Below are 48950 nucleotides of genomic sequence, written 5' to 3' on the forward strand. Positions count from 1 at the left end.
TCTTAGTTTGACAGAGCACTAGGCGCTGTGCCATCCATCTAGATTCCCGCCTGCGCGGGAATGACGGAACATGCCCCGATCATTGACCGGGGGCTAATGCTCGATGCCACGCTTAACACAGCGCGCGGCTATTCGACCCCGCCGCCGCGGTAGAGCTTCTGATGCAATTGGTTCTTGGTCGACGTGATCGGCCCGTTGTTCGGCTCATCACGCAGCGCCACGTAGATCATGTGGTACTTGGCGTCCACGTCGTCGGCGTAATGGACCAGCAACGCCTCGGGCGTGGACGGCGGCTTGGGCGAGCCCCACTCGGGGCGCGATTGATGCGAGACGATCACGTGTTCAAGCCGCAACAGCGTCTCGGCGTCAACCGGCGCACCATCGGCGGCTTGCGCGGCGGCCGCCTCGCGAATGATGTCGCGTCCTTGCAGAATGTGACCGACCAACGTCCCCGAGGCCGTGTACTCGGCCCCGCCGGGCTGCCAGGCGATCTCGCGCAGTTTGCCGATGTCGTGCAAAATCGCTCCCGCCGCGACCAGCCCCTTGTCAAGCCGGGGCTGCATGTCGGCGTAGTACTCGTCGTACTTGTCGGCGAAATAGACCGCCGTTCGGGTCACGCTGAGCACATGTTCCAGATAGCCGGCGATGTAACAGTGATGATTGCGCGTCGCCGCCGGCAGTGAGACCAGTGCCTCGCGGTTGTCATTCAACAGCCCGAGCACCAGCTTCTTGAGCGGCTTGTTGGTGATCCGCTCTTTGGCGATCGACACCAGTTCGTCGAACATCTCGTCGGCGTCGAACCGCGAGTGGGGCAGGAACTGCTTGGGGTCGAAGCCGTCGGCCGTGTCGGCGTCGCAGACCGGGCGGATTTTGCGAACCTCGAGCTGCGGCCCGTAGTTCGATTCCTTGTACACCGCGCGCAGCTTGTAGAACGTGCCGGGCACCCAATTGTTCCGGCAGTCTTCGGCCCAGGACGAGTCGTTCCAAATCGGAAACGACACCTGCCGATCGGCGTCGCGAAAGCCGACCTTGAAGTACGGCTTGCCGTCGCGCGTGGTCAATTCTTCTTTCGAGGTCAATAGCGCGAACAGATCGGCCTCTTGGCCGTTTTCCATTGCCGACAGCGCCACGACCGCGGGAGTTTTAGTAGTCATGCCCCACATTTTACAGGCGCGCCGCGGCAAGTTGCCAGTGGCTCGCCGCTGGTCAGAGAATTTTCACCACAGAGACACAGAGGACACGGAGGCGGCAAAAGTAAGGGTGGCCCGGTCGCTCGCCGGCCGCGGTTGCGCAAGCAACAAGAACAACGCCCAGGCGTCCTGGCCTTCGCTCGGGTGGCACCGATTGCCCGGCAATCGGTGTTGCGCAGCAACAAGAAACTCGATGGGCGATGCGTCTTTCGCCGAGGGACGTGCCACCTCAAGAACGCGGCGCTCGAGGTTTCTGGCGGGCTGTGCCCGCCCCGGAAGCTTCGCTTCCCGGGCCACCCAAGCCCAGTGGGACGTCCGTTAAACCTTCTTGTCGCAGACGCGACCCAGCCGGCAAGCGGCTGGGCCACCCGAAACAAGACGCACTCGCGACGCTCCCATGTTACAAACTGCGGTAATTTTACCGGTCGTTGTAGCCGTGGGGATGCGATTTGTGCCAGCGCCAGGCGGTTTCGACAATCGATCGCAGCTCGGCGAATTGGGGCTTCCACCCCAGTTGCTCGCGCGCCCGGGTGGCGTCGGCCACCAGTTCGGGAGGGTCGCCGGCGCGGCGCGGGCCTTTGACTTCGGGGATCGGGTGGCCGGTGACCTGGCGGCACGTGTCGATCACTTCGCGCACGCTGTAGCCGCGGCCGGTGCCGAGATTCAGCTTCAACTGCACGCCGGGTTGCAACTGGGCCAGGGCCAACAAGTGGGCGCTGGCCAGATCGTTGACGTGGACGTAATCGCGAATGCAGGTTCCATCGGCCGTCGGGTAATCGTCGCCAAACACGGAAATGTGCGGCCGCTGCCCCAGCGCCACTTGCAGCACGACCGGAATCAGGTGCGACTCGGGCGTGTGATCTTCGCCGATCTCGCCGTCGGGGCTGGCGCCCGAGGCGTTGAAGTACCGCAAGGCCGCGTAGCTGAAGCCATAGGCGGCCGTGTAGTCGGCCAAAGCCTGCTCGATGACCAGCTTGGTGAAGCCATACGGGTTGATCGGCTTCTGGGGCTCGTCTTCCGTGATAGGGACGACTTGGGGCACCCCGTAGGTGGCCGTGGTGCTCGAGAAGACGATCCGCCGCACGCTCGTTTCGCGCATTGCTTCCAAGAGCGACACGCTGCCGATGATGTTGTTCTCGTAGTAACGGGCCGGGTCGACCACGCTTTCGCCGACCAGGGCAAAGGCGGCGAAGTGCATCACCGCGTCGATCTGCTTCTCGCGGAGCACACTGACCAGCTTGGCCCGTTCGTGGAGCGAGCCTTCGATCAGCCGGCCCGGCGCGACCGCGCCACGATGGCCATAGATCAGATTGTCATAAACCCAGACCGAGTGCCCGGCGGCCGCGATCACGCGGGCCGCGTGGCTGCCGACGTAGCCGGCGCCGCCAACTACCAGAATGTTCATGCTCGATCGCCCCCGAAACGAGTGGATGGAGATTGCACCAGGCCCACGATCATTGACCGAATGCTAATGGTTGCCAGGGCGTGGGTACAGCAACTTTTCCACATTGACCGGCCGTAACGATTTTTCCTGCCGGGCCGGTGAACCAAGGTGGCGAAAAGAACCGAAAACATCATAGCGGCCTACGGCAAGGCAAATACCGCCGGGCCGCACCGCCAATGCCACCGGCGACGCATTACGAGACGTCTCATGCCCCGCTCCGCTCCCCAGAAGCCCACCACGAAGCCCGCCGCCAAGATCGCCGGCACGGCCCCGGCCGAGCATTATCTGGCCCGGGCCTTCACGGCGTACTTGCAGAGCGAGTGCCATCTGTCGGCTAATACCGTGGCCGCCTACCGGCGCGACTTGCGTCGGTTCAACGTCTGGCTCGCCGGGCGCAAGTTCGAAAAGCTGGGCGTCCGCGAACTGGCCGACTATGCCAGTTGGCTGAACGAGCAGCAACTGGCGGCGGCCAGCCTGGCCCGGCACCTGGTCTCGCTCAAGATGTTCTTCCGCTACCTGCAGTTGGAAGGGATGTTGAAGGATAACCCAGTCGAACTGCTCGGCAGCCAGAAACTCTGGGAGCGGATTCCCTCGGTGCTGACGCCGCGACAGGTCGACGCGCTGCTGGCGGCCCCGCGTGGCGCCGATCCCTGGTGGCGGCGCGACCGGGCGATGCTCGAACTGCTCTATGCCACCGGCTGTCGAGCCAGCGAGCTAGTCGGACTGCGCGAGCGGGACATGCATCTGACCGAGAGCTACTGCTTGTGCCACGGCAAGGGGGACAAGCAGCGACTGGTGCCGCTGGGCAAGCGCGCCATCGAAGCGGTGCGGCTGTACCTGGCCGAAGAGCGACCACGCTTGACGGCGCAAGGAGCGGCGACGGCGCAACATGTCTTGCTGTCGCGCAGCGGCCGGCCCTTGCGGCGCGAGCGATTGTGGGAGCTGGTCACGCGCTATGCGCGGCGGATTGGCGCGCCCGCCGGCGTCAGCCCTCACACGCTGCGCCACAGCTTTGCCACGCATCTCTTGGCGGGCGGGGCGGACCTGCGGATGGTGCAAGAGATGCTCGGCCACGCCAGCATCGCCACGACGCAAATCTACACCCACGTCGATACGTCGCGGCTCAAAGCAGTCCACGCGAAGTTTCACCCGCGTGGGTGAGGCTGGCGCGGTCCAAGCACCAATGACCAAGTCTCAATGACCAAGGACTGACTCACTGTCAATCATCTCAGCCCCCTGCTCCCCCTCTCCCCTGCCCCCTGCGTTCATTTCCCCCTTCGCGCTGAAAACAAAAAAGCCCAGAGGAGCAAGTCCCCTGGGCTTTGGGAGAAGTACACGGAGTGCCTGCGCGTTACTTGACGTTCCGGCCGAACTTCATCCGGCGGGCGTTCGGCGAGGCGTAACGAATCCAGCGGGCTTCGAGCAGCTCCAACTCCTCGTCCATCCAGGCGCTGAACTCTTCGATGGTGCGCGGCTTGGCCAGGACAGCCTTGGTGACGGGGCGATTTCCCGATTCGGGTTCGTTCGATTCCGGTCGTGGCGAGTTGGTGTTCATCGTTCGGCCCTCCCCTCAAGCTGCAACGTCACTGTTGCGTTAACTCATTGTTGCTGGTGTCAAGCCGTCGAGGTTCTTGTCGCCTTTGGCCAGGCGTCTAGCCCTGTGCCGGATGGCCCGCTTTCACTAGCAGGCAAACACCATGTGTACTACGCAGGACAACTCAAATACGTTCAGGTTCGCTACGAAAGTCACAATCTAGGAGTTCCTTCTCACCAAACTTTTAGATGCACGTCGCGTGCCAATCGTTCCCCTGCCGTTTCGGCAGCAAATTGAGCGTTGTTTTTTTACAACCGGTATAGGTCTGGACGTTATCGAACCAGCCCTGGAGCGGGGCCTGCCAAACGGCGCATGGCCCGCGAGCGAATGCCTGGAAACTGCGGGAAACATCCGGTTTTGGCGGCCAGAATGGCTCTGGCCCCGAATCGGCCGGTTCGAGTAAGATAAGCCTTTCCTGGCCCCCTAAAGGTGTTTGGTCGCCGCCACTCGCGGGACGCGATCGTCGCGCAATCAACCGGGGCCGAGAATCCCATTTTGAGCATTCGAGTCCAAAGCATGGACGGCTGGGACATTGTCCTGTTGGTCGTGGCGGCTTACATAGCCGTAATGGGTTTGGTCAGGCTGATGCGCGCCGAGCGCGAACGCTGTGTCGCCGAGCTGCGCGAGCAGGCCGCCGCCGAACAGCAACGCCAGCGCCAGGCCGAACGCCTGCAGGCTCAAGCCGCCAAGGCCGCCAAACGCGCGGCCTAAGACGAAACGCCGCCAGCCAGTCAACTCTCCCTGGGTAGCCCCGACAACTTGTTGTCGGGGTTGCGAAGCAACACGAGGCCATTGAACTAACGCCCCCTGACGATCGACACGACGACCCTAGCCCTCTTGTCGCTGACGCGACCCTGACAACAAGTTGTCAGGGCTACCCTGCTGGCCGCCAACAACGACCGAAACCACCAGGCCCCCGGTCATTGACCGGGGGCTAAAGCACGATCGCGAACGTCCCTCATAGAACATGGCCAAGAAGCTCTACATCGAAACCGTCGGCTGCCAGATGAACATGCTCGACAGCGAGCTGGTCGTGGCCAGTCTGCGCAAAGAGGGCTACGAGTTGGTCAACGTAGCCGCCGACGCCGACACCATTCTGTTCAACACCTGCAGCGTCCGGCAGCACGCCGAAGACAAGATCTACAGCGCCCTCGGGCGCTTGCGTCTGACCAAGCATCAGCACCCGGACAAGGTGATCGGCATCCTAGGTTGCATGGCCCAGAAGGACCAGCAGCTGATCTTTGATCGCGCCCCGTTTGTCGATCTGGTGGTTGGTCCCGGCCAACTGCACCAAGTGCCGCAACTGATTGCCGAAGTGCAAGCCGGCGGCGGCCAAAAGCTGGAAGTCAGCTTGGACCGGACCGAAGGCTCGCGGCACGAAGTCGAGGAAAGCTTCGAAAGCTACGATCCGCTGCGCGATCCCGAGATGCGGCCGACGCCGTTCCAGGCCTTTGTGCGGATCATGATCGGTTGCGACAAGTTCTGCACTTACTGCATTGTGCCGATGGTGCGCGGGCCCGAGCAAAGCCGGCCGCCGCAACAGATCATTGCCGAGGTCGCCAAGCTGGCCGCCGAAGGCTGCCGCGAGATTACGCTGCTGGGCCAGACGGTGAACAGCTACCGCTTCAAGAGCGGCGAGCGGACGTGGCGGCTCAGCGATTTGCTGGTGGCGCTCCACGACATTGCCGGCATCGAGCGGATCAAGTTCGTCACGAACTTTCCCAAGGACATGACCGACGACCTGCTGCAAGCGGTTCGCGATCTGCCCAAGTGCTCGCGCTATTTGCACGTCCCGGCACAGAGCGGCTCGAACGCCGTGCTGAAGCGGATGAAGCGGCTGTATACCGTCGAAGATTACCGCGAAATGCACGACCGGATTCGCGAGACGATTCCCGGCGCGGCCGTGACCAGCGACTTTATCGTCGGCTTTTGTGGCGAGACGGACGACGATTTCGCCGCCACGGCCCAACTAGTGCGCGACCTGCGGTTCAAGAACAGCTTTATCTTCAAGTACAGCGAGCGAACCGGCACCAAGGCAGCCGACATGTTCCCCGACGACGTCCCCGAGGACGTCAAACGCCAGCGAAACATCGATTTGCTGGCGATCCAGGACCAGATCAGCCTGGAGGACAACCTGCCGCTGATCGGCCAGCAGGTCCAGGTTTTGGTCGAAGGCCCCAGCAAGCTGGCCCGCAAGCAGCAGGCCGAGGGGGAACTGCTGCAACTGACCGGCCGGACTCAATGCGACCGGATCGTGGTTTTCAACGGAAATCGCCGGCAGGTTGGCCAAATCTTACCGGTCGTGGTACAAGATGCCGACGCGTTTACGCTTTTTGCCGCGGTCGCCACGCAACACGTCGGCCCGGAAGTGTATACTCTGGACAGCAAGTTTTAAGCTGGGGACAGTAAGCTCTAAACCGGGGGCAATGGGCCTGACGCCCATCGTTCGCCTGCTCGCCTCATCGCACCCGCCGCGCAACCCCCTTGGCTGTCGGCCATCGCACGCCACGCCGCTTGCCCCACTGTTTGCCGCTGTGGGGGTGAGCCTTTGCCCGCCCGTATGCACGCTATCGGGCAACAATCTAACGTGGTCGGCTCTGGGGACGAGGAAAGCTTCTGTTTATGATCGTGGGTATGCGCTCTGATGAACTGACCCAATTGTTGGACGACCCGGCGGCGGCTGACCGCTGGCTGGGGCGATGTGGCCTGGAAGACCTGCGCCGCGCGCAGGCCAACTTGCAGCACATGGCCCAGGGTGGCCTGACGCTCGATTTGCTGGCCGACATCTGTGGCCAACTGGCCGAGCACCTGCCGGGCCTGAGCGACCCGGATCGCGCGTTGAACAACCTCGAGCGGTTCGTGGCTGCGGCGCGCAACCCCCTGTCGCTTGGTTCGCTCTTGGAGCGCGATCGTCAGGCGCTGCCGATCCTGCTGCAAATCTTCTCGTCGAGCCAGCATCTCAGCGACGTCCTGGTCGCCGATCAGGAAAGCTACGACCTGCTGCGGATGACCGAGGGGCAGCCGGTCGAGCGCAACACGCTGGTCGACGAGCTATGCACCGAGGTCTTGGCGCTGAATAGCGAAACCGCCGTGATGGCGACTTTGCGACGCTACAAGCGGCGCGAGACGCTGCGCATTGCCTACGGCGACCTGATCCGAGCCCATCGACTGGAAGTGGTCACCGAACAGATTTCCTACCTGGCCGACGCCATGGTCGAAGCGGCCCTGCGTTTTGCCCGCCGCAAGCTGGAACAGCGCCGTGGCCATCCCACGACGACCGATGGTCGACCGGCTGGGTTCGTCGCGCTGGGGCTGGGCAAGTTGGGCGGCACGGAGCTGAACTATTCGAGCGACATTGACCTGGTGTTTCTGTACGAATGCGACGGCCGCACCAACGGCCCGCAACCGACGAGCAACGCCGAATTCTTCGATCGGCTGGCGCGCGACACGCTGCGATTGTTGACGGAAGTGACGCCCTTGGGGAACGCCTACCGTATCGACCTCCGCTTGCGCCCCGAAGGGGAAAGCGGCCCGCTGGTCCACAGCCTGGAACGGACCATGCGCTACTACGACCTCATGGGTCGCACCTGGGAGCGCCAGGCGTTCGTCAAAGCACGCGTCGTGGCCGGCGACGCAGAATTGGGGGCGCGGTTTCTCGATTACCTGGAACCCTGGGTCTATCGGCGTTACTTGGGGCTGGCCGATATCACTGGCATCAAGGCGCTGAAGCGCCGCATCGAGCGCCGCACGCTGTTGGAAGGGGACGACCGGCGCAACGTCAAAACCGGCCGCGGCGGCATTCGCGACATTGAATTCGCGATCCAGTTCTTGCAGTTGCTTAACGGCGGCGATTTGCCGTCATTGCGCGTCGGCAACACGTTGGCCGCGATCGGACAACTGGAAGCGGTCGGCTGCTTGACTCACCAGGAGCGGCAACTGCTCGAAGAGCACTACGCCTTTCTGCGCAAGATCGAACATCGGCTGCAGATCATGTTCGACTTGCAGACCCACGTTCTGCCCGACGACCAGGCCGAGCTGCGCCGGCTGGCCTTGCGCATGGGTTACAGCCACGCGCCCGAGCGGTCGGCGCTGGCCGCGTTCGAGGAAGACTACCAGACCAAGACCGAGTTGAACCGGAAGATCCTCGATCACCTGCTGCACGACGCATTTGGCGACGACGCCGAGACCGAGCCCGAGGTCGATCTAGTCCTCGACCCGGCCCCCGATCGACAGCGGATCGCCGAAGTGCTGGGCCGGCACGGTTTCCGTGATGTGACGCTGGCCTACAAGAACCTGACCGCCCTGGCAACCGAAAAGATTCGCTATCTGTCGACGCGCCGCTGTCGCCACTTTCTGGCGGCCATTGCGCCGCGGCTGATTCGCGCGATCAGCGCCACGTCGGACCCGGATCGGACGTTGATCACCCTGGAGCAAGTCAGCGACTCGCTCGGCGGCAAGGGGGTGCTGTGGGAACTGTTCAGTTTCAATCCGCCGTCGATGAACTTGTACGTAGAACTTTGCGCGTCGGCGCCGTACTTGTCGAGCATTTTGATCACCAACCCGGGCATGATCGACGAGCTGATGGACAGCCTGGTGCTGAACAAGCTACCGACGCGGGCCGATCTGCGAGCCACGCTGGCCGAAGTGGCCCGCGGCGCGGTCGACCTGGAACCGATCTTGCACAGCTTCAAGAACACGCAACAACTTCGGGTCGGCGTGCGGAACATCCTGGGCAAGGAAGAAATCCAGTCCACGACGGGGGCCCTGTCGGACATTGCCGAGACGTGCCTCGAGCGGATCATCGAACACGAATACGCTCGCTTGGCCGAAAAACTGGGCGAGCCAACCATCGGCGGCGAGGTTCGCACTGGTCAGAAGTGCGAACTGATCGTGCTGGCCATGGGCAAGCTCGGCGGGCGCGAGCTGAACTACCACAGCGATCTGGATCTGGTTTTCTTGTACGAAGCGGATGGGGCCACGTTTCACCCGCGCCGCAGCACGCGCAGCGGCGAGACCACGAGCAATCAGCATTTCTTCGGCGAGCTCGGCACCCGCGTGATCAAGGCCGCCTCGCGATTGGGCCCCTATGGCCGACTCTATGACATCGATGCCCGCCTTAGACCGACGGGGCGCAGCGGCACCCTGGCCACGTCGTTCGCCGAGTTCGAGCGTTACTTCACCGAAGGGCTGGGGCAACTTTGGGAGCGTCAGGCGCTGTGCAAAGCGCGCGTCGTCTGGGGCGCCAAGCCAGCGGCCGAGCAAGCCCTGGCCCTGGTTCACCAGGCGGCTTTCAGCAGCTGTCTGCGCCCCGGCGACTCGGAACTGATTCGCCAAATGCGCCACCGCATCGAGGCAGCCGCCTCGCCACGCAACCTGAAGCGCGGCCGCGGCGGCATCTGTGACATCGACTTCCTGGTTCAACTGCTGCAACTGCGCTATGCCGGCGAGCAGCCCGAGCTGCGCCAGCCGAGCACGACGCTGGCGCTGGCGGCGTTGTATCAGTCTGGTCGGCTGTCGGCTGACGACTATGAATTCCTGATGGCCAGCTATCGGTTCCTGCGAACCGTCGAGTTGCGATTGAGGCTGATGAGCACGACGGCCCGCGATGCCTTGCCCGACGACGGCGCCGAACTAGACCGGCTGGCGCGCGCGCTGGGGCTGTTGAGCCGCAGTGAACTCGAAGCGGAAGTCAGCCGCTACACCGAAGAGAACCGACGCCGCTTCGAGCAACTGGTCGCCACCACCGAGCCGCAACCGGCTTAAACCTTCGTAGCAAGGGCATTTGAACCGCAAAGACGCAAAGAGCGCCAAGAAACGCGAGACAGAAAATCAAGGGTATCACTCCGCGAGACTCTGTGCGCTCTGCGATTCAATCCTCTTAATTCTTTGCGACCTTTGCGTCTTTGCGGTGAATTCCTGGATTTCAGTTCAAGAGCCAATCAAGAACTTGGCTTGGTCGCCAGCCAGAGGTTCATGAACTCGTTCACCGCGCGGTCGGCGAACGTGGCGTCGTTGATGTGGGCCGAGACACGCAGCACGCGACAGTATGGATGCTCGCGCAATCCTTCTTCCAGCGTCTCGAACAACGCCGCGTCGGCCGCCGGGTCGTGGAACGGCTGCCCCGGCGCGTCGATGGCCGACACGCCCCCCTCGGGCAGCAGCACCACGATCGGACTCGTCGCCCCGCGCAGCTTGTCGACCATCCACCGCCCAATCGCGCGATTTTCGTCCACCGTCGTGCGTATCAACGTGACTTGCGCGTTGTGGGCGTGCAGTCGGCGCGACGCATGTTTATCCGGTACAGTCTCTCGCCCGCCAAAGTTGACCATGTCGAGCGCGCCGACGCTGAGCACCTGCGGAATCCTGCGTTCGAGCGCCGCGTCGAGCCGGGCCGGCCCCGCCGACAACACGCCGCCGAACAACTCGTCGGCGATTTCCGTGGTGGTGATGTCGAGCACGCCCACCACCAGTCCCGCGTCGATCAGTTGCTCCATTGCCCGACCGCCGGCGCCGGTGGCGTGAAACACCAGGGGGTCGAACCCCCGCGCTTCGAGTTGCACGCGGACCCGCTCGACACAGGGAGTGGTCACGCCGAACATCGTCATGGCCACCGTCGGGCGTTCGTTCACCTCGGCCGAGCTGTGTACAACCATGCCGTACATGGCGTGGGCCGCGTTGGCCAGAATCCGCCGCGACACACTGTTCAGCCCCGCCACGTCCAGGACCGAGTGCATCATCACCAGGTCGCTGGCACCAACGTAGGGGGCGACATTGCCGGCCGCCATCGTCGAGACGAGCAGCTTAGGCACGCCGATCGGCAAAATCCTCAGCGCCGGCGCGATCAGCGACGTGCCCCCTCCGCCTCCCAGGCCCATCGCACCCGCCACGCGACCGGCGGCAAATTCGTCGCGCAGAAACTCGACCAGCGCCGCCGACATTTCGGCGATCGCGGCCGCCCGATCGCCAGGCGCCGCGTCGGCCTGCCGCCGCGCCGCCGGCAGATGCTTCCTCACCCGCTCTCGCAACACGTCGGGCACGACGACGGGTGTGTTCAGGGTGCCGACATCGACGGTCACGACCGGCGCGCCCAGGGCGCGGAGCCGCGCGGCCACATAGGCCAGCTCGTGCCCCTTGGTGTCGAAGGTGGCAATGGCGTAGATCGAGGCGTTCAACGCAAAGTCCTCAGGCCCTCGGGCGTGCAACTGCGAGCGTTTCAACAGCCTAATCCCAGGGGGTTCATTTGCATCGGCGTTAACGATACGATTGAGCCATCGCGTGCCGAAATTGAATCGTTGTCAGCCCGTCCCCAGGCGGCCGTTATGTCGGAATTTGTTCCCGTTGCCAAGGTCAGCGAAGTGCCTGATCCAGGGCGCGTGGTCGTGGAAGTCGACGAGCGTTTGATCGTGCTGCTGCACGTCAGCGGCGAATTCTTCGCCATCGACGACGTTTGCACCCATGACGGCGGCCCGTTGAGCGAAGGCACGCTGGACGATCACACCATCGCCTGTCCGCGACACGGCGCCAAGTTCGACATCCGCACGGGTCGGGCGTTGACCATGCCGGCCACGCAGCCGACCATGGCGCATGATGTGCGAGTGGAAGGGGGGCAAGTGTTCGTCCGCTGCCGCCACGGGCACCCAGGTTAGTTTAGACCGGATTCAAGGCTACCCCAGCCAGGAACTAGCGAACATGCCTATCACCGAAGACGCCGTGCGCGAAGCGCTGAAGACCGTGGTTGATCCTGAACTGTTCGTGAACATCGTCGACTTGGGGCTGGTCTACACGGTGACCATTGCCGACCCTGACGCCGAGGGGAAAGCGAACGTGGGGATCGAGATGACGATGACCAGCCCGGCCTGCCCGGCGGGCCCCCAGTTGCTACAAGGCTCGAAAGACGCCTTGTCGCGGATCGAAGGCGTGGGCCTGGTGGAAGTCAAACTGGTGATGACGCCCCCCTGGACGCCCGACCGGATGACCGAAGAAGCCCGGGATCAACTCGGCATCTTCTAAACGGCGCCATGATTCTTGATGGCGCAATGGCGGCTGTCCTTGTGCGCATAAAAAAGACCTGCCTGGGAGTATTCGTCCCAGGCAGGTCCGATGCGGGCTATCGGACTCGATCAACCCTCGCGGGGGCTGGTTAGTTGCGGACCACCGATCGGCTGGCGTGAATCATGCCACGGCTGATCGAAGCCGAGGGATCGGCCATCGGTGCGCGGGGCATCGAAGCAGCGTCCTTCGGGGCGGCAGCCGGAGCGCCGCAGCCTTCGCCGCAAGCGTTTTCGCAGCAGCCGTTGCCGCAAGCGTTTTCGCAGCAGCCATTGCCGCAACCGTTGTCACAGCAGTGCTTCTTCAGCGAGCACAAGGTCTTATGCTTCTTGAAGATGTTCAAGCAGCACTTCTTCTTGCAGCAGCTGCCACAGCCTTCGTCGCAGCAGCCGTTGTTCGCGGCACAGCAGCTCGGTTCGCAAGCCTTTTCGCAGCAGCCGTTGTTCGCGGCGGCACAGCAATTCGGCTCACAAGCCTTGGCGCAGCAGCCGTTGTTGGCGGCGCAGCAGCTCGGTTCGCAAGCGTTTTCGCAGCAGCCGTTGTTCGCAGCGCAGCAGTTCGACTTGCAGCAGCGATCAGTCCAGCAAGGGCACGAGATCAACGTGCGCAGACGGGCCAACAGCGGCTGACGGCAGCAGCTACCGCAGCCGCTGTCGCAGCACGAGGGCTGAGCGCAGCAGCTCGCTTCGCAAGCCTTTTCACAGCAGCCGTTGTTCGCGGCGCAGCAGCTTGGTTCGCAAGCCTTGGCGCAGCAACCGTTGTTGGCGGCGCAGCAGCTCGGTTCGCAAGCGGCCTTGGCGCAGCAGGTCGGTTCGGCGCAGCAGGTCGGCTCACAGCAGCCACCACAGCCACGGCCACCCAGCATCCGGTCAAGGAGCGTGGCCGCAAACGACTGGCTACACAGGCTGGTGCTAAGCACCAACGCTCCCAAAATCATGTTCCATTTCATGTTTCCAGCATCTCCTTTGCACGGAACTGGGGCATCCGTAACTCGCTGTCGCAATCGACGCCGCACGACTCGGGCCGAGCCGGCCAAGCGTAATTCGGGCAGCACGCGGGTTGCTGCTCGCGACGTGATTCAGCAGCGGCGTTCGCGCCGGCGCGTTACGGGGGTCGGACCTCAGTTCGCTCTGTCTTTTTTTGCCCAGGGACCGTCGAGTCCGTCCTAGACTCGATTGAAGTCCGTTTCGGTTTCCCCCGAGGCACGCAATAGCTTTCCCCTTGCAGGTTGCCCTTATTAGGGACACTGTCCGTATCGGCTAGCACGCGCAAGGGCCTTGAGCACGCGGAAGTAGTTTTCAGCAAATGTCTTAGGACTCCTGACGCGCAAACCTTGAGCGTCCCGAAAGCTGGTCAAAGTTTGCCGGTCGTGTGGCCGCACAATGCGCCGTCGCCGCTGGCCCACCGTTGGAAGCACTCGATGTGTCGTGGTATGCTCGAACGAAATCAAGCGACTTGGGCCGTGCGACTTAGCACACGTCGCAGTCACCACGCGCCAGCTTGATATCCCGACAGATCGAGACACCGATGGCTACTGCCCAGAACGAAACCGCTGCTGCTCCCACCGCCGCTCGCGGCTACGAGTTGGTTGATTTCGACCAGATTGCTCCGGTCCCCTGCCCTTGTGGCAGCGCGCGGCGGGCGTTCGCCGATCTGCCCGATTACCCGGCCACGATTCACCGCACCGACATCTCGGTCGACGCCCGGGTTCACTACCACAAGCGGCTAACCGAGGTCTATTACTTCCTCGAGTGCGAGCCCGACGCCGCCATGCAACTCGACGACGAGCAGATTCCAGTTCGCCCCGGCATGTGCATTCTGATCCGCCCGGGCACACGCCACCGGGCCGTGGGGCGGATGCGTGTAATGATCGTCGCCCTGCCCAAGTTCGACCCCCACGATGAATGGTTCGACTAGGCACCGGCCGTTGGTCGGAGTCCCCTGTGGCAAAACAGTTTAGCCAACGTCAGAATGTCATTTTTTGAGCTGGAAACTGTCCGGATTGGGCAAGCTAAACGCTTGTCGCACCCCCAGGGTCGACGTATCCTGATACCTATCGGCATCCACTGCCGGCTTGTCAACCGGCGGCAAACGCACCCCGAGGGCGAAATGCGCTCTCGTGGCTGGTTTTCGCCGCTCGCTCCCGTCTGATGTCTGGCACTGGTCCGAATCCCACCTAAGCGCCCTGGCTTTCCAGCTTGGCAACCGAGTTTCTCTTCTTATGAATATGGCATTCTCTTCGTTTCACGCCTGGGCCTTGGCCGCAGGTTTGTCGTGGCTGGTCGGGCTGTTCACCTTTGCCGTTCCGGCAACCCTGTCGGCGGCCGAAGCCAAAGCCAGCGCGCCGGCCGGCCCGGCTTCGTCGGCCGACCCGCTGGATTGGCCCATGTGGCGCGGGCCCGAGCAGAACGGCATCTCGCGCGAAACCGGTCTGACGACCGATTGGGATCTGGACGGCAAGAACATCCTGTGGCAAAGCCACGATCTGGCCACCCGCAGCACGCCGATCGTCATGCGTGGCAAGCTGTACGTCCTGACTCGCAGCGAGCCGGAAACGCCTCGCGAAGGGGAGCGCGTCGTCTGTGTCGACGCCGCTACCGGCAAGCAGCTTTGGGAAAACAAATGGAACATCTATCTGAGCGACGTGCCGAAAGAGCGCGTGGCTTGGAGCAGCGTGGTCGGCGATCCGACAACCGGCCGCGTCTTTTCACAGGGCGTCAATGGCTTCATCCAATGCCTCGACGGCGAAACCGGCAAGACCATCTGGTCGCGGTCGTTGAACGAAGAGTTCGGCTTGCTCAGCACCTATGGCGGACGGACCAATGTGCCGGTGGTGTTTGACAACCTGGTGATCTTCAACGCGGTGATGACCAATTGGGGCGATTTGGCGCTGCCAGCCCACCGCTTCCTGGCGTTCAATAAAGACACCGGCGAAACCGTCTGGTTCTCCAGCACCAAACCCCGGCCGGAAGATACCACCTACAGCACGCCGGTCCTGACGGCCTTCAACGGCCGGGCCGCGATGGTCTTTGGCTCGGGGGACGGCAACGTCTGGGCCCTTCAGCCGCGAACCGGCAAGCCGCTGTGGAACTACAAGATTACCCTGCGTGGCATCAACATCATGCCCTTGGTTGACGATGGCATCGTCTACATCGGGCAAAGTGAAGAAAACCCCGACGCCAACACCCAGGGCCAGATTCTGGCCATCCGCGGCGATTTCGCCAACGACGGCAGCGACATCACCGGGAAAGGCGCGCTGTGGTCCAAGAAAGAAATCATGATCGGCCGCAGCTCGATGCTCAAAGTCGACGACCGGCTGTACGGCGCCGACGACTCGGGCAACGTCTACACGTTCAACGCCAAGACGGGCGAGCAGATCGGCAAGCGCGTGAAGTTGGCCGGCTCGATGATGCGGGCCAGCTTGCTGTACGCCGACGGCAAAATCTTCGCCTCGACCGTCAATGTCTGGCATGTGCTCAAGCCATCGGCCAAGGGCGTCGAAATCGTCCGCAGCCTGACGCAGCGGTTCCCCATCAAATCCAATGGCGAAGCCGAGGAAGTGAATGGCTCGCCGATCGTTTCGCACGGCCGGCTGTACATTCCGACCAACGAGCGGATGATCTGCGTCGGCGCGGCCGCTGGCAAGAGCTCGTCGGCGCCGATGCGGCCCCAACCGACCGAAGCCGCGCTGACCGACCGGACACCGGCCCAGGCGTTGTTGACGCCGGTCGAGTCGCTGATCGGGCCAAGCCAGCAAGTGAAGTATCAGGTGCAACTGTTCAATGCCGAGGGCCAGTCGCTCGGCGCCGCGCCGCAGGCCACGTACACCCTGGCCGGTCCCGGCAACATCGACGCCGAAGGACGCTACACCGCCGACAGCACCCCGCAACACAGCGGCGTGATCGTCACGGCCAAGGCTGGCGAGTTGACCGCCACGGCACGCACGCGCGTGATTCCGCCGTTGCCCTGGAAGTTTGAATTCTCGGGCAAGGACGTACCGGTCACCTGGATTGGCATGCGCTACCGTCACCAGATTCGCGAACTCGAAGGCCGCCGCGTGATGGTCAAGATCACGACCATTCCCAAGGGGGCCAAGAGTTACGGCTGGTTCGGCCCCAGCGACCTGCGCGACTACACCATCCAGGCCGACGTGCGCGGCGCGCTGAAGTTCGGCAAGCCAGGTGATGCGCCGACACCAGGCGACGCACCAGCGGCCGCGACCGGCGCGGCCAACAGTAACGCCGTCGGCAAGATGCCCGACATCGGGTTGATCAACCAGCGCTACACAATGGACCTGATGGGCATTCGCCAGCAGTTGCAGATTCGCAGTTGGTCTTCGGAACTCGATCGATTCTCGAAAACCGTGCCCTTCGCGTGGCAGCCCAATACCTGGTACACGATCAAGTTCCGCGCCGAGCCTCAAGGCTCGAAAGCAATGCTCAAAGGCAAGGTCTGGCCGCGCGGCATGCCGGAACCCCAGGCCTGGAGCATCGAGGCGGTCGACGAGGCCGGCAACGAGCGCGGCAGCCCGGGCATGTATGGCAACGCGAATGACGCCGAAATCTACATCGACAATGTGAGCGTTTACCCGAACTAGTCTGGCGGCGCCCGACGCGCTGAAACCCCTATCACGTAACATCCCCCTCCTGCTCGGTTCATGAATATGTCACGCAATCGTTGGTTGGTTTTGTCCCTGGTTGCCGCGTCGACGTTGGCGATTGGCTATTTCACCTGGGCTGGCAATGTTTCCTGGGCCGGTGAAAAGACTCCCGTCAAGCAAGTCGCGCTGAAGAGCGACGGCAAGGCCCTGTACGGCCCGCACGACTGGCCGATGTGGGGTGGCACCGCCTTGCGCAACAACACGCCCGAAGCCAAGAACATTCCCACCGAGTTCACTCCTGGCGACATCGACGAGAAAACCAGCCACTGGACGCCCGGCTCGGGCGAGAACGTCGTCTGGGTCTCGAACCTGGGCTCGCAAAGCTACGGCAACCCGGTGGTCGCCAACGGCCAGGTCTATGTCGGCACCAACAACGGCTATGGCTACATCAAGCGCTATCCGGCCACAGTCGACTTGGGTTGTCTGATCGCGTTCTCGGAAAAGGACGGCAAGTTCCTCTGGCAACACTCGAGCGAGAAGCTGCCCACCGGGCGCGTGCATGACTGGCCGCTGCAGGGCATCTGCTCGACGCCGATGGTCGAGGGGGATCGCCTGTGGTTCGTCACTAGCCGCGGCGAGGTGATGTGCCTTGACACCGAAGGTTTCTACGACGACGAGAACGACGGCCCGTACAAGGATGAAAAGTACACCGACAAGACCGAGGCCGACGTGATCTGGGTCAGCGACATGATGCGCGACCTGGGCATTTCGCAGCACAACATGTGCAGTTGCTCGCCCGTGGCGCTGGGCGAATACCTGTTCATCTGCACCGGCAACGGCGTCGATGAATCGCACGTCAACCTGCCCGCCCCCAAGGCGCCGAGCTTCATCTGCCTGGACAAAAACACGGGCAAGGTGCTGTGGACCGACGATTCGCCCGGTGACAACATCATGCACGGCCAATGGGCCAGCGCCTGCGTGGCCGAGTTGGGTGGCGTGCCCCAAGCGGTCTTCGCCGGTGGTGACGGCTGGCTGTACAGCTTTGAAGCCAATGGCGGCAAGGACGGCAAGCCGACGTTGCTGTGGAAGTTCGACGCCAACCCCAAGGAATCGAAGTACATCCTCGGCGGCCGCGGCACGCGCAACGAGCTGATTGGCACGCCGCTGGTCTACGAAGGCCACGTTTACATCGCGGTCGGCCAGGATCCCGAGCACGGCGAGGGAATTGGCCACCTCTGGTGCATCGACCCGACCAAGCGTGGCGACATCAGCGGCGAGTTGGCCTTCAAACTGCCCGACACCGAGCACCCCATCGCGCCACGCCGGCTGCAAGCCGTCGACAAGGCCGAAGGCGAAGTCAGCCGGCCGAACTCGAACTCGGGCGTGGTCTGGCACTACAGCGAACAAGATCAGAACGGCGACGGCAAGGTGGCGTTCGAGGAGACGATGCACCGCACCATCGCCACCGCCGTCATCAAGGATGGCCTGCTTTACATTCCCGACTTCAGCGGCCTGGTCCACTGTGTCGACGCCAAGACCGGCAAGGCCTACTGGACGCACGATCTGTTTGCCGCCACGTGGGGCTCGGCCCTGGTGGCCGACGACAAGGTTTTTGTCGGCGACGAAGAAGGAAAGCTCACCGTGTTCAAGCACGGCAAGGAGCTAGAGATTCTGGCCGAAATCGACATGGGGAACGCCGTGTACAGCACCCCGGTCGTGGCCAACAACATGTTGTTCGTGGCCAACAAGTCCCACGTCTTCGCCGTAAAGGCGCCGGAGTAAGATACCGCGTTACGCATTGGGAATCGCTCGTCTTGCGCACGAGCCGGACAAGTTACCCCTCTCCCTCCCAGGGAGAGGGTGGCGAGCGCAGCGAGCCGGGTGAGGGTAGCGACGTTCACCGCCAGGAAACTCGGCGATCAGTACACGTTCACCGAGCCCACCACGATCAGGCCAAGCACGTCCTGACCCTCCCCCAGCCCCTCCCTGCCAGGGAGGGGTGTTGATCGAACACGCATCGCGAGCGTCACATGGACTGTCGCCGCAGCAACCATTCCCACCATACTAGCGCTGGCCGATTGCCACGCGCCGCGCCGCTCGCGGCAACTCTGGTCGTCTGTTTCGCGGCGGTAACATGCGCCGCCGAGGTCGCCGCGCCGGCGGTTCGCTTCGATCGGGACGTGCTGCCGATCATTTCCTCGCGCTGCTTCCAGTGTCACGGCCCCGACGAGTCGACTCGCGAAGCCGAACTGCGCCTCGATCAGCGCGACGACGCCACCCGCGAACGGGACGGCCAGTGGATCATCAAGCCGGGTAGCGCCGACCAGAGCGCGCTCATCGCCCGCGTGACTTCGAAGGATCACGACGAGTTAATGCCGCCGGCCCACTCGGGTCCGCCCTTGTCGCCGGCCGAGGTCGATACCCTGCGCCGCTGGATCGCCGCCGGCGCGCCCTACACACAGCATTGGGCCTTCGTCGCGCCCCAGCGTCCGGCCGCGCCCGAGGTGACGAGCTCCGTCGGCCTGCACAACCCGATCGACAACTTCATCGTGGCCGAGTTGCGGCAGCACAAGTTGCAGCTTGCCCCGGCGGCCGACCGCTACACGTTGATTCGCCGGTTGTCGCTCGACCTGGTTGGTCTGCCGCCGACGCCCGAGGAAGTGGACGCCTTCGTGGCCGATCGGCGGCCCGACGCTTATGAACGGCTGGTCGATCGGCTGCTCGCCGCGCCGGCCTATGGCGAGCGTTGGGCGCGGATGTGGCTCGACCTGGCCCGCTACGCCGACTCGGCCGGCTATGGCTCGGACCCGCTGCGCTTGAACATCTGGCCCTATCGCGACTGGTTGATCGGCGCCTTCAACAAGAATCAGCCCTACGACCGGTTCACGCTCGAACAACTGGCGGGCGATCTGTTGCCCGACGCGACCGAGGCCCAGCGCGTGGCCACGGCGTTTCATCGCAACACGATGACCAACACCGAGGGGGGCACCGACGACGAAGAATTCCGCGTCGCCGCCGTCAAAGACCGCATCGCCACCACGATGCAGGTCTGGATGGGGCTGACGATGGGTTGCGCCCAGTGCCACACGCACAAGTTCGACCCGATCACGCACAAGGAATACTACCGGTTCTTCGCGATCTTCAATCAGACCGAAGATTTCGACCAGCCCGACGAGCGGCCGACGATGCCGCTCTATGCGCCCGAGCAGCAGAAGCAGCGACAGGCGCTCGAGGCGCAAATCGCCGCGCTTGAAAAATCGTTGAACGGCCCGCAACCGAAACTGGCCGCCGAGTTGACCGAGTGGGAAGACTGGCTCCGCGGCGGGCGCGACTGGTCGCCGTTGGCTTCAGCTTCGGCGCGGACGTACGGCGGCGCAACGCTGAAAGCGCAAGACGACGGCTCGTTCCGCGCCGAGGGAAAGAACATCGAGGCCGACACCTACGCCGTCAGCGGCACCAGCGATCTGAAACAGGTAACCGCGCTGCGATTGGAAATGTTGCCCGATGATCCGTTGCCCAAGCACGGTCCCGGCCGTGGCGAGGACGGCACGGTCGAGATCGACGCCCTCAGCTTGTACTTGGCCGACAAGACTGCCCGACCGGCGGCGCGCTATGTGCGCGTCGAGCTGCCCGGCGGGCCGCGGATTCTCTCGCTGGCCGAAGTGCAGGTCTTTAGCGACTGCCAGAACATCGCCCCCCGGGGCAAGGCGTCGCAGTCGAGCACCTATCCCGGCGGCGAAGCGGCCCACGCCATCGACGGCAACACCTCGGGCGTCTATGCCGACAAGTCGACCACGCACACGAACAGTGAAGAGAACGCTTGGTGGGAAGTCGATCTGGGCCAGTCCGCGCCGGTCGAAGCGATCGTCCTCTGGAATCGCACCGATCGTGCGATGGGAACGCGCCTTTCCAAGTTCAAAGTCATCGCGCTCGACGCCGAGCGCAAGCCCCTGGCCGAGCGGACCATTAACACGCCACCGGAGCCCGACGTGGTGGTCCCCCTGGCCGGGCGCGCGGTGAAGCTGGTCCGCCAGTCAACCAGCGACGGTCGCGGCGGCGAGGCCGCCAAGGCCACCGACGGCAAAGACAACACCTACTGGGGCGTCGCGGCCTCGAATGACAAGCCGGTGACGGCGATCTTCGAGCTGTCCAAGCCCGAGGTGAAAGCCGACGCGCCGCCACAGACCTGGACGCTGGTCATCGAGCATGCCCGTCGTGGCCAGCCGCGCAACCTGGGACGGTTCCGCTGGTCGCTGACGACGCGCAAGCTACCGATGGTGCTGCCGCCGCCGGCCGTGCGAGCGATCGTGGAAACCGCTGCTGATAAGCGCACGCCAGCCCAGCAGCAACAGTTCGAAGCCTTCTTCCGCCCCAGCGCGCCGTCGCTCGTGGCCGAGTATCGCAAGTTGGAAGGGCTGCGGACGCAATTGGCGGCCATCAAGCCGGCCGACGTGCCGATCATGCGCGAGCTGGCCGCCGACAAACATCGCAAGTCGTTCGTGCTGACCAAGGGGAACTTCCTCACGCCCGGCGACGAAGTGCAGCCCGGCTATCCACAATCGTTTTCCGCGCCCCCGTCCGACGCGCCGCTGACTCGCTTGGGCGTGGCGCGGTGGCTGACCAGCCGCGACAATCCGCTGACCGCGCGCGTGGCGGTGAATCGCTTCTGGGCGCAACTCTTCGGCACCGGCATCGTCGAGACCGAGGAAGATTTCGGCACGCAGGGACAGATTCCCAGCCATCCCGAGTTGCTCGACTGGCTGGCGATCGAGTTCATGGAGCGAGGCTGGGACATGAAAGCCCTGTTGAAGTTGATGGTCACGTCGGCCACGTACCGGCAATCGTCGGCGATGGTCCCCGAGGGGCTGGCCCGCGACGCGCGCAACCGATTGCTGTGGCGTTATCCGCGCCGCCGGCTCGAAGCCGAAGCGGTCCGCGACCAGGCTTTGCTGTTCAGCGGGCTGTTGAGTCACAAGCTCGGCGGTCCCAGTGTTTATCCGCCTCAGCCCGAGGGTCTGTGGCGCGCGGCCTTCAACGGTCAACGCTCCTGGGCCACCAGCACCGGCGAAGATCGCTACCGGCGGGGGATGTACACCTTCTGGCGGCGGACGGTGCCTTACCCCAGCATGGTCACGTTCGACGCGCCGAGCCGCGAGAATTGCACGCTGCGCCGATTGCCGACCAATACACCGCTGCAGGCGCTGGTGACGCTGAACGACCCGGCCTATGTCGAAATGGCCCAGGCGCTCGGTCGTCGGCTGATGAACGAAGCCGCCGGCGCAACCGAGGCGCGTGTCAAATGGGGCTTGCGGCTGGTCCTGTCGCGACCGGCCGAGGCCAAGCAGGCGGCAGCCCTCGTGGCGCTTTACGAATCGTCGCTGGCCCACTACCAGAGCCAGCCCGAGGAAGCCCGCAAGATGGCGACCGACCCGCTGGGCAAGCTGCCCGAAGGGGCCGACGTGGCTGCAGCGGCGGCCTGGACGGTGGTGGCGAACGTGCTGTTGAACCTGGACGGCGTGTTGACCAAAGGCTAACGCACTTATCTTTGCGCGATAACAACTACCAAGCCGGCGGCTATGCCGCCGATGAACGGCGACGAAGTCGCCGGCTTGGGAATAAATTTAACAGGGAGCTATGGACGCACTGCCCAAAGGAACATTGCCATGAAACTGCCGCCGCATCTCCGCTTGGCGCAAAATGTCACGCGTCGCACATTCCTCGGTGGGGCCGGGCTCGGCCTGGGCGCAATGGCGATGGCCGAGTTGACCGGCGCGCCGCCGTTGTTCGCGGCTGAGAATGCCGCCGGCGCGACGAGCGCACCCGGCGCTTCGGCCAAACAAGCGGCGGTCGACAACCCCCTGGCCGTGCGAACGCCGCCCTTGCCGGCCAAGGCCAAGTCGGTGATCTATCTGCACATGTCGGGCGCGCCGCCGGTGCTGGACCTGTTCGATTACAAGCCCAAGCTGATCGAACTGAACGGCCAGCCCTGCCCCGAGTCAATCTATCGGGGCGAGCGGTTCGCGTTCATCAAAGGCGTGCCCAAGATGCTCGGCACGCCCCACGAGTTCAAGCAATACGGCCAGAGCCGCGCCTGGGTCAGCGAGTTGCTGCCGCGATTCACCGAGATCGTCGACGACGTCTGCCTGGTCCGCTCGATGGTCACCGACCAGTTCAACCACGCCCCGGCCGAGTTGTTCATCTACACTGGTTCGCCGCGCGCGGGCAATGCGGCGCTCGGCTCGTGGCTGACCTATGGGCTGGGGACCGTGAACCAGGACTTGCCGGGTTTTGTGGTGCTGCTGTCCGGCGGCACCGACCCGACCGGCGGTAAAAGCCTGTGGAGCAGCGGCTTCTTGCCTAGCGTCTATCAAGGGGTGCAGTGCCGCAGCTCGGGGGAGCCGATCTTGTTCTCGGCCAACCCGCCGGGCATGGACCGCGGCACGCGGCGCGCCAGCCTGGACGCGCTCCGTGCGCTCAATCAATTGGAACTGGCCGAAGATCGCGACCCGGAAACGGCCACGCGGATCGCCCAGTACGAGCTGGCCTATCGCATGCAGATGGCCGTGCCCGACGCGTTTGACATCGCGCAAGAGCCCGAGAATGTCCGCAAGGCCTACGGCGCCGAGCCGGGGGCCGCGTCGTTTGCCAACAATTGCCTGCTGGCCCGCCGGCTGGTCGAAAAGGGAGTGCGGTACGTGCAACTGTACGACTGGGGCTGGGACATGCACGGTACCAGTTCCGACACCGACCTGGTGACCGGCTTGCCGCGCAAGTGCAAGGACGTCGACCAGGCCTGCGCGGCGTTGATCCAAGACTTGAAGCAGCGCGGACTGTTGGATTCGACGCTGGTCGTGTGGGGGGGCGAGTTCGGCCGCACGCCGTTGAACGAAGAACGGAACGGCAGCAAGTTCCTGGGGCGCGACCACCATCCGCATTGCTTCACGGTCTGGATGGCCGGCGGCGGCGTGAAGCGCGGCTATGCCCACGGCCAGACCGACGAGCTGGGCTACCGGGTGGCCGAGGGAGCCGTCAGCGTCCGCGACCTGCAGGCAACGATCCTGCACTTGATGGGCTTTGACCCGTACCGGTTGTCGTACCGGTTCCAGGGATTGAACCAGCGCCTGATTGGCCCGAGCGATGAAGGGAAAGTCCGCCGCGAGTTATTGGCGTAGTCGTTCGCTGTTCGATCACGACTTCACCAGCGCGCGAGATATTGCACCGCGCGGCATCCAGCAACCCTTCTCCCCCGGGGAGAAGGTGGCCGAAGGCCGGATGAGGGTCACCGTCGCCGAGTGGAATGCGTGGCGTCGGGCCACGTGGACCCTCACCCGTCGGCTATCGCCGCCACCCTCTCCCCGGGGGAGAGGGGTTTAGATCAAGTCGCGCGAGCCTGTGGCGCATTAAACCAGTTGCGCCTTACACCAGTTGCGCTTTGATTGGCTTCTCGGGCGCGGTGGTGCGGAAAAGCGACTTGGGCAACAGCCAGCCGAGGGCCATGATGCCCCACTGGCTGGCGCAGAACACAATCAGCGCCAGCAGCACTCCTTCGGTGAAGCCGTACGAGTGCAACCCTGCGCCCAATTCGTTGACCCCGTACCAGGACCAACTGGTCACACAGCCGCCGAACACCGCCAGAATGGCCGTGCCGCGCGGGCCGACCTGCTTGTCCCAGCGGGCGTGCAGCACCAGGGCGTTCCACAGGACGATGATCAGCGCGCCGTTCTCCTTGGGATCCCAGCCCCAGAAGCGGCCCCAAGAATCGTCGGCCCACAAGCCGCCCAGCACCGTGCCGACAAAGCTGAACAGAATGGCGAAGCAAAGGATGCCATAAACCATGCGGTCTAGAGCACGAATGGCAATCTCGAAAAACTTGAAACTACGATTTCCTCTTTCGACCAAAGCACGAATGGCGCCGACGATCAGCATTATCACGGCAAGAAACCACGCGATGTAGGTTGTAAAGTATCCGGTGGCAATGCAGACCACGTGCGTGGCCAGCCAGAAGTTGGTGTCGAGCACGGCCTGCGGCACGCCCATCGTGTCGCCGTTGGCCAAGGCGTCGGCAACGAACAAGCAGACCGCGCCGGAAAAGGCTGCCACGAGATTACCCATGCCAATGCGGAAGATTGCTTCCAGAGCCAGACCAAAAATCGCCGCGCCACAACCGATGAACAGCGCCGACGAATACAGGTTCGTCACCGGCGGGCGACCCGAGATGTAAATCCGCATCACGATCGCAATGACATTCAAAGCGACGGTCACGGCGAGCATGGCGAACGCCGTCCGGTTCAACACGCGGGTCCAGCCCATCCAGCCGATGGCCAGCACGGCGAACGACATCAGGTAACCATACTTGCTGCACGTGAGCGGCTGCACCACGTTGTAGAACGCTTCGACGTCCACGCCTTTCATACCGACGCTGGCCGGCAACGCCTCGTGAACGTACTTGTCGTATTCTTTGACCGCCTTGTTGAACTCGGCGGCGTTCTTGGCGCGATCCTCGGCCGGACCTTCGCAATACTCGCCGTAGTGGAACAGCATCTGCGACATCATCGTCACGCCCTTGTCGACCGGCTGGCCGATCTGGCGCTTGACATAGGCTTCGATGGCGGCGTTGGCGTAGGGAATCCAATTCCACTTGCCGGCTTCGTCCTTGACCGGCACGGCCATCACCGGCTCGGACGCATTCAGGTGCTCGATCGCTTCGCGCGTGCGAGCCATCGAATCCATCAGCTTCTGCTTGGCCGCTTCGGGGTTCTGCTGCAATTCCTCGGCGGTCGGAAACTCGGGCACGACCAGCGGCGTGAACGAATCGTGGACCACGCTATAGAGCATGAACTTGTGCCAGGCGGCCATCAGCTTCGCCTGGTAAATGTCGCGTTCCTTGGAAGGCACCTTGCTGACCAGCTTGGCCTGGTCGCGGAACGCTTCCAGGCGCGACACGACTTCGGCCGGCGAGTAGTGATACCCCTCGCGCGGCTTCAGCCCCAGCGCGTCGAGCACTTCCAGGTTCTGAATGCGGAACACCCGATGGTCGCGAACCACCTCGGTGCGCGAAGCCAGCTCGAGCAGCCACTGCACGCCCGGTTGCCGCTTGACCCGCGGCCCGAACCATTTTTTCCACAGGGTCTTCGGCTCGTCGAGCTGAGGGCTGTAAGGGACGTACGATTCGTAATCGGACAACTGGTGCAAAATGTTCCGGGCCAGCGCGTCCATCGGCACCAGGCGACCGTCGTAAAAGACGGGCAGGCGGCCAAAGGCGGCGATGTCGGGCGTATCGGGGGCCGCGGTGGGGGTGCGCGTCCGGCTGCCGTAATAACCCGCCAGCAGGACCGCCGCCGCCAGCGGCACGACAACGCCCCAGCGACCAGCCGACGTCGACTTGTCGGTCTCGAGCTGTCGCCCCAAGAATCGCGCAAGCGTGATCAGGAAGTGCGCCCCCATGCCGATGGCCACAATGGCGCAAGCCACGTAGGGGATCATCCAGCCCGTGTTACTCACGACTTGAAACGTGGTGGTCTTCACCGGCGAGCGCGGGTCGGCTTGCATGCCCGACTGATAGAACGTCTCGTCCCCAAAGCGGAGCGGGTTGTTCATCCAAATCTTGATATTGTCTCGGTCGAAGTTGCGCGCCGGGTCAACAACATGGACGTACGACTCGTACGACTTCGGACGACTTGTGCCGGGATAGTTCTCTTGCACCACGCGATTGACGTGGACCGAGTAGGGCTTGTAATAGCGCGCGAAGCGCAAGTACAGGTCGTACGACTTGCCGCCGACGTCGACCGACTCGGGAATGTCGCGCAAGGTCAGCGGCACGCCGACCAGGTACGTGCCCAGCGATTCCTTGGTACCCCGCTTGAACAACTCGACGTATGCCGACGGCATATCGACGCCGGTGTCGGTGTCGGCTCCGGCGCCAATGCGCCGCGGCTCGGCCGCGATGTCCAGGCCCAGCCCGGCGGTGGCGGGAGTCTTTTCCCCCTTGGCGCGCGCACGCAGGTCCGAGTTGGGCAGGAACTCGACCAACTTGACGTCGAACGGCAAATGATCGTCGCTGATCACCTGCCCGCCGCGCCGTTCGAGTAGCTTGCTGGGAATGACGGTGACGTCGTCGAGCTTCGGATCGCTGGTGTCGATGATCGCCAGCTCGGTGGTGCGGATGTCCTGGGCCCAGTTGACCGTCTGACCCTGGGCAACGGTCATCTGTGTTTCGACGTGGAACAGGCCGACGACCACTTCGTTGAGCATGATCAGGCCCACGCCCGCGTGCAGCAGCACCACGCCGGCGCGCTTGCGGAACAACACGGCACAGCCAGCCAGCAGGATGAACCCGGCAATCGCCCCCTTGGTCAATTGCCAGACGATCCGCATGGCGGCGTCGCCGGGGTAGAACTCGACCTTGAACAGCCCCAGAATCCCCAGCATAAGCAACCCGGCGAGAATCGCCGAGCCATACAGCACCACTCGGCGAGCCCACTGTTCGGCGCGGCTTTGCCCGGCCGCGCGGAACGCAGCGACCACGCCGACGATGCTGCCGATGAGGGTCAACGTCTCGAGCGTGTACCAGAGGACCGGCCAACTGATCCACGGCAATTCGAGCATGCCGTTCTTGTTGGAGCCGCTGAGGATGACGAACACCGTGACGGCCACGCCGACGGCGATCGCGCCCAGCCCGGCGAGCAGGCGTTGGCCTTTGACTTGCACCTGAAAGCGCCGCAAGTGCGCCGCCAGCAGGTTCACGCACATCAGCGTGCCAATGGTCAGGCCACCGGGGAACGGGAACCAGCCCGACACGACCGGGTGGCTGGGAAAGAAGGCGTGGGGGAAAAAGACCTGCAGCTTGATCGCGACGCCCCACGAGCGGAAGTACGTGTGAACCACGTCCCAGATGCCCTGCTCGGCCTGGGCCAAGGTGCCAGCAAAGACCAGAAATACTCCCAGCGCCATCAACACGACCGTCAGCTTCAACGACGACAGCGCGTCGAGGCAGCCGAGCAACACGCGGTCGAACGCCGAGTCGCTCTTTTCGTACGGGACGCCCCGCGAAGGCCGCGGCGATGATTGAGGCATATCAGCGATGGCCATGCACGTCTCCCTCGGCCGGATGGAACTTGATCGAAGCGACGAACTGCAAGAAGCGTTCGCGTTCGCGCTCGGCCAGGCCGGCGTCTCCCGATAGTTTGAAGAACCAACCGCTGGCGCCGTTGATGACCACCACGCCCAGCGTGGCTTGTCCCTGCTTGTCGCCAGCGCCTTGCATGGCGACAAAGCCGCCTTGCAGCGGGCCGACTGGCACTTGTTTGACCTCGGCCGCCAGTTCGGCGTCGTTCAACGGCGGCAGCCCCATCTGTCCGCGCCAACGATTGACGTTGGGCAACAGGGCGCTGCCGGCGGCCCCCAGAGTCGAAACCGTGATCTCGGCCCGCTGGTCACCCTCGCGAACGTCGAAGGCCATCACCCGCATCTCGCCGGGCAGCGCCACGCGCCACCCCTGCGGGCGAACAAATTCGAACGGGGCGGTCCCCTTTTCTCGCGGCACTCGGTAGTGGGTGACCACCGGCTCGGGCCCACAACCGATCGCGCCCAGTCCGGCGATGGCCAAGATTGCGAACCAAAGCCGACTCGCGATGGCGCGACGAATGCCAAGGCGCAAAGACGAAGCGAGCGGCATGGATGCCCAATGCGACATAAGATCGAACCTGGCGAGCGCGGGGCTCGCGGCCGGGGGCTGCACAGGCAGGAGGCGCGCAGCCCTAACGGGTTGAAATGGGGATGCTGGTACCGACGTTCATTATATCCCCACGCGGCCGGCAATGAACCCTTAGGCCGGGGAGAATCGCAGGCAAAATGCCGGCAGATTGCCAGTCGAATCGTGAGTTTTGGTAGGCCGGGGAGCCTGGCGTGACCACGGAATTATTGCCATCACTGGGGGCATCCCAGTAGGGTACGCACCCCGTGCGTACCGGAAGCTGATGGTGCTCACAAATGGTACGCACGGGGTGCGTACCCTACGAGCTGACTGGCCAATATCACCACCTGACAGCAACCAGCAGCCCGCCCTACCGATACAAGTTCGGCAGCGTCTTGGTCCAGCCGACCACCGGCGTGTCGGGCCCCGAGAGAAAGACTTCGACGCGGCGGTTGCGCTGCCGCTCGTCGTCGGAAACATTGTCGGCCACCGGCTCGTGGCGACCAAAGCCGGCCACACCAAGCTGGCTTTCGCGCAGCCCGCAGCGCTGCAAATAGTCGGCCACCGACAAGGCCCGGGCCGTGCTCAATTGCCAGTTGTCGGCATATCGGCCGCGGGCGTCGCGGCCGGCGATGGGCAAATCGTCGGTGTGGCCCACGACCATCACGTGCAGGCCGTCCCCTTCGGCCGCGACCAGCTTGGCCAGGTGGGCCAGTTGCCGGCGCGAGTCGGCGTCGAGCGTGGCTTCACCACTGGAGAACAACACATCGACATCGAGCTTGCACAAGCAGGTCTGTGGATCGTAGCGCAGCTCGGGATAGCGCTGGGCCAGATCGGATAACCGGCGCTGATCGGCGGCGCTGGGCGCGACACCCGAGGCCAGGTCGACCGGGCCGCGTCCCAAACCATCACGCGAGTTGTGACCGACGGCCGTGCGCGGGGTGCCGGTTCGATGTTCGAGCGCCGACAGGTCTTCCTCGGCGGCGATCAATTGATCTTCGAGCTTGCGCGAGTGGGCCTTTAGATTGGCGATCTCGGCCAGATGGGCCTTGGCCTGCTCGTTGAGCGCGCGGTTCTGGACTTCGCAGGTGTTGAATTGGTTGCGCGAGAACGAGAAGCAGCCCGTCGAAATGGTGAACGCGCTGGCGACCAGGCCGAGCGTTAACCAGCGGGCTGAGTGCCTCTTAAATACCGCGCGCCCCTGAAGATCATTGCGCGACATCAATCGACTCCCTTCGATTCCGTGGGCCCGTCCTGGGCCGGCTGCGCGCGACGCGGAGCGCCGCTTACTTCTTCAGCATTTCCAACAGCGGGCTGGTGAACGGCGTGGTGCCTTGCCAGCTCCAGATATTCATCATTACGTCGTGAATCATTACGCCACAAACGCCCAGCGCCACGACGCACATCGTCAGCATCAGCACGACCACGCCCGAAAACGGCGTCTCGCGGACCATGGGGACCATGGCCATTGAGCTTTGCGTGGCCCCGGCGGGGGCAAAGGCCGGCATGCCCATCCCTCCCATGGCGGCCGCTTCGCCGAACGCCCCTTGCAGCGCGGCGGCGTCGAGCCCCATGATCGTGGCCGTCGGCTCGGCGCCCGGCTCGGTCTCGTCGAGCACGATCACCTGCGAGCCGCTGTCGGACGATTCGTCCCCTGGCTCTTCCAGCGGCGTGAGCAGGAAGTCGTCATCGGCCTTGAGTTCGCCGGTGTCGGCCCCCATGGCAAAGGCCGAGGTCTGGTCCAGTCCTGAACTGCCGCCCAAATCGAGCGGCCCTTCGAGCGACAAGCCGCTGTCCCCCGGATCGACCAGCAGAATGCCGCTGTCGCTGGGGCGCATGGTAACATCGCTGCCGGGGGTGGCGGCGAAAATATCATCTTCATCATCGCCACCTAGCTTCAACGACGAGCCGCCGTCTTTCTTTTCGAGCGAGAGGCCGCTCATGGCCGCTTCGCCCAGGTCGCTACCGCGCTTGATCACCGTGTCGCCACCGGCGGCGCCGGCAAGTTGGCTGTCGGTCGGATTGATCAAAGCCGGAGCCGAATCGCTCCCCAGCACGTCGCTCCCCTTGTCCGAGTCGCCGGCTTTCTTCGCGGCGTCGTCGGGGGCCACGCCGAACGTCAACGAGCCGCTGGCCGAGGGCTCGGGCGGGGCCGCTTCTTTGTGAACATCTTTGCCGCTGTCGAGCGCCAGCAAGTCCTGGGCGATGATGCCGCTCAGACCGGCAATGCTGCCCGAGCCGCCACCGCCGCCAAACGCGCCAGCCAGGATGTCGGATGATTCGGTGCTTGGTTCGGGCGTTTCGATATGAACGTCGGCCTGGGGCGCTGCTTTGGGGGCCGCGGCCGCCGGCGCTGACTCGTCGTCGAGCTGCAATTCAAATTCATCTTCGCCACCGATGTTCGCGGCGGCGGGGGCTGACTTCTTGGTCGGTTCAGCGGCGGGTTCGTCGTCAAACTTCAGGTCAAAGTTATCCGAGCCAATCGACGAGCCGGCCTGCAGGTTCATGCCCAGGTCGCTGGCGCCAGCGGCTTGCGATTGCTCTTCGGCCAGTTCGGCCTGGTAGCGGTCGAGATCGTCGGCCTTGAATTTCCAGTTGGCGCCGTCGCGATAGCCGTACAGCCGGCCCTGGGTGCGCAGCTCGCTGAGCTTTTCGGGCGCAAGGCCCAAGTGCCGAGCGGCTTCGTCCAACGTAAGAAACTTGCTGGCCATGCGATATTCCTTGGACCGAGCGAACCGAACAGTTGCGACACAATACGCCACGCTTGACGCTTGTGCCCGAGTTCGCTCGGATCGCCGCGTTAGCGTGGCTCAACCAGCGAGCGAATCTCGCGCGGCGTGGGGGCCGCGCCGTTGAACTCGCTCAATTGCAAATCGTAGTAGACATTCCGCACGCACTTCAGCGTGACCTGGCCGCTGGTTCCATCGACGTGGTACACGCCGACCACACGCTGGCGCGGATCGACCAGCAGCAATTGCTGGCGATGCTCGCCGGTGGGAACCGTAAACGTGATCAGATCGCCCGAAGTGACCGACCCCGCGGGCGTCGCCACGGCGGACGACACCCCCGGAAAACCGGCGGCAACCAATCCGACCAAACCAACTCCGAGGACGAATCCCAGAACAGCATTCTTCATGCTAACCCCCAAACCGATCCGTGGTTGGGAAAACTCTGGGCTCTTAGAGACATTCTAAAAGCCGGAATTCTCGATTCAAGAAAATTGGCGCCCTGGATAAGGCATTGGATTCAGGTAAATCACGCACCTGGTCCCAGTTGTGTCGAACGCGCCGAACCTGACGGCTGGGCCAGTTCGTGCGGCGTGGCCCCAAGCCATTGGCCCGGTCGGCGCGTACCATCAGCCAGAACCGACCAGTCGGCGGGGGCGGAGTGTAAACCGGTCTATGAATCGAGGCAAGAGCAAGTTGTGACGCTAGTTACAGCGAAAAGAAGCCCCGCCAAACCGGATCGGCTAGTGGCACGTTTTCGGGCGAAAACCCGCAGCCAGCCGCCAGCCCGGTTGACCCGGCCTTGGCCCCCCTCCAAGCTGAAACGCCAGACGCCCGCTCCCACCGGGCCGATATTCCAGGTTTCCCTTCGCACGTGGATTTCGCCCCCATGACACCCGGTTCGACTGCCCTGGAGCCCGTTGGCGTGCTGGTGAGCGGCGGCCTCGACAGCGCGATCTTGCTGGCTTGGCTGCGCGAGCAGGGGCGTCAGGTGCAGCCGTTTTACATCCAGTCGCAACTCCACTGGCAAATGGCCGAGCGCGCGGCGCTGACCCAGTTTCTGGCCGCGCTACCCAACGAGCGCGTGTTGCCGATCGTCGAACTCGAGCAGCCGCTGGCCGATCTTTACAACGGTCACTGGAGCCTGACCGGTCGAGACATTCCCGGCGTCACTTCGCCGGACGAGGCGGTGTTTCTGCCGGGGCGCAATGCATTGTTGATGTTGAAAGCCGCCCTCTGGTGCCAACTGCACGGGGTCGATCAACTGGCGCTGGCCACGTTGGCCACCAATCCGTTCGCCGACGCGCGCGATGAATTCTTCGCCAGCTTGCAAGCCTGTTTGAATTGGTCTCACTCGCGGCCGGTGGAATTGGTGCGCCCGTTCGCGCGGTTCGACAAGCGGCGCGTGATGGAACTGGGCGAGGGCTTTCCGCTGGAGCTGACATTTTCGTGCATCGCGCCGGTCGGGCAGTTGCACTGCGGCGCGTGTAACAAGTGTGCCGAGCGCCAGGCCGCCTTCCGACTGGTGGCCCGCCCGGATCGCACGCGGTATGCTAGCCAACCGAGTTAGTGAATGGTTTTGATATCGGATGGGGAATGCCATAATAGTGGCTCGGATGGCACGGCCGCTTGTCGGCCGTGTTGCGCAGCAACAAGAAGAACTCGCGACATCGATTCGTTTTTCTTGTCGCTTCGCGACCCAGCCGGCAAGCGGCTGGGCCACCCTCATGTGTAGCGGGCTTCAGGTGGAAAAGGAACTCACGAGAACAAACATTACACGCCTCTCGATCAACGAAGGCAACTTACTTTCAGTCAGGAAAACTCCATGTTCCGCGTCTCGCGCGAAATCGATTTCTGTTACGGCCATCGGCTGATGAACTACGACGGCAAGTGCCGCTATCTGCACGGGCATAACGGCCGGGCCGTGATTGTCATCGAGTCCGACCAGTTGGACGAGCGCGGCATGGTGATGGACTTCTCGGACATCAAGCAGGTGATCAGCACTTGGGTCGACGACCATCTGGACCATCGGATGCTGCTGCGCAAAGATGACCCGATGGTGCCAATCCTGGAAAAAGCCGGCGAGCCGCTGTACCTGCTCGACATGAACCCGACGGCCGAGAATATCGCCCGGCTGATCTATGAAGTGGCCGCCGAGCACCAGTTTCCCGTGGTCGAAACCCGACTGTGGGAGACGCCCCGTTGCTACGCCACCTATCGCCCCGGCCGCCACAACGGCAAGCGCAAATCGATTTGACGCCGTTGGAACCAGGCAGCAAACACCAACCCGCGTTCCGTCATTCCCGCGCAGGCGGGAATCTAGCGGAAAGACTTCACTCTAGATTCCCGCCTGCGCGGGAATGACGGCATACATAGGTGTGCCCGATGGCGACTCATTTCACACATTCGATGAACGCCACCGGCGGCACGTCGAAAAACTCGGACCAAAACTCGGCCGGCTGTTCGGCCTTAGCCGTGTCGGCCAGTCGCGGCGCGTGCCAGCGCACTTCGCGAAAGCCCGCCTCGGCGAAGGCCGCTTCGTGGACGGCGACGTTCAAATGATAGTTCTCGATCTCGAAGGTTTCCGCGCCGATGTAGAACTTCCACGTGATCGGCGCTCCTTCTTGCCACGGGCCCGGTACGCGGGTCTCGAAGCCATATTTCCGATACGAGGGCGCGTCGGGAAATCGCGCCGCCGGGTTGCTGTTCACCGTCACGAAGCGGCCGCCCGGCTTCAATGACTTGGCAATCCCCCGGCACATGGCCCCCAGCTCATCCCGATTGCTGGCGTAGTTCAGCAAGTAGGCCGCAATCACCAGATCGAACTCCTGCGTGAACGCCAACTCCCGGGCGTCCCCCACGACGTACTGAATCCCCAACTGCTGCTGGGCTTCTTGCGAGCGGGCCAGGTCGATCATCCCGGCCGAAAGGTCCACCCCGACCACGCGCGCGGCGCCACGCTGCCGCACCAGCCGAGTGTAGAATCCCTCGCCACAGGCCACGTCCAGCGCCGCGACGCCGTTCAAGTCGCCGACCAGTTCCATCAGCGTGAAGCATTCGATCAAGGTCCGCCACGGCTGCTGCTTGGACCGCTTGTACTGTTCCGCAATCGGATCGTAATTCGTGGTCATGCAGTCGTCCTGACGTGAGGGATGACTTCGGCGATGAGGTTAAGAACCAATCGTCGTAGAAGCACGCCCGGTTGGCCAGATGGGAAACACCCGCTCCGCCGATCGGTGCTGGCAAAATGAGCAATTGCATTGCTAGCTGCGAGTGCTGGCTCCCCGGTCATTGACCTTGGCCCGACTTTGGGGGGCGAGCATAATGTCGCCCCGCGCGGACTCCCGCACCTGCGCCGGAAGGCTCGCGCTGCGCCCTGACAATGTCGATCGAGACGCGACAGCGGCCGAGCCACTTTGCCCAAGATTCCCACTCGTCGTCTAACGAAAAATTACCGAACTTCGGTTGATCGAGTTTAGCGGTTACGCCGATTTTATGGTTCATGGGTTGTTGTTCCCGCGCTGCGCGCCGAGGGCAACAACGACAAGCTGTCCGCCGGCATGCGATTGCTGTCAGTGCCCGAACATCGATGCGCGAGCGGCATGGCGCGGCCGACGACAGGACACCAACGTACCACACGACAAGGGTCAACGCCTTGAACCCGATTGCCCGTACCTTCCGAACCGTCACTCGCTCGTCGCTCCTCTGGGGCGGCCTGGCGTCGATCGGCTTTTACGCGCTGTTGCACGCTGGCAAGCTGAACAGCGGCTACATGGACGTCTACCGGTACTTCGCCAACCACTGGGTGTTGTACGTCGAGACGATCCTGTTCTTCGTCGGCGTGTCCGAGCTGGTGATCAAGGCCTTCGACCTGGCCGAACAGCGCGGCCGGCTCAAGACGTCGCTGCTGGGCCCATTGCCGGCCGAGCCATTGCCCGCGCCCGAGGCGGCGAACGTGCTGGCCGAGTTGTGCGTGCGCCCCTTCGCGCAACTGCAAGGCTACTTTCCCGAGCGGCTTCGTGCGGCGCTCGAAACGATCTTGCGCCACGGCTCGGCCGACAAGTTGGAAGACGAATTGAAATACCTGTCCGAAGGCGACAGCGCCCGGGCACACGGCAGCTACGCCTTGATGCGGTTCATCATCTGGGCGATTCCGATTTTGGGCTTCTTGGGGACGGTCATCGGCATCACGCTGGCCATCGCCAGTCTGAACCCCAAGGCGCTGGAAACATCGCTCGACGAAGTGACTGCGGGCCTGGGCGTGGCGTTCGACACCACGGCGCTCGCGCTGGCGTTGTCGATGACGCTGATGCTCGGCCAGTTCCTGATCGACAAGTTCGAACAAAAGCTGCTCGGCGACATCGACGGGCGGATGCTCGAAGAGCTGGCCGGACGCTTTGCCTCGACCGCCGTGGTCCACGATCCGCACCTGGCGGCCGTGCAACGGATGAGCGAGCTGGTGCTGCTCAGAACCGAATCGCTGGTCCAAAAGCAAGTCGAACTCTGGCAGCAAAGTCTGACCTCGGCCGAATCGCGCTGGGGCAATATGACCGGCGACGTCGCCCGACAAATCACCGACGGGCTGAACGAAGGCCTGGCCCAAAACGTCCGCCAACACGCCGAACATCTGGTCACGGCCGAAGCCGCCGCGACCGAGGCGAACCGTCGCCGCTGGCACCGCATTCATCGCGCCGTGGCCCAGCAGGTCGACTCGCTACAGCATCAGCAGAGTCAGCTTTCGCACCAGACCGAAATGCTCACCCGGATCGTCGACGCCTCGAACCTGGTGGCGCGCTTGGAAAAGACGCTCAATCACAACCTGGCCTCGCTGGCCGGGTCACAGCATCTGCAAGAGACGCTGCTCAGCCTCTCGTCGGCCATCGCGTTGTTGAACGCGCGACTGGGTCAAGTGTTGCCCACCGGCCCTCACATCGACTTGCACGACAGCACTCGTTCGGCCGTTCCGGCCCCGCATCTGCGTGCTGACGGCTTGGAGAAGAACTCGGGCAAGGTGGCATGACACGGCACCGCGCGAAAGCCGCCGCCGGCATCCAGTTGTTCCCGTTTTTGGCGGTGCTGTTATGCACCATGGGGGCGCTGTTGTTGATGCTGGTCGTCATCGCCCGCAACTCGCGCGATGCCGCCGCCAAGGCGCTGCTCACCACGCCGCAACTGACGGCCAAGCTGGCCGCCGAGCAGGCCGAGCTGACGGCCCAGATCGCCGAACTGAAAGCGCTGCGCGAGAAGCTGGCCGCGCAATTCGACGACGCGCGTGACGAGTTGAGCCACGTCGAAGATCACCTCCGTCGTGTTCGCGACGAGATGAACCATCTGCGCCAGGCGGCCGTTGACTTGCGGCGTTCGGACCAGTCGGACGACGAGACCAACAGTAAGCTGAAAAAGCGGATCGCCAACTACGAACGGGACATCAAGGATCTCGAGGAAGACCTGCGGAAGGCCGACGAAGACGCCCGCCGCAAGCCCGACTCGTTCGCGATCATTCCCTACGACGGTCCGAACCAGACCCGGCGACGTCCGATCTACATCGAATGCCGCAGCGACTGCGTGATTTTGCAGCCCGAGGGCATCATCTTCAGCGAGGCCGATTTCCTGGGGCCGATGGGGCCGAGCAACCCACTGGCCTCGGCCCTCCGCGCCGAGCGCGAATACCTGATCCGCAATCGCCAGGCCGGCCGCGGCGACGACGGCCAGCCTTATCCGTTGTTGCTCGTTCGCCCCGATGGCATTCCGGCTTACTATCTGGCCCGCGGCGCGATGGCCTCGTGGGGGAGCGACTTCGGCTACGAGTTGGTCGAAGCCGACTGGAATCTGGCCTTTCCGGCGCCCAATCCCGAGCTGGCCGTGACGCTGGCCCAAACGGTCGAAGACGCCCGGCGTCGCCAGGTGCAAATCATCGCCTCGGCCCCAGGCTTGATGACCCCCGATCAACGGATGGCTTACCAGCGCGCTGCCTCGGGACGCGGCAACGTGGCCGGCGGCGGACGCAGCCCGTTCCAGATTCACGGCAACAACGAACATCGACGCGGCTCGAGCGGCGGGCACGGGCCCGGCGCCGGCAAGAGCTATGACCAGGACCAGGAAGTTTCCACGGTGGCCGCCTTGTCGCCGTATCAAAGTTTGGACTTGAACGGATCGAAGACGGTCGCGGGTACGGCTAATGGCGCAGGAGGCACAGCATCGACTAGCGGCAATGTTGCCGGCGGCGGACCCGGCGGTGTCAACACCACGGGCGGCAACAGTATCAATGGCAATCCCAACGGCGTGCCAAGCGCGATCCCTGGCGGCCCTGGCACAAGCGCTGGCGGCGCTGGTCCGGGCGGAACGGGCGCGAACCCTGGCGCATTCGGTCCCGGCGGGTCGGGGCTGGCCTCGGCCAATCCTTGGGGCTATGGGGCGGGCGGTCCTGGCGGCGCGACGCCCGGCGGCGGTCCATCGCTGGGGAATCCTGGCACCGGCGGCAACAATCTGTATGCCGGCGGTGGCAATGGCGCCGGAGGTGTTGGCGGGGTGAGCATGAACGGCGCACAGGGTATGACCGGCAGCCCAGGCATAAACGGCGCGCCGGGCGGTGATGCGGCCGGCGGCAACGGCAACGGCACCGGCACGGCGGGCGGCACCGACAACTCGAACACTCCCGGCGGCACGGCCGGCACGCCCAATGGCACCGGCCAAGGCAACTCGCAAGTCGCCGGGACGACCGGCGCTGGACCTGAAGGAACGGGCGGCCCTGGTGGAACTTCCAACACGTCCGGCGGCTCGCAACAAGCCAGCACCGGCAGCAGCGGCGCAGGTGGCGGCGGCGCGGGAGCGACTTCGTCTGGAAACCCGGGCGGCGGCATGGGCTCGGCTGGCTTGCCGATGCCCGTCCAGATGCCAGGCCCCGGCAACGTCAGCTTTAACAACCGGAGCGGCGCGGCGCCGTCGGGCGCAAGCAGCAACTCGTCAGCCAGCGGCTCGCCCAGCGGCGCGTCGTCCAACGATCCCGGCGTGGCGCGCGCGGCGCAAGCCACTCGCAACGGCCCGCGCACCCAGTTTGAAACGGCGGGTCAGCGCTACGGGCAACAACAACCGGTCAGCGGCGACTTTGCTTCGTATTCACCCAGCGCCGCCAGCGCGGGGAGCCCGTCGGCCGGCACCGCCGGTTCGCCCAGCGCGTCCAGTTCACCTAGCTCGTCGTCGCAGGCCAATCTGTCGAAGTCGCAGCATCAGCAGTTGAAGAAGCAAGCCCGTTCGAGGCACGACAACTGGGCCATCCCGCAAGAGACCGTGGCCGCGGTGCCGGTCTCGCGGCCCCTGACGGTCGAGTGCTATGCCGATCGATTGCTATTTGTCAGCGGCCGGGGCGAGTATCCGCCTAGCAAGACGATGACATTCCACGAGAGCACGGCCGAGAGCGTTGAGCCGATGGTCGCGCAGGTCTGGGAACGGATCAACTCATGGGGCATCGCCGGCGACAACATGTATTGGCGTCCGGTGCTGTTGATGACCGTGGAACCTGGCGGCGAAACCCGAGCGGCTGAGTTGCAGCAATTACTGGTCAACAGCGGCCTGGAACTCAAACAGCGCCCGCCGCGCGTCACCCGCCCCTAAGCCGAACGAAAGCCAAGCACACCGTAGGGTGCGCACCCCGTGCGTACCAGAGGATCACAAACACCACACTATGAAAGAATGAACCGCAAAGATCGCAAAGAAATACAAAGACATTTTGAATCGCTGGGATCGCGGAGTAACGCAGAGAGAAGGTATTCGCTTTTTCTCTGCGCCTCTCAGCGTTCTCTGCGATTCAATTCCTGCTGCATCTTCTTCGCGTCTTTGCGGTTCAAACTTTTCCGCGGCGCTACGACCAGCTTTTGATCTAGACCGTCGTTTCGAGCAAGACCATCATGGCTAACAAGATTCGCGACGACGAACCAGCGTTTGGCAGCGATTCGTTCCTGGATATCGTCGCCAACATGGTCGGCATCTTGATCATCCTGGTGATGGTGGCGGGTTTGCGCGCCAAGGACGTGTCGCACCTGGAACCGCAGCCCGACGCGGCCCAGGCCGCGGCCCTGGAAGAATTGGAACTCGAAGCCGAGCAATTGTCCGGCGACGTGCGACAACTCGATCGGCAACTACGGACCAACACCATGACCCTGGCCGGCCGGCAGCAGGAGCGCGATCAGTTGCTGTTGGCCTCGGCCGAAGGGAAACGCCTGCTCGACGCCGAGAGCGGCAAGCTCGACTCGCGCCGGCAAGAGGAATATCAACTGCGTCAGGTCGTGGCGGCCCGCGAGACCGAGCTGAATCGGCTGACCCAGCAGTTGCAAGCCGCCGCGATGAAGCAATCGTCGCAGATCGTCAAGATCGACAACTACCCCACCCCGATCAGCCGCACGGTGCATGGGCACGAGATTCATTTCCGGCTACAAGATAACCGGATTAGCTACGTGCCGATCGACGAGTTGGTGGATGTGTTGAAGAAGGACGTCCAGCGCAAGGCCCAGCGGCTGCAAGATGTTTCGGAGGTGACCGAGACGATCGGGCCAGCGTTCGGCTACCGGATGAAATACACGCTGGGGCGCGAGGCGGTGCCGAACGGCTTTCGCGTGCAACTGCTCCAGTTCGTGATGCTGCCGTTGGTCGATGAACTGGGTGAGACTCTCGAACAGGCGATGCGTCCTGAGTCACAATTCTATGGCGCGCTGACGCGGACCAATCCGCGCAACACGACGGTCACCCTGTGGACCTATCCGGAAAGCTACGCCACGTACCACGCCATCAAGAAAGAGCTGTACAACCGCGGCTTCTCGGTGGCTGGCCGGCCGCTGCCCAGCGGACAACCGATCGCCGGCTCGCCGCAAGGGAGCCGCAGCGCGGCGGAGTGACGTGAGAAGTTGCGAGTTGCTGGTTGCTAGAGCAACTTTCAAGAGACTGTAGCGTGGGTGGCACGTCCCAAGCGCAGCGCAGGGCGTGGGGAATCGCCTATCAAATCTCGGAATCGGTACATGCTTCCCCACGCCCGAAGGACGGGCGTGCCACCCAGACGTTAGAACGTCGTGAGAGGCGCTCTAGCGAAGTCCGAATGACGAAGGCTTCCGCTCCCCTTCGTCATTAGGGCTTCTGGTTTTCTTCGCGACCTTCGCGTCTTTGCGGTTCAAATAATCCTCCGTCGCTTGCTCCGTGTCTTCCTCCGTGCCCTCGGTGTCTCCGTGGCAAATCTCTTTCCGAACCATCGAGCGCGCACAAAAAAAACCGGGCCGGCTGCGTTTCGCAACCGGCCCGGCTGGGTGAACAACATGATGGACTCGGCAACCCTGTCGGCTGTCGCGCCCGGTTCGGCTTAGGCGAACAATTCCTTGATCACGCGGCCGCCCGCGGCGATCTTCATCGGACGATTGTTCTTGCTGGTGTGGACGATTTCGAGCGAAATGCCCATCGACTTCAGCACCGAAGCCATCAGATCCTGGGCGCTGTATGGATCGGTCTCGACCGAGGTGCCGTCCGCGTTGGTCTTGCCCACCGCGACGCCACCCTTGAACGAGCCGCCCGCCACGAACGTCGACCAGCTACGAGCCCAGTGATCGCGACCGGCGTTGCCGTTGATGCGCGGCGTACGGCCGAAGTCGCCCATCCACACGATCGACACGTCTTGCAACATGTTGCGATCGCGCAGGTCTTCGATCAGGGCGCTCATCGCCTGGTCCATGACCGGCAGACGGTTCTTCAGGTTGGTGTGGACGTTCTGGTGATCGTCCCAACCGCCGAAGTCGACTTCGACGAACGGCACACCCGTCTCGACCAGACGGCGAGCCATCAGGCACGCGCGGCCGAAGCCAGTGTTACGCGCCATGCCGCCGGCGGCCGGAGCGCCCGCCGCCGCGACGGCGCCGTAGCGTTCCTTGACCTTCTGCGATTCGCTATCGACCTTAAACGCTTCCATCTGCTTGCTGGTCAGCAGATTCGAGGTGTTCTTCAACACCTTGAAGTGGTCATAGGCCGACTCGCCACGGAGCAGGTTCTTTTCGTTCGGACCAGCAAAGTTCAGGTCCATCTTGGCCAGCATGTCCATCCGTTCCATCAAGCGGCCCGGATTGTTGCCGCCGATGTCCAGGTTGCGGACCTGGCCGTTGGTCTCGACGACGAACGGCGAGTAGGTCATGCCCAGGTAACCGGGGCCAACGCTGCCGCCGCCGACGGCGACGAACGGAGGAATCTCCAAGCCGGCGTACTTCCACATCGATTCCGTCTCGTGCGCGATGACCGCGCCGTAGCTCGGGTGTTCGATGTTCGGGTTCGGCACGAAGCCCGTGTGCATGTAGTAGCGACCACGGTTGTGGTCGGCTTCACGCGTGCTCATCGAGCGGATCAGCGAGAAGTTCTCGCCCAACTTGGCCAACATGGGCAGATGTTCGCAAATCTGAAAATCGCCCGTGGTCGAAATCGGCTTGAACGATCCGCCGGTTGGAGCGCCCGGCTTCAAGTCCCAGATGTCAATCGTGGCCGGGCCGGCGCCCATGTACAGCAAGATGCACGCCTTCTGGCGGCGCTGCACATCGGCGGCGTTGGCCGACAACGTGTTAACGAAAAAGTTCGCGGTCGGCGCGGACAGCGCGGTGACGGTCGCCGCGTGTTGCATGAAGTGCCGACGGGTCATTCCCTCGCGGTGCCAAATCGCCATAACCGTTTCTCCCTTGATGAACGAACTGTGCTAGATGGTAGATGTAAGTTGCTGACTGGTCTGCAGTCGCGGCCCTGTCGTGAATTCTGCCTGGCTCGAATACTGCCTAGTGCGAAATGATGAACTCGTTGCTATTGATCAAGGCCCACCAGACGTCCTGGTAAGCGCTCAGATTGGGACGTGAACCAAGCACGCCGCTAATCACGGCCCAGTCGGCCGACGTCGGCTTACGCGACACGGTGGACAGATACAAGAAGTCGACCAGGTCGGTCCCCTTCATGCCCGAGTTGACCAGCCGGGGCAACAACGCGTCGGGCTTGTCGACGCTGATGATGTCGTTGGTCAGCGGGCCATTCATCATCACCAGCGCTTGGGGAATCGTGCCATTGAACGTGGTCAGGTCTTCCCCTTCGTCGTTGGCGATGTTGACGGTGAATTGCGAGATCCACTCCCGCTTTTCACGCTGGCGTTCGTCGACCTTGCCGCCGCGGATTTGCTCCAGGTCTTGCGCGCTAACGCGAGTGATCGCGTGCAGCGAATCGTACAACTGCTCGGGGGACATCTGCCGCAGGTAGAACCGGCTGAACTTCGGCTTTTCACCCATCGCCGGGTCATCCTTCTTGTTGCGCGGCGTGATCTTGCTCGACAGGCTGTACGCCTCGCTCATGGTGATCCAACGGACCAGCTTCTTCAGATCGTGACCCTGGGCGGAGAATTCCTTGCCCAGTCGTTCCAGCAATTCGGGGTGCGACGACTGGTTGTGCGGGCCCATGTCATCGACCGGCTTGGTAAAGCCATAGCCGAGGAAGTGGCCCCACATCCGGTTGGCGATCGCGCGGCCGAAGTACTCGCTCTTGACGATCAGCTTGCCCAACTCCGCGCGGCGATTGACCTTCGAGACGCTGCCGTCCGGATCGATCTTGGTGCCATCGACAAACTTGGGATACGCCACGGCCATCGTGCCGTTACGCAGTTCGTAGTAGATTTCGGCTTCTTGCTGGGTATTGCCTTCGCCGCGGAAGTCGACGCTGCGAAGTTCGGCCCCTTCGATGTCGCGCCCCATCCGCGTGGTGGCCTCGGCCTTGGTCTGGCGGAAGAAGGCGTTCATACTCCAGAACTGGTCTTGCTTCCAGTCGTTGAACGGGTGGTTGTGGCACTGCGTGCATTGCACTTGCAGGCCCAAGAACAGCTTGGCCGTCTTGGCCGTGGCCTGGGTCGACATTGGGTCATCGCGCTTCAGCATACTGGCGATGAAGTTCGACGCGCCGTTGAAGTCCTTCTCGTTCGGGCTGGTGTTCCCTTCGGCGCTGACCAACTCGTAAACCATGCGATCGTACGGCTTGCCGCGGAGGTAGCTGTCGCGAAGGAACTTGTGCATGCCGTCCCGATTGACCAATTCGCCGTTTACGCGGCGAGCCGGCGGACGACCGACCAGTAGGTTGCTCCACCAGGTGGCCCAATAGTTGGCGTATTCCTGCTGGTACTCTTCCGAGTCGAGCAAGCGATCGAGCAGCTTTTGCTTCTTCTGAGCGCCCTCGCCGAGGAACTTGTTCAACTCGATCACGGTCGGCACGCGGCCGATCACGTCGAGGAACACGCGACGGCACCATTCGGCGTCGGTCGCCTTGGGAGCCGGAGCGTAGCCGGCTTCGGTCCAACCCTTGCGGATTTGCGCGTCGATAAAGGCGACGATGTCCTGCTCGCCCAGTCCGCTGTCCGAGACGCCGGAGCCGAGCTTCTTGCCGTCGGTGTTCTCGGCGCCGTTTGCCACCGGAGCGCCGCTCAGCAGCCACGCCAAAGCGGCCGTGGCGGCAATGGTCGAAACCGTCCAACGCATCATGCCGTTCGCGGTCATCCGATATCCAATGCGACTCATAAGTTCCTCCACTCCAGACTTACAATGCGGGCGATTGATCGATCGCTCTTGTTCGTAATGGGCGTTTGTGGGCAACGAGAAGGGGCTCGCCGAACCTGCCTGGCGAAGTTTTTATTGCGCGGCGAAACAATCGCCACGAAAAATGTACTCGCAATGGGGGGACGACAAGGGCGGCAACACCAGTCTGATGTAGCCACGTATGATACCGATTCCCAAACAGCCAACAAAGCAAAAACCTTTTTCAGCAACGACTTTCGTCGCGCGTGACTATCGTGCTAGCACCTGTTTGTTATAACCCGAATCCAGGTGTTTGATAACAATACAAGTGTATCATTTCGATGTATCAAATTGCAACACGTGTCGGAGGCCATGGTTGCGATGGCCCCCGACGCGCGTTGCTGCGGCAGATCGGGCCGAGGGTTTGCTCGGCGTGATCCCCTCGGCCGCGATCCGGCTTCTTGGAGCCCGAAAGGGCCCACGAATGCCGCGTTTCTTGCCCTTCCCAGGCTGCGTTCGCCACGCGGGCGGCCTCGGTGCAACAGGCATTGGGAACCTGTCGACGGCGGGCTGTTCCGAACCCGCCGTCTGACCTGGAGAGGGGAGCGGCCCAATACTATCGCAAACATCATGCCAGAAACCCTGGGCCGCGAAATTCTCGCTTTCGCTCCAGTTCAGTTCGGCAAAGCGGAGGGCCGGCGTAACGTGCTGCGAACCGGACATGGTGCGCGAGTCGGCAACCGAAAACAATCGCGAACCACGCGCACCGGCGCGACAAGCGTGGCGCACGTGCGCCGCGTGACTCGCAAAAAAATATTTTGTGTTCCACGTCGGCGCGCGTGCGCCGCGCCGCGCTGCGATTTCACGCGAGAGTTTTTGCCCGCCGCGCCGCACGCCGAAAAAGTTATCCACAACCGAATCCGCGCCGCGCGTGAATGCTTTCTTGACAATCGTTCCTCGACCGACACAATACGCCCAATCTTTTCGTCCGCGTCTTCGCTCGTCGTCCACGGTTCAGGATGTAACCTGGGGCTCGGGGAAACAGTCACGGCGCAACTTTGCTAAAACACAAACGTGTCTGGCAATTGCCTTGCTCGGCCTGTTACCACGTGCTGTCCCACGACGAATGCTGGCCGTGGAGCAGGGTATTGCGGAACGGGGTAGTGCGGAATCGCGACCGGCGATTTCACAATCACGACTCGCAGCAGGATTCGGTTCGTACACTCACCGTGGTTTGGTCGAGGCGGAAGACCAGCACGGTCGAGCGAAATTGCTTGGGGGGCGGCCACGCAAGGATCGACGTCGGCGACGACAAGTCGCGGCCCGGATGTCCCCCCTAGGCGATTCGCTCGGCAGCGCTAACAATCAAGTGAGCGCGAACCGTGACGGCTGTGAACAATCACCACGGTGATTGTTCACAGCAACATGCGAGGCGTGGTTCGCGCACCTGCGTGATCGCACGCTGGCGCCCCCCTTGGGCGCGAGAGACGCCGCAATGCTCCACGCGGGCGGCTTTACCCTCCTGCGCGCATCGGCACCGGCGAGTTCCCCACATGCCACGAGCATTACTCGGCTTGGGAGCCAACCAGGGAACGCCGGCCGAAACATTCAGGGCCGCGATTGAAGCGCTTGCGGCCGACGGCCAATCGCGCGTCATCTCACAAAGCCGCAATTACCGCTCGGCCCCCGTCGGCGGCCCGTTGGCGCAAGCCGACTACGTCAACGCGGCGGCCCTGGTCGAAACATCGCTGCGTCCCGAACAATTGCTGACCCGCTTGCAGCAGATCGAAGCCCAATTCGGCCGCGTTCGCCACGAGCGCTGGGGACCACGGACGCTGGACCTGGACATTCTGCTGTACGACGAGCTGGTTCTGGCGCAAACCGCGCCCGACCTGACGATTCCCCACCCGCGGCTGACGTTTCGCCGCTTCGCGCTCCAGCCCGCCGTCGAGATCGCCTCGGGCATGATGCATCCCCAGTTGCGCTGGACCGTGGCCGAGCTGCTGCAAAACCTGGAGAGAGCGAATCGCTATCTGGCCGTGTCGGGTCCGCGCAGCGTCGTCACGCGACACCTGCTGGGACAAGTGGCCGAGCGCACCGGCGCCATGTTCCTGGCTGCGCCGGCCGACTATCCGGCCACCATCGGCGGCGGCAGCTTGTGGCGCGACGTGCCGCGCCCGACCGACTATTACGAGGCGCAAAGCGCGCCTGGCCGCGTGGCCGAGCGCGTTCTAGAATGCCTGCGGCAGTGCATGGCGGCGCTCGACGCGGGTCATTGGTCCCAGCCCGAGCAAGTGGCCGTGGGCGACTTTTGGCTGCTCGAGCTGTACGCCTGGGGCGCGGCGGCGCTCGCGCCAGCGGCGCTGGCCGAGTATGTCGATCGCTTCAGCAGCATCGCCAGCCGGCACCCGTTGCCCACGCTGCTGGTCATGCGCTCGTGGCTGGTCACGCCACGCGATGAAGAAACCGAAGAACCCGCGGCCGATGACCTGCCGGGCATGTTGAAAATCGTCTCCCAGGAACAATCGCCGCTGTTTCATCTGGGGCAAACGCCCAGCCACACGCGCGGCTTTGCGCCGGTGTTGTGGTTGACCGATCCGACCGTCGAGTCGCAGGTCGACGAAATCAGCGCCGCGGTCATCGCCATGCAAACCGAAGTGGTCCCCTTGACGTGAAACTACCCCCTGTCATTACCACCGCCCAAGCGTTACGCGCGCTCGTGACCGACGCCCGCCGCACGGGCAGAACCATCGGCCTGGTGCCGACGATGGGGGCGCTGCACGCCGGGCATATCAGCCTGGTGGCCGAGTCGTGCCGGCGCTGCGACGTGACGATTGCCACGATCTTTGTGAACCCGACTCAGTTCGGGCCCAACGAAGATTTCAGCAAGTATCCGCGCACGCTCGAAGCCGACCTGCAATTGCTCGCGCCGCACAACGTCGCCGCGGTGTTCGCCCCCGCTTCGGTCCAGGAGTTGTACAGTCCGCACCACGCCACGTCGGTCAAGGTGGCCGGGGCGGCGCTGCCGCTCGAGGGGGAACGTCGGCCGGGGCACTTTGACGGCGTGGCGACGATCGTGCTCAAGCTATTCAACCTGGCGCAGCCCGACGTGGCCTTCTTCGGCGCCAAGGATTTTCAGCAGGTGCTGGTCATCAAGCAGATGGTCCGTGATCTGAACGTGCCGGTCGAAGTGGCTGTCTGCCCGATCGTGCGCGAGGCCGACGGATTGGCGATGAGCTCGCGCAATGCCTACTTGTCGGCTGAGCAGCGTCGCCAAGCGCTGGTGCTGTCGCGCAGCTTGCAACGCGGCGTCGAGTTGGTCGCCGGCGGTGAACGCGATGCGGCCCGGCTGCTAGCGTCGATGCAGAGCGTCATCGCCAGCGAGCCGGCCGTGCAACTCGACTATCTCGTCCTGGTCGATCCCGATACCCTATCGCCGGTCGCCCAAGTGACCGGCCCGACCCTGGCCGCGATTGCAGCCAAGGTGGGCAATACGCGGTTGATTGATAACATTGTGTTGAGAAGCGATTAGCGGTTAGCGATTGGCGATTAGCCAGAAGGGAAATCTTGGCTTCACCTAATGCTTCATGCTCATTACTAATCGCTAATTGCTAACCGCTAATCGCTACTGATGCACCAAACCCTCTTCAAAATCCCGCAGACGTATCACGGCGTGCCGATCATGGGCTTCGGCGTGCTGTTGGCGCTCGTCGTGGTGCTTGGCGGTGGTTGGCTCTATGTCCTGTACCGTCGCACCGGTAGCACGCGCGAAGTCTACGCCCAAGCGCCGCTGTTGGCCGCGATTGCCTTTCTGGTGTCAGTGCTGCTGCCGCGGATTGCCGAGCCTGATGGGTTGGCCATTCGCGGGTTCGGCGTGGCGACCACGCTCGGTGTCTTGTCGGGTGTGTGGATGGCGGTCGTCCGGGCGCGTCGGCGCGGCGTCGATCCCGAAGTGATTTACAATCTGGCCATCTGGCTGTTCGTCGGCGGGGTGATCGGCGCGCGGCTGTTCTACGTCATCGAGTATTGGCAGCAGTTCCGCTTCGATCATACCGGGCAACCGTTGCCCATTACCGAGACGCTGGCCATGATCTTGCGCGTCGATCAGGGTGGCCTGGTCGTTTACGGCGCGGCGGCCGGAGCGCTCGTCTCACTCATCTGGTTCGTGCGCCGCCACAAGCTGGTGACACTGCCGCTGTTGGACCTGATTGCCCCCAGCTTGATGATCGGCCTGGCCTTTGGCCGCGTCGGTTGCTTCTTGAACGGCTGCTGCTTCGGTGGCGTGTGTGATCACCGCTGGGCGGTTGAATTTCCAGCTCATCCGTCGGAGGCCCAGTCGGTTGGCGAGCGCGTGACGTATACGCCTCCGTACGCGCGACAGGTCGAGCGGGGCTTGTTCTACGGCGTGCAGTTAGGCGCGCGGATGGTCGCGGCCCGCGAGACGCCGCAAGCCACCGTGGTGTACGTTGTGCCCGGCTCGCCGGCGGCGAAGCAAGGCGTTCAGGTCGGCGATCACGTGGAGTCGATTGGCGGACAGCCGGCCGACACGATCAGCCGCGCGGTCGAGCTGCTCGATCGCGCAATGCAGAACGCCGACGTATTGAAGCTGCGCACCGAGCGCGGCGAGTACACGCTGCCACCAGGCGCGGCCCCGCCGCGCAGCTTGCCGGTCCATCCCACGCAACTTTACAGCGTGCTCGACGCGCTACTGATCATGCTGTTCTTGTTCGCGTACGAGCCATTCAAGCGCCGCGACGGCGAGCTAATCGCGTGGATGATTTCGATCTACGCCGTGACACGATTCCTGGTCGAGATCATCCGCACCGACGAGTCAGCCGTGTTCGGCACCGGGCTGAGCATTTCCCAGAACATCAGTTTAATGATGATCGTGGTGGTGGCAGGACTGTGGTACTGGATGCGCCGCCATCCCGCGCCGGTGACCTGGCCGGTTCCCTCGGCCGGCTGAGTCGGGGAATTTGAACCGCAAAGACGCAAAGGGCGCAAAGGAAGAAGCAGCAGAATTGAATCGCTGAGGACGCTGAGCGACGCAGAGAAAAAATGCGAATACTCTCTCTTAGCGAGTCAGCAACCACCGGCAGAG

The 48950-nt window shown here is 63.4% G+C and carries 33 protein-coding genes; 21 read left to right on the top strand and 12 right to left on the bottom strand.

The features are described from left to right. Positions 1-128: 128 nt before the first annotated feature. Entirely contained in the window at positions 129-1154 is a 1026-nt protein-coding gene (locus JSS27_07680) for an HD domain-containing protein (protein ID MBS0208817.1), read from the bottom strand. 454 nt (positions 1155-1608) lie between these two features. Continuing rightward, entirely contained in the window at positions 1609-2595 is a 987-nt protein-coding gene (gene galE / locus JSS27_07685) for a UDP-glucose 4-epimerase GalE (GenBank protein MBS0208818.1), read from the bottom strand. 246 nt (positions 2596-2841) lie between these two features. Here galE and xerD point away from each other — a divergent pair, with 246 nt between their 5' ends. Further along, positions 2842-3795 carry a site-specific tyrosine recombinase XerD gene (xerD, locus tag JSS27_07690; protein MBS0208819.1) on the top strand — a complete coding sequence of 318 codons (954 nt, stop codon included), beginning with the start codon at positions 2842-2844 and terminating at the stop codon, positions 3793-3795. Between the two features lie 190 nt (positions 3796-3985). On the opposite strand, the gene JSS27_07695 is transcribed toward xerD, so the two are convergent. Further along, the gene (locus JSS27_07695) at positions 3986-4189 is read right to left on the bottom strand and encodes a hypothetical protein (GenBank protein MBS0208820.1); all 204 of its coding nucleotides are present in this window, start codon (positions 4187-4189) and stop codon (positions 3986-3988) included. Positions 4190-4723: 534 nt separating this feature from the next. Between JSS27_07695 and JSS27_07700 the strand changes: the two genes are divergently transcribed. The 3 genes from JSS27_07700 (at position 4724) to JSS27_07710 (ending at position 9991) form a co-directional block, all read left to right on the top strand. Next, positions 4724-4939 (top strand): hypothetical protein, encoded by a 216-nt coding sequence (locus JSS27_07700; protein MBS0208821.1) that lies wholly within the window; start codon positions 4724-4726, stop codon positions 4937-4939. A 256-nt stretch (positions 4940-5195) separates the two neighbouring features. Then, entirely contained in the window at positions 5196-6623 is a 1428-nt protein-coding gene (gene miaB / locus JSS27_07705; GenBank protein MBS0208822.1) for a tRNA (N6-isopentenyl adenosine(37)-C2)-methylthiotransferase MiaB, read from the top strand. Between the two features lie 239 nt (positions 6624-6862). Continuing rightward, positions 6863-9991: a bifunctional [glutamate--ammonia ligase]-adenylyl-L-tyrosine phosphorylase/[glutamate--ammonia-ligase] adenylyltransferase gene (locus JSS27_07710; protein ID MBS0208823.1), complete on the top strand. Its 3129-nt coding sequence runs from the start codon at positions 6863-6865 to the stop codon at positions 9989-9991. A gap of 176 nt (positions 9992-10167) precedes the next feature. Here the strand turns inward: JSS27_07710 and JSS27_07715 are convergent, their stop codons facing one another. After that, entirely contained in the window at positions 10168-11400 is a 1233-nt protein-coding gene (locus tag JSS27_07715; GenBank protein ID MBS0208824.1) for a Tm-1-like ATP-binding domain-containing protein, read from the bottom strand. A gap of 147 nt (positions 11401-11547) precedes the next feature. On the opposite strand from JSS27_07715, the gene JSS27_07720 reads away from it, so the two are divergent. From JSS27_07720 to JSS27_07755, 8 genes are all read left to right on the top strand, one after another. After that, positions 11548-11874 (top strand): non-heme iron oxygenase ferredoxin subunit, encoded by a 327-nt coding sequence (locus JSS27_07720; GenBank protein ID MBS0208825.1) that lies wholly within the window; start codon positions 11548-11550, stop codon positions 11872-11874. 43 nt (positions 11875-11917) lie between these two features. Further along, on the top strand, positions 11918-12238 hold the full coding sequence (locus JSS27_07725; protein MBS0208826.1) for a metal-sulfur cluster assembly factor: 321 nt from the start codon (positions 11918-11920) through the stop codon (positions 12236-12238). 164 nt (positions 12239-12402) lie between these two features. Continuing rightward, positions 12403-12906, top strand: coding sequence for a hypothetical protein (locus tag JSS27_07730; GenBank protein MBS0208827.1), 504 nt, complete (start codon positions 12403-12405; stop codon positions 12904-12906). An 898-nt stretch (positions 12907-13804) separates the two neighbouring features. Next, the gene (locus JSS27_07735; protein MBS0208828.1) at positions 13805-14194 is read left to right on the top strand and encodes a cupin domain-containing protein; all 390 of its coding nucleotides are present in this window, start codon (positions 13805-13807) and stop codon (positions 14192-14194) included. A gap of 310 nt (positions 14195-14504) precedes the next feature. Then, complete coding sequence (locus JSS27_07740; GenBank protein MBS0208829.1) at positions 14505-16874, top strand: PQQ-like beta-propeller repeat protein; 2370 nt, start codon at positions 14505-14507, stop codon at positions 16872-16874. A gap of 66 nt (positions 16875-16940) precedes the next feature. After that, positions 16941-18659 carry a PQQ-binding-like beta-propeller repeat protein gene (locus tag JSS27_07745; protein ID MBS0208830.1) on the top strand — a complete coding sequence of 573 codons (1719 nt, stop codon included), beginning with the start codon at positions 16941-16943 and terminating at the stop codon, positions 18657-18659. Between the two features lie 248 nt (positions 18660-18907). Further along, on the top strand, positions 18908-22411 hold the full coding sequence (locus JSS27_07750) for a DUF1553 domain-containing protein (protein MBS0208831.1): 3504 nt from the start codon (positions 18908-18910) through the stop codon (positions 22409-22411). A gap of 129 nt (positions 22412-22540) precedes the next feature. After that, the gene (locus JSS27_07755) at positions 22541-24049 is read left to right on the top strand and encodes a DUF1501 domain-containing protein (protein MBS0208832.1); all 1509 of its coding nucleotides are present in this window, start codon (positions 22541-22543) and stop codon (positions 24047-24049) included. 244 nt (positions 24050-24293) lie between these two features. Here the strand turns inward: JSS27_07755 and ccsA are convergent, their stop codons facing one another. From ccsA to JSS27_07780, 5 genes are all read right to left on the bottom strand, one after another. Beyond that, positions 24294-27965, bottom strand: coding sequence for a cytochrome c biogenesis protein CcsA (gene ccsA / locus JSS27_07760; GenBank protein MBS0208833.1), 3672 nt, complete (start codon positions 27963-27965; stop codon positions 24294-24296). Continuing rightward, positions 27952-28482 carry a hypothetical protein gene (locus JSS27_07765; GenBank protein MBS0208834.1) on the bottom strand — a complete coding sequence of 177 codons (531 nt, stop codon included), beginning with the start codon at positions 28480-28482 and terminating at the stop codon, positions 27952-27954. The genes ccsA and JSS27_07765 overlap by 14 nt, the downstream gene beginning before the upstream one ends. A 457-nt stretch (positions 28483-28939) precedes the next feature. After that, positions 28940-29791: an OmpA family protein gene (locus JSS27_07770; GenBank protein ID MBS0208835.1), complete on the bottom strand. Its 852-nt coding sequence runs from the start codon at positions 29789-29791 to the stop codon at positions 28940-28942. Positions 29792-29855: 64 nt separating this feature from the next. Then, entirely contained in the window at positions 29856-31280 is a 1425-nt protein-coding gene (locus JSS27_07775; protein ID MBS0208836.1) for a helix-turn-helix domain-containing protein, read from the bottom strand. 89 nt (positions 31281-31369) lie between these two features. Continuing rightward, a complete protein-coding gene (locus JSS27_07780; protein MBS0208837.1) occupies positions 31370-31705 on the bottom strand; it encodes a hypothetical protein in 336 nt (111 codons plus the stop codon). 479 nt (positions 31706-32184) lie between these two features. Here JSS27_07780 and JSS27_07785 point away from each other — a divergent pair, with 479 nt between their 5' ends. Both JSS27_07785 and JSS27_07790 read left to right on the top strand, forming a co-directional pair. Next, a complete protein-coding gene (locus tag JSS27_07785; protein ID MBS0208838.1) occupies positions 32185-32865 on the top strand; it encodes a 7-cyano-7-deazaguanine synthase in 681 nt (226 codons plus the stop codon). A gap of 255 nt (positions 32866-33120) precedes the next feature. Beyond that, positions 33121-33552, top strand: a complete 432-nt coding sequence (locus tag JSS27_07790; protein MBS0208839.1) for a 6-carboxytetrahydropterin synthase — start codon at positions 33121-33123, stop codon at positions 33550-33552. 136 nt (positions 33553-33688) lie between these two features. On the opposite strand, the gene JSS27_07795 is transcribed toward JSS27_07790, so the two are convergent. Then, positions 33689-34426: a class I SAM-dependent methyltransferase gene (locus JSS27_07795; protein ID MBS0208840.1), complete on the bottom strand. Its 738-nt coding sequence runs from the start codon at positions 34424-34426 to the stop codon at positions 33689-33691. A 524-nt stretch (positions 34427-34950) separates the two neighbouring features. On the opposite strand from JSS27_07795, the gene JSS27_07800 reads away from it, so the two are divergent. The 3 genes from JSS27_07800 (at position 34951) to JSS27_07810 (ending at position 40183) form a co-directional block, all read left to right on the top strand. Then, complete coding sequence (locus tag JSS27_07800; GenBank protein ID MBS0208841.1) at positions 34951-36315, top strand: MotA/TolQ/ExbB proton channel family protein; 1365 nt, start codon at positions 34951-34953, stop codon at positions 36313-36315. Beyond that, positions 36312-38906, top strand: coding sequence for a hypothetical protein (locus JSS27_07805; protein MBS0208842.1), 2595 nt, complete (start codon positions 36312-36314; stop codon positions 38904-38906). Before JSS27_07800 ends, JSS27_07805 begins: the two co-directional genes overlap by 4 nt. 293 nt (positions 38907-39199) lie before the next feature. Further along, positions 39200-40183 (top strand): hypothetical protein, encoded by a 984-nt coding sequence (locus tag JSS27_07810; GenBank protein MBS0208843.1) that lies wholly within the window; start codon positions 39200-39202, stop codon positions 40181-40183. 455 nt (positions 40184-40638) lie between these two features. Here JSS27_07810 and JSS27_07815 read toward each other — a convergent pair whose 3' ends face one another. Together JSS27_07815 and JSS27_07820 are read right to left on the bottom strand one after the other, a co-directional pair. Further along, positions 40639-41952 carry a DUF1501 domain-containing protein gene (locus tag JSS27_07815; GenBank protein ID MBS0208844.1) on the bottom strand — a complete coding sequence of 438 codons (1314 nt, stop codon included), beginning with the start codon at positions 41950-41952 and terminating at the stop codon, positions 40639-40641. A gap of 130 nt (positions 41953-42082) precedes the next feature. After that, the gene (locus tag JSS27_07820) at positions 42083-43852 is read right to left on the bottom strand and encodes a DUF1549 domain-containing protein (protein MBS0208845.1); all 1770 of its coding nucleotides are present in this window, start codon (positions 43850-43852) and stop codon (positions 42083-42085) included. Positions 43853-44479: 627 nt separating this feature from the next. Here JSS27_07820 and JSS27_07825 point away from each other — a divergent pair. The 4 genes from JSS27_07825 (at position 44480) to JSS27_07840 (ending at position 48815) form a co-directional block, all read left to right on the top strand. Further along, positions 44480-44914 carry a hypothetical protein gene (locus JSS27_07825; GenBank protein MBS0208846.1) on the top strand — a complete coding sequence of 145 codons (435 nt, stop codon included), beginning with the start codon at positions 44480-44482 and terminating at the stop codon, positions 44912-44914. 488 nt (positions 44915-45402) lie between these two features. Next, on the top strand, positions 45403-46524 hold the full coding sequence (gene folK / locus JSS27_07830) for a 2-amino-4-hydroxy-6-hydroxymethyldihydropteridine diphosphokinase (GenBank protein ID MBS0208847.1): 1122 nt from the start codon (positions 45403-45405) through the stop codon (positions 46522-46524). 14 nt (positions 46525-46538) lie between these two features. Next, a complete protein-coding gene (locus tag JSS27_07835) occupies positions 46539-47381 on the top strand; it encodes a pantoate--beta-alanine ligase (protein MBS0208848.1) in 843 nt (280 codons plus the stop codon). 99 nt (positions 47382-47480) lie between these two features. Beyond that, positions 47481-48815: a prolipoprotein diacylglyceryl transferase gene (locus JSS27_07840; GenBank protein ID MBS0208849.1), complete on the top strand. Its 1335-nt coding sequence runs from the start codon at positions 47481-47483 to the stop codon at positions 48813-48815. Positions 48816-48950 lie beyond the last annotated feature (135 nt).

It is taken from the genome of Planctomycetota bacterium, assembly GCA_018242585.1.
In the GTDB taxonomy this organism is placed as follows: Bacteria; Planctomycetota; Planctomycetia; order Pirellulales; family PNKZ01; genus JAFEBQ01.

Excerpts from the sequence above, each read along its gene's own strand:
- JSS27_07725 (MBS0208826.1), top strand. The coding sequence starts at position 11,918 with ATGCCTATCACCGAAGACGCCGTGCGCGAAGCGCTGAAGACCGTGGTT.
- JSS27_07785 (MBS0208838.1), top strand. The coding sequence starts at position 32,185 with ATGACACCCGGTTCGACTGCCCTGGAGCCCGTTGGCGTGCTGGTGAGC.
- JSS27_07840 (MBS0208849.1), top strand. The coding sequence starts at position 47,481 with ATGCACCAAACCCTCTTCAAAATCCCGCAGACGTATCACGGCGTGCCG.
- xerD (MBS0208819.1), top strand. The coding sequence starts at position 2,842 with ATGCCCCGCTCCGCTCCCCAGAAGCCCACCACGAAGCCCGCCGCCAAG.
- JSS27_07775 (MBS0208836.1), bottom strand. The coding sequence starts at position 31,280 with ATGGCCAGCAAGTTTCTTACGTTGGACGAAGCCGCTCGGCACTTGGGC.
- JSS27_07740 (MBS0208829.1), top strand. The coding sequence starts at position 14,505 with ATGGCATTCTCTTCGTTTCACGCCTGGGCCTTGGCCGCAGGTTTGTCG.
- galE (MBS0208818.1), bottom strand. The coding sequence starts at position 2,595 with ATGAACATTCTGGTAGTTGGCGGCGCCGGCTACGTCGGCAGCCACGCG.
- JSS27_07770 (MBS0208835.1), bottom strand. The coding sequence starts at position 29,791 with ATGTCGCGCAATGATCTTCAGGGGCGCGCGGTATTTAAGAGGCACTCA.
- JSS27_07810 (MBS0208843.1), top strand. The coding sequence starts at position 39,200 with ATGGCTAACAAGATTCGCGACGACGAACCAGCGTTTGGCAGCGATTCG.
- JSS27_07825 (MBS0208846.1), top strand. The coding sequence starts at position 44,480 with ATGCCAGAAACCCTGGGCCGCGAAATTCTCGCTTTCGCTCCAGTTCAG.
- JSS27_07730 (MBS0208827.1), top strand. The coding sequence starts at position 12,403 with ATGCCACGGCTGATCGAAGCCGAGGGATCGGCCATCGGTGCGCGGGGC.
- JSS27_07805 (MBS0208842.1), top strand. The coding sequence starts at position 36,312 with ATGACACGGCACCGCGCGAAAGCCGCCGCCGGCATCCAGTTGTTCCCG.
- JSS27_07755 (MBS0208832.1), top strand. The coding sequence starts at position 22,541 with ATGAAACTGCCGCCGCATCTCCGCTTGGCGCAAAATGTCACGCGTCGC.
- JSS27_07680 (MBS0208817.1), bottom strand. The coding sequence starts at position 1,154 with ATGACTACTAAAACTCCCGCGGTCGTGGCGCTGTCGGCAATGGAAAAC.
- JSS27_07790 (MBS0208839.1), top strand. The coding sequence starts at position 33,121 with ATGTTCCGCGTCTCGCGCGAAATCGATTTCTGTTACGGCCATCGGCTG.
- JSS27_07750 (MBS0208831.1), top strand. The coding sequence starts at position 18,908 with ATGGACTGTCGCCGCAGCAACCATTCCCACCATACTAGCGCTGGCCGA.
- JSS27_07795 (MBS0208840.1), bottom strand. The coding sequence starts at position 34,426 with ATGACCACGAATTACGATCCGATTGCGGAACAGTACAAGCGGTCCAAG.
- folK (MBS0208847.1), top strand. The coding sequence starts at position 45,403 with ATGCCACGAGCATTACTCGGCTTGGGAGCCAACCAGGGAACGCCGGCC.
- ccsA (MBS0208833.1), bottom strand. The coding sequence starts at position 27,965 with ATGGCCATCGCTGATATGCCTCAATCATCGCCGCGGCCTTCGCGGGGC.
- JSS27_07780 (MBS0208837.1), bottom strand. The coding sequence starts at position 31,705 with ATGAAGAATGCTGTTCTGGGATTCGTCCTCGGAGTTGGTTTGGTCGGA.
- JSS27_07695 (MBS0208820.1), bottom strand. The coding sequence starts at position 4,189 with ATGAACACCAACTCGCCACGACCGGAATCGAACGAACCCGAATCGGGA.
- JSS27_07820 (MBS0208845.1), bottom strand. The coding sequence starts at position 43,852 with ATGAGTCGCATTGGATATCGGATGACCGCGAACGGCATGATGCGTTGG.
- miaB (MBS0208822.1), top strand. The coding sequence starts at position 5,196 with ATGGCCAAGAAGCTCTACATCGAAACCGTCGGCTGCCAGATGAACATG.
- JSS27_07815 (MBS0208844.1), bottom strand. The coding sequence starts at position 41,952 with ATGACCCGTCGGCACTTCATGCAACACGCGGCGACCGTCACCGCGCTG.
- JSS27_07720 (MBS0208825.1), top strand. The coding sequence starts at position 11,548 with ATGTCGGAATTTGTTCCCGTTGCCAAGGTCAGCGAAGTGCCTGATCCA.
- JSS27_07745 (MBS0208830.1), top strand. The coding sequence starts at position 16,941 with ATGTCACGCAATCGTTGGTTGGTTTTGTCCCTGGTTGCCGCGTCGACG.
- JSS27_07735 (MBS0208828.1), top strand. The coding sequence starts at position 13,805 with ATGGCTACTGCCCAGAACGAAACCGCTGCTGCTCCCACCGCCGCTCGC.
- JSS27_07710 (MBS0208823.1), top strand. The coding sequence starts at position 6,863 with ATGCGCTCTGATGAACTGACCCAATTGTTGGACGACCCGGCGGCGGCT.